Annotated in this window: 51 protein-coding genes and 2 pseudogenes (1 of these 53 running past the window's edge); 25 read left to right on the top strand and 28 right to left on the bottom strand. The window is 48.3% G+C overall.

Annotated features, from left to right (window positions below):
* The 4 genes from BZJ21_RS01615 to hmpA all read right to left on the bottom strand — a co-directional run.
* Window positions 1-295, bottom strand: the beginning of a protein-coding gene (locus tag BZJ21_RS01615; protein WP_077668968.1) for a methyl-accepting chemotaxis protein. The gene continues 1331 nt to the left of window position 1, outside the view; only the first 295 of its 1626 coding nucleotides appear in the window; its start codon is at window positions 293-295; its stop codon lies beyond the left edge, outside the window.
* A 256-nt stretch (window positions 296-551) separates the two neighbouring features.
* Window positions 552-2474, bottom strand: a complete 1923-nt coding sequence (locus BZJ21_RS01610) for an Lnb N-terminal periplasmic domain-containing protein (protein ID WP_077668995.1) — start codon at window positions 2472-2474, stop codon at window positions 552-554.
* A 106-nt stretch (window positions 2475-2580) separates the two neighbouring features.
* Window positions 2581-3063, bottom strand: coding sequence for a DUF3015 domain-containing protein (locus BZJ21_RS01605; protein WP_021022964.1), 483 nt, complete (start codon window positions 3061-3063; stop codon window positions 2581-2583).
* Between the two features lie 184 nt (window positions 3064-3247).
* A complete protein-coding gene (hmpA, locus tag BZJ21_RS01600; protein ID WP_077668967.1) occupies window positions 3248-4432 on the bottom strand; it encodes an NO-inducible flavohemoprotein in 1185 nt (394 codons plus the stop codon).
* Between the two features lie 108 nt (window positions 4433-4540).
* Here hmpA and nsrR point away from each other — a divergent pair, with 108 nt between their 5' ends.
* Window positions 4541-4966: a nitric oxide-sensing transcriptional repressor NsrR gene (gene nsrR / locus BZJ21_RS01595; protein ID WP_077668966.1), complete on the top strand. Its 426-nt coding sequence runs from the start codon at window positions 4541-4543 to the stop codon at window positions 4964-4966.
* Between the two features lie 27 nt (window positions 4967-4993).
* A complete protein-coding gene (locus tag BZJ21_RS01590; protein ID WP_077668965.1) occupies window positions 4994-6805 on the top strand; it encodes an ABC transporter transmembrane domain-containing protein in 1812 nt (603 codons plus the stop codon).
* On the opposite strand, the gene BZJ21_RS16230 is transcribed toward BZJ21_RS01590, so the two are convergent.
* The 6 genes from BZJ21_RS16230 to BZJ21_RS01565 all read right to left on the bottom strand — a co-directional run bounded on the left by BZJ21_RS16230 (window position 6802) and on the right by BZJ21_RS01565 (window position 13759).
* A complete protein-coding gene (locus tag BZJ21_RS16230; RefSeq protein WP_108743183.1) occupies window positions 6802-6975 on the bottom strand; it encodes a DUF6435 family protein in 174 nt (57 codons plus the stop codon). The two genes, BZJ21_RS01590 and BZJ21_RS16230, sit on opposite strands and share 4 nt — an antisense overlap.
* A 72-nt stretch (window positions 6976-7047) precedes the next feature.
* On the bottom strand, window positions 7048-7455 hold the full coding sequence (locus BZJ21_RS01585) for a hypothetical protein (RefSeq protein ID WP_077668964.1): 408 nt from the start codon (window positions 7453-7455) through the stop codon (window positions 7048-7050).
* A gap of 192 nt (window positions 7456-7647) precedes the next feature.
* Entirely contained in the window at window positions 7648-10512 is a 2865-nt protein-coding gene (gene gcvP, locus BZJ21_RS01580; protein ID WP_077668963.1) for an aminomethyl-transferring glycine dehydrogenase, read from the bottom strand.
* 15 nt (window positions 10513-10527) lie between these two features.
* Complete coding sequence (gene gcvH / locus BZJ21_RS01575; RefSeq protein WP_077668962.1) at window positions 10528-10905, bottom strand: glycine cleavage system protein GcvH; 378 nt, start codon at window positions 10903-10905, stop codon at window positions 10528-10530.
* 128 nt (window positions 10906-11033) lie between these two features.
* On the bottom strand, window positions 11034-12332 hold the full coding sequence (locus BZJ21_RS01570) for a serine hydroxymethyltransferase (protein ID WP_077668961.1): 1299 nt from the start codon (window positions 12330-12332) through the stop codon (window positions 11034-11036).
* Window positions 12333-12358: 26 nt separating this feature from the next.
* A complete protein-coding gene (locus tag BZJ21_RS01565) occupies window positions 12359-13759 on the bottom strand; it encodes an L-serine ammonia-lyase (RefSeq protein ID WP_077668960.1) in 1401 nt (466 codons plus the stop codon).
* Window positions 13760-14356: 597 nt separating this feature from the next.
* Between BZJ21_RS01565 and BZJ21_RS01560 the strand changes: the two genes are divergently transcribed.
* Together BZJ21_RS01560 and gcvT are read left to right on the top strand one after the other, a co-directional pair.
* Window positions 14357-14959 carry a helix-turn-helix domain-containing protein gene (locus tag BZJ21_RS01560; RefSeq protein WP_051109680.1) on the top strand — a complete coding sequence of 201 codons (603 nt, stop codon included), beginning with the start codon at window positions 14357-14359 and terminating at the stop codon, window positions 14957-14959.
* 60 nt (window positions 14960-15019) lie between these two features.
* Complete coding sequence (gcvT, locus tag BZJ21_RS01555) at window positions 15020-16138, top strand: glycine cleavage system aminomethyltransferase GcvT (RefSeq protein ID WP_028569629.1); 1119 nt, start codon at window positions 15020-15022, stop codon at window positions 16136-16138.
* Between the two features lie 72 nt (window positions 16139-16210).
* Here gcvT and BZJ21_RS01550 read toward each other — a convergent pair whose 3' ends face one another.
* Entirely contained in the window at window positions 16211-16558 is a 348-nt protein-coding gene (locus tag BZJ21_RS01550) for a carboxymuconolactone decarboxylase family protein (RefSeq protein ID WP_077668959.1), read from the bottom strand.
* Window positions 16559-16796: 238 nt separating this feature from the next.
* On the opposite strand from BZJ21_RS01550, the gene BZJ21_RS01545 reads away from it, so the two are divergent.
* On the top strand, window positions 16797-18755 hold the full coding sequence (locus tag BZJ21_RS01545) for a methyl-accepting chemotaxis protein (protein WP_021022943.1): 1959 nt from the start codon (window positions 16797-16799) through the stop codon (window positions 18753-18755).
* Between the two features lie 74 nt (window positions 18756-18829).
* Here the strand turns inward: BZJ21_RS01545 and BZJ21_RS01540 are convergent, their stop codons facing one another.
* Together BZJ21_RS01540 and BZJ21_RS01535 are read right to left on the bottom strand one after the other, a co-directional pair.
* A complete protein-coding gene (locus tag BZJ21_RS01540) occupies window positions 18830-20212 on the bottom strand; it encodes a multicopper oxidase family protein (RefSeq protein WP_077460981.1) in 1383 nt (460 codons plus the stop codon).
* A gap of 166 nt (window positions 20213-20378) precedes the next feature.
* Complete coding sequence (locus BZJ21_RS01535) at window positions 20379-21152, bottom strand: EAL domain-containing protein (RefSeq protein WP_077668958.1); 774 nt, start codon at window positions 21150-21152, stop codon at window positions 20379-20381.
* A 454-nt stretch (window positions 21153-21606) separates the two neighbouring features.
* On the opposite strand from BZJ21_RS01535, the gene BZJ21_RS01530 reads away from it, so the two are divergent.
* Window positions 21607-22221 (top strand): DNA-J related domain-containing protein, encoded by a 615-nt coding sequence (locus BZJ21_RS01530; protein ID WP_021024428.1) that lies wholly within the window; start codon window positions 21607-21609, stop codon window positions 22219-22221.
* A gap of 141 nt (window positions 22222-22362) precedes the next feature.
* Here the strand turns inward: BZJ21_RS01530 and BZJ21_RS01525 are convergent, their stop codons facing one another.
* Together BZJ21_RS01525 and BZJ21_RS01520 are read right to left on the bottom strand one after the other, a co-directional pair.
* Window positions 22363-22659, bottom strand: a complete 297-nt coding sequence (locus BZJ21_RS01525; RefSeq protein ID WP_021024429.1) for a DUF406 family protein — start codon at window positions 22657-22659, stop codon at window positions 22363-22365.
* Window positions 22660-22908: 249 nt separating this feature from the next.
* The gene (locus BZJ21_RS01520) at window positions 22909-24564 is read right to left on the bottom strand and encodes an AMP-binding protein (RefSeq protein ID WP_077460922.1); all 1656 of its coding nucleotides are present in this window, start codon (window positions 24562-24564) and stop codon (window positions 22909-22911) included.
* A 366-nt stretch (window positions 24565-24930) separates the two neighbouring features.
* On the opposite strand from BZJ21_RS01520, the gene BZJ21_RS01515 reads away from it, so the two are divergent.
* The 3 genes from BZJ21_RS01515 to BZJ21_RS01505 all read left to right on the top strand — a co-directional run bounded on the left by BZJ21_RS01515 (window position 24931) and on the right by BZJ21_RS01505 (window position 27463).
* The gene (locus tag BZJ21_RS01515; RefSeq protein WP_021024431.1) at window positions 24931-25416 is read left to right on the top strand and encodes a TetR/AcrR family transcriptional regulator; all 486 of its coding nucleotides are present in this window, start codon (window positions 24931-24933) and stop codon (window positions 25414-25416) included.
* Window positions 25417-25746: 330 nt separating this feature from the next.
* Window positions 25747-26133 carry a hypothetical protein gene (locus BZJ21_RS01510; protein ID WP_077668957.1) on the top strand — a complete coding sequence of 129 codons (387 nt, stop codon included), beginning with the start codon at window positions 25747-25749 and terminating at the stop codon, window positions 26131-26133.
* A 142-nt stretch (window positions 26134-26275) separates the two neighbouring features.
* Complete coding sequence (locus tag BZJ21_RS01505; RefSeq protein ID WP_077460923.1) at window positions 26276-27463, top strand: acetate kinase; 1188 nt, start codon at window positions 26276-26278, stop codon at window positions 27461-27463.
* A gap of 77 nt (window positions 27464-27540) precedes the next feature.
* On the opposite strand, the gene BZJ21_RS01500 is transcribed toward BZJ21_RS01505, so the two are convergent.
* The 4 genes from BZJ21_RS01500 to BZJ21_RS01485 are packed head-to-tail and all read right to left on the bottom strand — an operon-like array spanning window position 27541 to window position 32027.
* Window positions 27541-29463: an LTA synthase family protein gene (locus BZJ21_RS01500; RefSeq protein ID WP_236719497.1), complete on the bottom strand. Its 1923-nt coding sequence runs from the start codon at window positions 29461-29463 to the stop codon at window positions 27541-27543.
* Window positions 29464-29484: 21 nt separating this feature from the next.
* Entirely contained in the window at window positions 29485-29859 is a 375-nt protein-coding gene (locus BZJ21_RS01495; RefSeq protein ID WP_077668955.1) for a diacylglycerol kinase, read from the bottom strand.
* 7 nt (window positions 29860-29866) lie between these two features.
* Complete coding sequence (locus BZJ21_RS01490) at window positions 29867-31498, bottom strand: phosphoethanolamine transferase (RefSeq protein ID WP_077668954.1); 1632 nt, start codon at window positions 31496-31498, stop codon at window positions 29867-29869.
* 19 nt (window positions 31499-31517) lie between these two features.
* Window positions 31518-32027: a cytochrome b/b6 domain-containing protein gene (locus BZJ21_RS01485; protein ID WP_077668953.1), complete on the bottom strand. Its 510-nt coding sequence runs from the start codon at window positions 32025-32027 to the stop codon at window positions 31518-31520.
* 209 nt (window positions 32028-32236) lie between these two features.
* Between BZJ21_RS01485 and BZJ21_RS01480 the strand changes: the two genes are divergently transcribed.
* From BZJ21_RS01480 to BZJ21_RS01450, 7 genes are all read left to right on the top strand, one after another.
* The gene (locus BZJ21_RS01480) at window positions 32237-32854 is read left to right on the top strand and encodes a thermostable hemolysin (protein WP_077668952.1); all 618 of its coding nucleotides are present in this window, start codon (window positions 32237-32239) and stop codon (window positions 32852-32854) included.
* A complete protein-coding gene (locus BZJ21_RS01475) occupies window positions 32838-34286 on the top strand; it encodes an AMP-binding protein (protein WP_158075489.1) in 1449 nt (482 codons plus the stop codon). Before BZJ21_RS01480 ends, BZJ21_RS01475 begins: the two co-directional genes overlap by 17 nt.
* A 66-nt stretch (window positions 34287-34352) precedes the next feature.
* Window positions 34353-35045, top strand: coding sequence for a TenA family transcriptional regulator (locus tag BZJ21_RS01470; RefSeq protein ID WP_077668950.1), 693 nt, complete (start codon window positions 34353-34355; stop codon window positions 35043-35045).
* A gap of 9 nt (window positions 35046-35054) precedes the next feature.
* Window positions 35055-35891, top strand: coding sequence for an SDR family oxidoreductase (locus BZJ21_RS01465; RefSeq protein ID WP_077668949.1), 837 nt, complete (start codon window positions 35055-35057; stop codon window positions 35889-35891).
* Entirely contained in the window at window positions 35878-36522 is a 645-nt protein-coding gene (locus BZJ21_RS01460) for a tetratricopeptide repeat protein (protein ID WP_077600538.1), read from the top strand. Before BZJ21_RS01465 ends, BZJ21_RS01460 begins: the two co-directional genes overlap by 14 nt.
* Window positions 36519-37175: a response regulator gene (locus tag BZJ21_RS01455; RefSeq protein WP_077668948.1), complete on the top strand. Its 657-nt coding sequence runs from the start codon at window positions 36519-36521 to the stop codon at window positions 37173-37175. Before BZJ21_RS01460 ends, BZJ21_RS01455 begins: the two co-directional genes overlap by 4 nt.
* 64 nt (window positions 37176-37239) lie before the next feature.
* On the top strand, window positions 37240-38604 hold the full coding sequence (locus tag BZJ21_RS01450) for a sensor histidine kinase (RefSeq protein ID WP_236719496.1): 1365 nt from the start codon (window positions 37240-37242) through the stop codon (window positions 38602-38604).
* Window positions 38605-38870: 266 nt separating this feature from the next.
* On the opposite strand, the gene BZJ21_RS01445 is transcribed toward BZJ21_RS01450, so the two are convergent.
* The 4 genes from BZJ21_RS01445 to BZJ21_RS01430 all read right to left on the bottom strand — a co-directional run bounded on the left by BZJ21_RS01445 (window position 38871) and on the right by BZJ21_RS01430 (window position 43667).
* Entirely contained in the window at window positions 38871-39401 is a 531-nt protein-coding gene (locus tag BZJ21_RS01445) for an MltR family transcriptional regulator (protein WP_077577309.1), read from the bottom strand.
* Between the two features lie 61 nt (window positions 39402-39462).
* Entirely contained in the window at window positions 39463-40611 is a 1149-nt protein-coding gene (locus BZJ21_RS01440) for a mannitol-1-phosphate 5-dehydrogenase (RefSeq protein WP_077668946.1), read from the bottom strand.
* Window positions 40612-40678: 67 nt separating this feature from the next.
* Entirely contained in the window at window positions 40679-42649 is a 1971-nt protein-coding gene (locus tag BZJ21_RS01435; RefSeq protein ID WP_077668945.1) for a PTS mannitol transporter subunit IICBA, read from the bottom strand.
* Window positions 42650-43166: 517 nt separating this feature from the next.
* The gene (locus BZJ21_RS01430; protein WP_077460926.1) at window positions 43167-43667 is read right to left on the bottom strand and encodes a lactoylglutathione lyase family protein; all 501 of its coding nucleotides are present in this window, start codon (window positions 43665-43667) and stop codon (window positions 43167-43169) included.
* Window positions 43668-43768: 101 nt separating this feature from the next.
* Here BZJ21_RS01430 and BZJ21_RS01425 point away from each other — a divergent pair, with 101 nt between their 5' ends.
* The gene (locus tag BZJ21_RS01425) at window positions 43769-44650 is read left to right on the top strand and encodes a LysR family transcriptional regulator (protein WP_021024439.1); all 882 of its coding nucleotides are present in this window, start codon (window positions 43769-43771) and stop codon (window positions 44648-44650) included.
* Window positions 44651-44692: 42 nt separating this feature from the next.
* Here the strand turns inward: BZJ21_RS01425 and clcA are convergent, their stop codons facing one another.
* Entirely contained in the window at window positions 44693-46090 is a 1398-nt protein-coding gene (gene clcA / locus BZJ21_RS01420; RefSeq protein ID WP_077668944.1) for a H(+)/Cl(-) exchange transporter ClcA, read from the bottom strand.
* Between the two features lie 361 nt (window positions 46091-46451).
* Window positions 46452-47753 (bottom strand): alpha/beta fold hydrolase, encoded by a 1302-nt coding sequence (locus tag BZJ21_RS01415; RefSeq protein ID WP_077668943.1) that lies wholly within the window; start codon window positions 47751-47753, stop codon window positions 46452-46454.
* Between the two features lie 205 nt (window positions 47754-47958).
* Here BZJ21_RS01415 and BZJ21_RS01410 point away from each other — a divergent pair, with 205 nt between their 5' ends.
* The 4 genes from BZJ21_RS01410 (at window position 47959) to BZJ21_RS01395 (ending at window position 52502) form a co-directional block, all read left to right on the top strand.
* Window positions 47959-48420 carry a MarR family winged helix-turn-helix transcriptional regulator gene (locus tag BZJ21_RS01410; RefSeq protein WP_021024442.1) on the top strand — a complete coding sequence of 154 codons (462 nt, stop codon included), beginning with the start codon at window positions 47959-47961 and terminating at the stop codon, window positions 48418-48420.
* A 108-nt stretch (window positions 48421-48528) separates the two neighbouring features.
* Window positions 48529-49587, top strand: coding sequence for an HlyD family secretion protein (locus BZJ21_RS01405; RefSeq protein ID WP_077668942.1), 1059 nt, complete (start codon window positions 48529-48531; stop codon window positions 49585-49587).
* Between the two features lie 11 nt (window positions 49588-49598).
* Window positions 49599-50636 carry a DUF2955 domain-containing protein gene (locus BZJ21_RS01400; protein ID WP_077668941.1) on the top strand — a complete coding sequence of 346 codons (1038 nt, stop codon included), beginning with the start codon at window positions 49599-49601 and terminating at the stop codon, window positions 50634-50636.
* A gap of 261 nt (window positions 50637-50897) precedes the next feature.
* A complete protein-coding gene (locus BZJ21_RS01395; RefSeq protein WP_077668940.1) occupies window positions 50898-52502 on the top strand; it encodes a methyl-accepting chemotaxis protein in 1605 nt (534 codons plus the stop codon).
* A gap of 54 nt (window positions 52503-52556) precedes the next feature.
* Here BZJ21_RS01395 and BZJ21_RS01390 read toward each other — a convergent pair whose 3' ends face one another.
* Window positions 52557-53474 (bottom strand): LysR family transcriptional regulator, encoded by a 918-nt coding sequence (locus BZJ21_RS01390; protein ID WP_077668939.1) that lies wholly within the window; start codon window positions 53472-53474, stop codon window positions 52557-52559.
* A gap of 138 nt (window positions 53475-53612) precedes the next feature.
* On the opposite strand from BZJ21_RS01390, the gene BZJ21_RS01385 reads away from it, so the two are divergent.
* From BZJ21_RS01385 to BZJ21_RS01375, 3 genes are all read left to right on the top strand, one after another.
* Window positions 53613-54761 (top strand): S-(hydroxymethyl)glutathione dehydrogenase/class III alcohol dehydrogenase, encoded by a 1149-nt coding sequence (locus BZJ21_RS01385; protein ID WP_021024446.1) that lies wholly within the window; start codon window positions 53613-53615, stop codon window positions 54759-54761.
* Window positions 54762-54799: 38 nt separating this feature from the next.
* A complete protein-coding gene (gene fghA / locus BZJ21_RS01380; protein WP_077668938.1) occupies window positions 54800-55636 on the top strand; it encodes an S-formylglutathione hydrolase in 837 nt (278 codons plus the stop codon).
* Window positions 55637-56288: 652 nt separating this feature from the next.
* Window positions 56289-56759, top strand: coding sequence for a hypothetical protein (locus tag BZJ21_RS01375; protein WP_131826329.1), 471 nt, complete (start codon window positions 56289-56291; stop codon window positions 56757-56759).
* 49 nt (window positions 56760-56808) lie between these two features.
* Here BZJ21_RS01375 and BZJ21_RS01370 read toward each other — a convergent pair.
* A pseudogene (locus BZJ21_RS01370) lies at window positions 56809-56954 on the bottom strand (IS256 family transposase); the annotation flags it as partial.
* Between the two features lie 60 nt (window positions 56955-57014).
* Window positions 57015-57110 (bottom strand): annotated as a pseudogene (locus tag BZJ21_RS16085) (IS110 family transposase); the annotation flags it as partial.
* 167 nt (window positions 57111-57277) lie between these two features.
* On the opposite strand from BZJ21_RS16085, the gene BZJ21_RS01365 reads away from it, so the two are divergent.
* The gene (locus tag BZJ21_RS01365) at window positions 57278-57493 is read left to right on the top strand and encodes a TIGR02450 family Trp-rich protein (protein WP_077668936.1); all 216 of its coding nucleotides are present in this window, start codon (window positions 57278-57280) and stop codon (window positions 57491-57493) included.
* Window positions 57494-57671 lie beyond the last annotated feature (178 nt).

Here is a 57671-nt window from a genome sequence, read left to right as displayed (position 1 = left end):
TGATCCCAGCTTGTACATCGGCACGCCATTGGTCGAGATCGTTTAACCATTGCGATATTTTTGGGTTACCGCTGTTCGGTAGCAGTGAAAATTCATCTTTTCGGACTTTGGTGATGTCGACCTGAATGCCTTTTAATATTGATACCGAGGGGAGACTTTTGTTTGAAAGTTGTGTGATGTCTTTACTTATCGTGGATAGGCCGAGCATAAACATGATGGCAACGGAGGCAAAAACGATAAAAACGGCAATAAAACTTAGCCCTATTTTTTTGACAACACTAAGATCTTTCATCATCTGCTTTCCTGTTCATCGCGCTTATGAACTAGCGCAAAGGTGTTTTGTAACAACATTAAGCTAAGCGTAGACGATTTAGATGATAAAAAGGTTATTAATTGTGAGGGAAGGATATAAACGCGCGGAGGGAAAACCGAGGAATAACTTGTTATGAAAGCGGGCGTTAACCTTGAATGCTATTAGACCCGCTTTTTCTAGGGGATGCGTGCTATTTCTTTGTTGTCAGTTCGAGAGGACTGCATACGATTTGAGATGTTTAAAAGTAAAAATAGCTAGTAATGTGACCACTCATCTCTTCGTTCTCCCAGTGCTGGTAGCGTGCTTTACTGCGAATAGACCAATCATCGGTGACGCGCCAGTGCCAAGTCATATCGACTTGTGATTGTGTCAGGGAGGAACGATTAAGCAGCGGCAGATACTGTGCTTGCACGCCGAGACGATGGTTATCAGCAAGTTGCCATAGCAATCCTGATTCTATGCCGGTTGCTAGATTAAATTGGTTATCGCTGGCGTCGCCATGAGTTAATGCTGTTGACCACAAAGCGTAGGCATGTAAACCGTCACTTTCTCCCCACGACTGACCTACGCCCCCTTGGGCAAACCAACGGCTATCTTGTCTCTCGGTGCCTGGTAAACGGTCAAAGCCTGCACGGATATTCCACGATAGACTAGAGAAAACCCGTTTTTTCGGCGCGATTGTCATTGCATCGATCAGATAAAGCTTATCCAGTTGCGTATTACCGTTTTTATCTTGGCTGATAGCGACATCAACAAAGCTGATTTGTGCTCCGGGCACAAAGCCATCTTGGGGATCCATTAAGTCATGGTATGCCGCGCGCCATTCAAGCGAGAGGGCATCGAGACCGTTTTTTGCGGTTCTTGCTCCAAAACCAATACGTGTAGAGCCGTGCCCTTTATCCGGCGATACATTGATATTAGCTACGGACTCAAACGGAGAGGCTGCACTGACTTGGCTGCGCATGCTGAGTAATTTAGTGAGGCGCTGCGCATAGGGATCTCTAGGAAGTGCTTGATCATAAAAATCAAAATTGAGCCACTCGTAAGCAAATTCATAAATAGCGGCCAATTGCTCGTCAGTATACTGCTGATGGTCAGGGAAATGGCCACTTTTCGCTTTTTTCGCGGCTTCAAACACCGCAGGAGAGGCTTGTTGCGACATATTTAATAGGCGAGTGCCAAACGAGGCACGAAAACTCGGTGTCTCAATCAAGTCATTACTGGCTAGCGTTTTTACTGTATCTGACGGGATCGCTTGAAACGGGAAATCATCGACCAAACTTAAATCATCGCGAGCCAACTGAAGCAATGCGAGCAGTTGGTATGAGCAGTTTTCGTCAAGAAAGTAGTAATCGAAGGTCGCGCTTTGCATCTCCCACAAATGCAGCAATACACGATTTACCTCTTGCTCGGACAAGTTAAGGGGATATTCCCAAATATCTCGCGACTCAATGTCGTTATACTCGCGAACCTTACGATAATAAGGCATCACAGTAAATTGCCCCGGGTAAGCGCCAAACAGCCCCTTTGCGGCATACATGGCGGCATTGTCATCTTGGCTGGGTTCGGCAGCAAAATTGACTGCAAATGCCACCAATTCTTTATTTCGTGTTTGATCTTGTGCGTCAATTCGCAACAGCGTATGGCCAAACATTGATGAGGGATTGTTCATAAATGCCGTTGGAAAAACCAGCGTCATGCCGTCTGGATCAAGCACCTTTTGCCAACGCTCAAGTTCAGGGCAATCGAGTTGTGCAGTGCGTCCTGCTTTAGACTCGAGCCATGTAAAACGCGCGGGATATTGACACCTTGCTGCTTTTGCAAAGGAGGCATCGGCATGGTAAAGCGCATTAATTGTCGCTGCTAGCTCTTGTTGCGGGTGTGTCTTTCCGTTAGCGGCAAGGAAAAAATCTTCTGAATCAACCGTACTTTCATAGCCTGATAACGTGTTAGGTAGATAGTGAACCAGTTTTAGCCAGTATGCTTGGTTGGCCAAGGAGGGAATATTAAAGTCACTATTTTTCGTAACAGTAGCGGTCTTAGCAAACGTAGCCGTGTTGGTAAAATCAGGCGTACTCGCAAAAGCCGGCGCGCTAAAGAGAGAAAGAATGATGAGACTAAGACGAACAAATAGCGAGGTGCGAGAATGAATAAGTCTCATATCAGTACAACGATTCACGTCCAGAAACATGAAAGTGCCCAATTAGGGCACTTTCGTACTTAATAACCGCCACTGTTTGGCGGATAACCGTCAAGCGTTATACCGCTTAAATTTTATACGTTGAAAGCTGCTCGTTTTGCGCTACAACAGTATTTAGGTTGGTCAGTACTTCTTGTGAAGTGACTTGATCAGAGGTTACGATCGATGCAAAGTTTTGCTTAGCAACGTCGTTAAATGCTGCTTTGTCTGCATCTTTGATGCCCCAAACTTCAGAAAGCGTTGCCAACGTTTCGCCTTCGCCGCGTGCGATATCACGTGCTAGGTTATCCATGTTTCCGTCAATGAACATGGCTAGCTTCTGCTGCGAATCAATGGTGCCTGTGCCATCACAGCCTAGCGTACCAAAGGTGATGCCAAAGGTTTGGTTACCAGAGGTGCCGTTTGTGGTGGCGCCGAGTACTTTGTAAACCTTTCCTTGTTGACCATCAAATACCATTGTGCCGAGACCACAGCCGATATCTGAATCTGCCAATGCCGCGCCAGAGAGTGGAAGGGTAGCAAGTGCAGCAATAGCGATAAATTTTTTCATGGTAATCCTTTTGATTAAAAGTGTTGCAACTAGAGTTTACCTCATAATAGCTTCTCAAAGGTGAGATTATTAGGCAGGAAAACCCTAAAAATTTGGTGTGATGATTATATTGACTGTTTTGTATAATTTCAACGACACCTTTGAAAACGTGGGATTAGCTGCTCAAAGAAAGAGAAATAGCGAGCTATAATACTTTATGCGGGCCAAAGCACTCATAGTGGAACTGTTCGTCAGGGACGCCCAAGGCGCGTAGTTGGGTTTGGACATGCTGCATAAAGCCAACTGGGCCGCAGAGATAAACCTGTACCGTGACTGGACTGAACGTACCGCTCACCGCAGTCAGATCCATCCATCCGGTATGATCAAAGTCTTGTCCAAGCGTATCCGCGGGTTGAGGTTGGTTATACCAAATGTGCGTCTGGATATGCCTGTGCTGACGCGCGAGGTTGCGGACAGGATGATTGAAAGCATGCAGTTTGCCGTGCTCGGTAGCATGCAGCCAAGTGACGGGCGCATCATGTTCGGTAAGGCTTTCTAACATCGCTAACATTGGCGTTACGCCCACCCCGCCAGAAATTAATACGACGGGCGTACCCTGATCCACGTTCAGTTTGAGATCGCCCGCCGGTGGCGTGAGCATCACAGTACCACCAACAGCTAACTCATCATGTAAGTAGTTGGAGACCTGACCGTGTGGCTCCCGTTTTACCGAGATCTGATAATGCTGGCCGTTAGGCGCGTGTGACAAACTGTATTGGCGAATTTCTTGATGTTCAAAACCGGTATGATTAACGACGATGCCAATGTATTGTCCGGCCGTAAAAGGCGCGACGGGCTGACTGTCTTTAGGTGCAAACACAAAACTGGTGACCTGTTCACTTTCTGGACGTTTTTCAACCAACACAAAATCGCGTAGCCCTTGCCAACCGCCCACTTGATCATGGCTGTCTTGATAAAGTTGTTGTTCCTTTGCGATAAACACATCCGCCAGCACCTGGTACGCCTCCGCCCAGGCATCTAGTACCGCTTGTTCGGGGGCGAGTAACTCATCAATGGTCGCTAATAGATGCTTACCTACAATGGGATAGTGTTCGGCTTTTACCAACAAACTAGTGTGTTTGTGGGCGATTTTTTCTACTGTGCCAAGGAGGGCAGGTAAGTTATCGATATTCTGCGCATACGCACAAATAGCATTGAACAACGCCTCACGTTGATCGCCATTTTGCTGGTGGCGCATATTAAAAATATCTTTTAATTCAGGGTTGTGTTGGAAAAGCCTCTGATAAAAGTGGGTCGTCAGCTTCGGGCCTGTTTCGGCGAGCACAGGGGCAGTTGATTTAACAATATCAATGGTTTGTTGGCTTAACATCAGCGTCTCTCTAAACATGTATATTTAATGCATGTTTTAAGTTGTATCTCAAATATATCTTTTAATCAATCGAAGAATTACAATTTGACTGGGTAGTAAGAGGTACACATGCAACTAACCAGCTTTACAGATTACGGACTTCGCACCTTGATTTTTCTGGCATCCTTGCCAGAGGGTGAGCTTACCAACATTACCGAGGTGACGCGCTTGTTTGGTGTGTCGCGCAATCATATGGTGAAAGTCATCAACCGTTTAGGGCAGCTGGAGTATATTCAAACGGTGCGTGGGAAGAACGGTGGTATTCGTCTGCTGCAAGCGCCGACAGCGATTACCGTCGGACAGGTGGTACGCGATCTTGAACCTCTAGAACTAGTTAATTGCTCGGTCGAGTTTTGCCATATCACTCCAGCATGCCGTTTAAAAGACCGATTAGCGAAAGCCAAACAAGCATTTTTAAATGAGCTGGATACATGCACCATCGATGCACTTATTAACGACAATCGCGAGTTAATGATCCTACTCACCCGCCCTTAACATGCAAGGACAGCATTAAGTGAACTTATGGCAAATCAAACCGCAACGGATACCTCATCGAAACAATCTGCCGTGAATCGCAACAGTAAAAATCTGACTATATTGTGGGAGCTTATTGCGTTTATCCGCCCTTACCGTTGGCAAGTGAGCGCGGCATTGCTGGCTTTGGTTTTTACCGCATCATTAACACTCTCGGTCGGACACGGCGTTCGGCTTTTGATCGACCAAGGCTTTGCACAGCAATCACTGGTTGAGTTGGGTAATGCGGTACAGTTTATTTTGCTGATCACGGTATTAATCGCGATCGGCACCTTTTTCCGGTTCTATCTGGTGTCATCGGTAGGTGAGCGGGTCAGTGCCGATATTCGCCAAGCGGTGTTTGATCATGTGATTGATCTGCATCCGAGTTATTTTGAAACCCACGGCAGCGGCGAAATTATGTCGCGGATCACCACAGATACCAGCTTGCTGCAAAACATCATCGGCTCCTCTTTTTCCATGGCGATGCGCAGTGCGTTGCTGTGTGTGGGCGCTATCATCATGCTGTTTGCCACCAATATTAAACTGACCTTAATTGTGCTGGCCTCCGTGCCTTTTATTTTGGTGCCCATACTTATCTATGGCCGTCGCGTGCGGGCGTTGTCGCGGCAAAGCCAAGATTCGATGGCGGATGTGGGCAGCTATGCCGGTGAAGCCATCACCAATATTAAAACCGTGCAAAGCTTCGCGGTAGAAGATCACGCCAAAGCCGCATTTGGGCAAGAGGTGGAACGTGCCTATCACATTGGACGCGAGCGCGTGAAACAAAGAGCCATTCTCATTTCCGGGGTGATCGTGATTGTGTTCAGCGCGATTACAGGGATGTTATGGGTCGGCGGTCGCGATGTGATTCAAGGCACCATGTCGGCAGGCGATTTGGGCGCCTTTGTGTTTTTCGCCATCATGGTTGCCTCTTCCATGGCCACCTTGTCGGAAGTGCTGGGGGAGTTGCAGCGCGCGGCTGGCGCGACGGAGCGTTTGGTGGAGCTTTTACACGTGCAAAGTCATATTCGTACTCCCGCTACCTCACCGATTGTTGATGCCCAATCACTGAGCAATGATATTCGCTTTGAAGCGGTGCACTTTCATTATCTCACGCGGCCCCATCAGCCGGCGATTGATACGCTGAACCTTGCTATTCAGCCTGGTGAAGTCGTGGCGTTAGTGGGGCCATCGGGGGCCGGAAAAACGACGGTCTTTGAGTTACTGCAACGCTTCTACGATCCGCAGTCGGGTGCGATTACGCTGGGAGGACAAGATATTCGCCGCTTGTCCCCGCAAGCCTTGCGCCAACAAATGGCATTGGTGCCGCAGCAACCGGCATTGTTTAGCGATAATGTGATAGGAAACATCCGCTACGGCAGGCCAGACGCCAGTGAGCAAGCGGTGAAAGAGGCGGCAGTTCAAGCGCACGCTGACGGCTTTATTCAGCAATTACCGGACGGCTATCACAGCTTTTTGGGCGAGCGTGGTGTGCGGCTTTCGGGCGGCCAACGGCAGCGAATTGCGATTGCCCGCGCAATTCTCAAGGACCCACGGATTTTATTGCTCGATGAAGCCACCAGCGCGCTGGATAGTGAAAGTGAGCATGCGGTACAACAAGGATTGGCCACCTTGATGCGCAATAGAACGACCTTGATTATTGCTCATCGATTGTCGACCATTCAACATGCTGATCGCATTGTGGTGATGGATCAAGGTAAGTTGGTGGATGTGGGCAGTCATACCGAGTTGTTGGCACGCTGCCCTTTATACCAGCGCTTGGTAAAACGGCAATTTAACCCTTCTTCAAGTCACTAAGCCTTGTTTTCCAAGGCTTTAATCTGTTGGTCAATCTTTTCCGCTTCTTCGGTGAGTAGTGAGTAACCTCTGATATCGCCATTGCGTTGAGCTTCAAAGGCTTGTTGTTGTTTGGCGTCGTACTGCTTTTTTAGCTTTTTAACCGGATTCGGTTTTAGAAACGAGAGCATAGTGGATCCTTTTAGATAGATGACTGCTTTCAGTACGACATTAACCTACGCTTAGATGACCGCTTGCTGTGACTAGAATGAATACGTCACGCCCAGCGCGCCGCCAAGTTGCAACTCTGGGCCGCCGTGGAAGTTAAGCTCTGGATGGACTTGGCCGTAGGCAGTGATCTGCTTGGTGATTTCCCAATCTAATCCTATCGGTAAACGAACGCCATAGTCGTCGTCCCACTCGGCCCAGCCACCAGCGCCTACATACCAATCAACCGGGATATCGGGATTATCAAAAGTGCCTTGTTGAAAAAGATAATCAAACGCGGTGCCATCATTGCCGAGGGTAAAACGGTATTGATCGTCGATTTCCAGTACAGCGCTTAGTTGTTGATCAACGGCGAGACCCGCCGAGATGCTGGTTTTTTCTTGCGCCACCGCTTGAGTGGTGAGACCAAGTGCGAGCAGGAGACCGAGAGCGATAGGTTTCATAGTGTGCCTTAATACTGCTTTTTCAGATGGCACAGAATGTAGCGGTGTTCGGAGAACAATCTGTCAAGCGTTTGTCAGCGACATTTAAAAGTTCATACCCTTATGTCAACGTTTGCCCAGAGAAAGCCATTCATAAAAAAGGCGAGCCGAGCGGCTCGCCTTTAACATCACTCTTTCCGCGAGCGGAACGGATTACTCATCCATATAGTTTTCAATGCTAGGGCAAGAACAAATCAAGTTACGGTCACCGTAGACGTTATCGACACGGTTGACCGATGGCCAGTATTTGCTTGCCTTGTTATGGGCGGATGGGAAGCAAGCCAGCTCACGTGAATAAGCGTGGGACCACTCGTCAGCCATCAGGTCCGCTTGGGTGTGAGGCGCATTGACCAATGGGTTGTCTTCCAGCGTCCACTCACCGTCTTGCACCTTGGCAATTTCCTCGCGGATGGCAATCATGGCATCACAAAAGCGATCCAATTCTTCTTGGCTTTCACTTTCGGTCGGCTCAACCATCAGCGTGCCCGCGACCGGGAACGACATGGTCGGCGCGTGGAAGCCATAATCCATCAAGCGTTTAGCGATGTCTTCTTCGCTGATGCCGGATGCCTCTTTGAGAGGACGAATGTCGATAATACATTCGTGCGCAATGCGTCCGTTTTTGCCGCGATAAAGCACAGGGTAGTAGGGACGCAGACGCTCCATCACATAGTTGGCACTGAGAATTGCCAACTCGGTCGCGCGCGTCAGGCCTTGTTCACCCATCATGGCGATGTACGCCCATGAAATAGGAAGAATCGAGGCGCTACCCATAGGTGCAGCCGAGACGGCAAATTCGTCGCCTTGCTCCACATGACCGGGAAGGAAAGGCGCAAGGTGCGATTTCACGCCAATCGGTCCCATACCTGGGCCGCCGCCACCGTGGGGAATACAGAAGGTTTTGTGCAGGTTGAGGTGCGAGACGTCTGAGCCAATGTAGCCCGGCGTTGTCAGCCCCACTTGCGCATTCATGTTGGCGCCATCCAAGTAAACTTGGCCGCCTGCCTCGTGCACCAGCTCGCACACTTGCTGCACGGTTTCTTCGTACACACCATGTGTCGATGGGTAGGTGATCATAATGCACGAGAGCGCATCTCGGTGTTTATCGATCTTGGCTTTCAGATCATCAATGTCGATGTTGCCATCGTCATCACAGCCAACTACAACCACTTTCATTGAGACCATGGCTGCGGAGGCAGGGTTGGTACCGTGGGCGGAGCTTGGGATCAAGCACACGTTGCGGTGACTGTCACCACGGCTTTCATGGTAGCGCTGAATCGCGATTAAGCCCGCATACTCCCCTTGCGCGCCTGAGTTCGGCTGCATGGATATCTCGTCGTAGCCGGTGATTTCACACAGCATGTCACGCAGTGATTTACCCAGTGTTTGATAGCCTTTGGCTTGCTCCAACGGCACAAACGGGTGCAGGGCGCCAAACTCTGGCCAGGTGACAGGGATCATCTCAGCCGCGGCGTTGAGCTTCATGGTACAGCTACCTAGCGGGATCATGCCGTGGGTGAGGGAAAAGTCTTTGTTTTCCAGCGCCTTCATATACCGCATAAGCTTGGTTTCACTGTGATAGCGGTTAAAGACAGGGTGCGTTAGGTACGCGCTACTGCGGCGGCATGTGGCAGGGATCGCGGCAAATTCATCGGCTTCAATGTCGCTCGCCACGGCATCTGCATCGCCTTGACCGGTGAGTGCGGTGAGCAGTTGATTGACTTCTGCCAGTGTGGTCGCTTCATCAAAGCTCGCGCCAAGTTGGCCATCCAGTTTACGCAAGTTAAAACCAGCATCTTGCGCTTGTTGGTACAAGGCATCGGTTTGCTCGCCCGAGTTAAACGTTACGGTATCAAAGAAGCTATCGTGCGCGAGGCTCAACCCGGCTGCTTGTACCGATTTGGCGAACAGCGCGGTGAGGTGATGCACGCGGCGAGCAATTTTCTTTAAGCCTTCTGGACCGTGATACACCGCGTAAAAAGCAGCCATGTTGGCCAGCAAGGCTTGAGCGGTACAAATATTGGAAGTCGCTTTTTCACGGCGAATATGTTGCTCACGCGTTTGCATCGCCATGCGCAGGGCTTGGTTGCCTTTGCTATCGACCGATACGCCAATCACTCGGCCAGGCATGGTGCGCTTTAGCTTGTCGCGTGTCGCCATAAAGGCGGCGTGTGGGCCCCCGTAACCCATAGGCACACCAAAGCGTTGTGCCGACCCAATCACTACATCCGCGCCCATTTCACCCGGCGCTTTAAGCAAAGTGAGTGAAAGCAGATCGGTAGCAACCGCGACCAGCGTCTTCTTGCTTTGTGCTTCTGCGATAAGCGCACTGAGATCGCGCACTTCGCCGGTGGTGCCGGGGTATTGGAGTAGGGCGCCAAATACATCGTGCTGATCCAGCTTGTCCGTGTCATCAACAATGATGTCAAAACCTAAGAAGTTGGCACGCGTTTTAATCACATCCAAGGTTTGTGGGTGCACATCGCTGGCAACAAAAAAGGCGTTGCCTTTGTGCTTGCCGCCACGCTTACACAGGGTCATGGCTTCTGCCGCGGCAGTGGCTTCGTCGAGCAGCGACGCGTTGGCCAAATCCATCCCCGTTAAGTCCATCACCATTTGCTGGAAGTTCAGTAAGGATTCTAATCGGCCTTGCGAGATCTCGGGCTGATAAGGCGTATAAGCGGTATACCAGCCAGGGTTTTCCAGCACATTACGTAAAATAGGCGGTGGGGTATGAGTGTGGTAGTAACCTTGGCCAATCAAGCTACGCTTTATCGTATTTTGCGTAGCTATGTCGCTCAGTTCCGCCAGCATCTGGGTTTCGCTTTTCGGCGCACTCAGATTAAGCGGCTTCGGCAAACGGATATCCGCAGGAACGGTTTCTTCAATCACATGCTCAAGGCTGGTGGCATTGATCGCCGCCAGCATAGCGTCTTGTTGTTTGATATCCGGTCCATTGTGGCGAGCAATAAAATCGTTATCAGCCACTAAGCTATCGAGTAAACGCGTTTTGGTCATGATATTCGTCCTGAATTAGTCGTCGATGGCGGCGGCATAAGCATCCGCATCCATCAGATGATCCAAGTTGGTGTCGTCAGCGAGTTTAATCTTGGCAATCCAGCCGCCCTCAAAAGGTTCGTCATTAACTAACTCTGGGCTGTCTTCTAAATCGTCGTTAATGGCGACAACTTCACCACCAACCGGTGCATAGATATCAGAGGCGGCTTTTACCGATTCCACCAGAGAAAAGCTTTCACCTTTTTCAGTACTGTCACCCACCTCAGGTAGATCGACAAACACGACATCGCCAAGTAGGCCTTGGGCATGATCAGTGATCCCCATGGTGACTGTGCCATCGCCGTTGTCTTTGACCCACTCATGGCTTTCGGAATACTTCAGTGTCGCGTCCATTTGCTACTCTCCTGCTAAATTACGAACTGCTCGATTTATGAGCAATTTACATTGTAAATTGAGGCAAATACTAGTCTACTGCCTCATAATCCTAAGTGATTGATATATGGTTATTTATTGCTATGCCTTTATTGACGATAAAGCGGGAAGCGGGCACATAGCTGTTGTACTTGTTTACGAATCCGCGCTTCAACCTCAGCGTTGCCGTCTGGTTCCTCAACTAGGGCATCTAATACATCGCCAATCCATTCACCGATTTGACGGAATTCTTCGGTGCCAAAACCGCGGCTGGTGCCGGCTGGTGTACCGAGGCGAATACCCGATGTGATCATTGGCTTCTCGGTGTCGAATGGAATACCGTTCTTGTTACAAGTGATCCCCGCGCGCTCGAGTGCTTGTTCGGTTTGGTTGCCTTTTAGACCTTTCGGGCGCAAATCAACCAACATCAGATGAGTGTCGGTGCCGCCCGTGACAATGTCGCAGCCACGCGTTTGTAGAACCTCGGCCAGTACTTTGGCGTTAGCAACCACTTGATCAATATATAATTTAAACTCAGGCTCTAGCGCCTCACCAAATGCCACGGCTTTCGCGGCAATCACGTGCATCAATGGACCGCCTTGTAGACCGGGGAACACGGCCGAGTTGATCTTTTTATTGATGTCTTCGTGATTGGTGAGGATCATGCCACCGCGTGGACCACGCAGGGTTTTATGCGTGGTGGTGGTGACCACATGCGCATGCGGCAGTGGCGATGGATGGGCGCCGGTGGCCACTAAACCGGCAATGTGTGCCATATCGATCATCAGATATGCGCCTACTTCATCGGCAATCGCGCGGAAGCGAGCAAAATCAATTGGGCGTGGGACAGCGCTGCCGCCGGCGATGATCATCTTAGGTTGGTGTTCACGCGCAAGAGCCGCGACATCGTCATAATCAATTTCTAGAGTTTCTTGATTAACACCGTATTGCACGGCATTAAACCACTTGCCTGATAACGCAGGGCGTGCCCCGTGAGTAAGGTGGCCTCCGGCATCCAGTGACATACCCAAAATAGTGTCACCAGGTTGCAGCAGTGCCAGCATCACGGCACCGTTGGCTTGTGCGCCAGAGTGCGGCTGCACGTTTACAAACTCGCAGTTAAACAGCTGTTTGGCACGGGCTTGAGCAATGGCTTCGACTTCATCGACATGCTCACAGCCGCCATAATAGCGACGGCCTGGATAGCCTTCTGCGTATTTATTGGTCAAGCAAGTACCTTGTGCTTGCATCACCGCTTGCGAAACGATGTTTTCTGATGCGATAAGCTCGATTTGCTGTTGTTGGCGTTTGTGTTCGGCTTGCACGGCTGACATCACGGCACCATCGGATTCCGATAAATTGGTGGAGAAAAACTGCTCCAATTCTACATTCGGGTAGCTCGGTTTCATTTCGCTTTCCTTGTTGGCGATGGTGGCTAACAGGCCACAACATTAATCGGGATCACATTGGTAGCGAGGCCACCTTGTGAGGTTTCTTTATATTTGCTCATCATGTCGAGGCCGGTCTCGTGCATGGTTTTAATCACGCTATCGAGTGAGACATGGTGCTGGCCGTCACCACCCATTGCCAGCCGAGTCGCATTAATCGCTTTCACCGCGCCCATGGTATTGCGCTCAATGCAGGGCACCTGCACTAAGCCATCTATTGGATCACAAGTGAGGCCGAGGTTATGCTCCATGCCGATTTCTGCCGCGTTTTCAATTTGTTGATTACTTGCGCCCATGGCTGCGGCTAATCCGGCTGCTGCCATCGAGCACGCCACGCCAATCTCTCCCTGACAACCGACTTCTGCTGCCGAAATAGAGGCATTGGTCTTGTACAAAGAGCCGATAGCCGCGGAAGTCGCCATAAAGGTGCGGATGCCTTCAGGGTTATTGGGCGATACAAATTTATCGTAATACGCCAGTACTGCAGGGATCACGCCGGCAGCACCATTAGTCGGTGCGGTGACGACTCGGCCACCGGCGGCGTTTTCTTCGTTCACTGCCATGGCAAACAGGTTGACCCAATCATTGGTATCTGTCGGTAATCCATGGGCTTGCTTGTCATGAATGGCCTCGTACATGCCTTTGGCGCGTCGCTTGATGTTCAAACCGCCTGGCAGCACGCCGCCTTGTTGAACCCCGCGATCAATACACTCACGCATCACTTGCCATATATGGTCGAGCCCTTGATTGACGGTTTCAGGCGTTGCTGCCGAGTCATGATACTGGGCGCGCGCAATTTCGTTGGTGAACATCAATTCGCTAATACTCATCCCGGTTCGATCACATTGCGCCAGCAGCGTTGCCGCACTATCAAATGGATAAGGTGGCGTGAAATTGGTTGCCAAGGCATCCGTTTCGCCCTCTTCGACCACAAAGCCGCCACCGACAGAGAAATAGGTCTTGCTGGTCAAGCAGTCACCGGCTTTATCATATGCGCTGACAGTCATGCCATTAGGATGCGCGGGGAGAACCTGATCATAATGAAAGGCAATATCTGCCTCCCAGTTAAATCGAATATAATGCCGGCCGGCAAAGGGCAGTTCGCCACCATTTTTAACCATATTAGTCATGGTATCGATTTCATCTGATTCGATAGTCGCGGGCATTTCGCCCATCAATCCCATCACGCAAGCGACATCCGTGGCATGTCCTTTTCCGGTCAGCGCCAAAGAGCCGTATAAATCGACATTCACACGATGGATCATATCGAGCGCGAGCGTTTGCGACGCAAATTGCGAAAAGCGTGCGCAGGCAACCATGGGCCCGACAGTGTGTGAGCTTGAAGGCCCCACGCTTATTTTGAACAGGTCAAACATGCTGTGACTCATGGCCTGCCTCCTCGATCAGTAAGGTACGTTTTTATCATTATTTATACTTGTCCTACATGCCAACGGGTGTTGCCGACATTGCTTCACGTTACAGCAAACAGTTGAGCGGTGAGATCTCGCGCTTTACCATTGATTTAAACATTTTGTTAACGTACCTAAGCGTTCACTTTTCCGCAAAATAAATTTCCAATAAGAAACCTATGTTGTGATCCTGAAGACAAAACCTCACCTTTTCTCTCTCAATCAATGCAGCGCAAACGTTTGCCTTTTTATCTTAAGCTAGGGTAAATTGCAAATCCATGTCGATGAAAACATCGCTTTTCGTCAGTGATTACGTGGAACAGTATTCGTGATTGGATATATAATATATTGATTTTATGATATTTAATTTTAACAGAGGTAGGGTGGTGATGAAGAGAGCGCGTAGCGTGCCTGTGCCAATTCGCTTGCTATGTCACGTTTATGGCATCACTATTTTCCGATAGGAAACTTTTTTGTTAAAAATGTTAAGGCGTTAAAGCGTCATACTGTGAGATAACCGATAGGGGCGACAATTAGGTGACAACCAATCAATCAACACAGGATGTGTACCCCTCAATGCAGGTAGAACGATCGCAACATGAGGGGGAGGCACGCGAACCCATTGCGCCATTGCGGCTGGGCCCGCGTTTAAAAGCCGTACGGGTTGGGTTAGGGTTAACGCTTGAAGAAGCAAGCCAGCGCACTGGCTTGGCGCGTTCCACGTTGTCCAAAATTGAAAATGAGCAGATATCTCCCACCTTTCAAGCCATGCAAAAACTCGCGCACGGGTTGAACATTGATATCCCGCAGTTATTTGCTCCGCCAAAAAAGCGGCAGGCAACGGGAAGGCGAGATGTGACGTTTGCGGGCCAGGGCAAAGCGCACCCTACCGGCACCTATGAGCATGAATTACTGGCCACACAGTTAAGCAACAAAAAAATGATGCCGTTTAAATCGCGAGTAAGAGCGCGTGCTTTTGAGGATTACAGTGATTGGATCCGACATGACGGCGAAGAATTTTTGCTGGTACTTGAAGGTAGCATTCAATTTTTTTCTGAGTTTTATGAAGCGATTACTCTCAATGAGGGCGATAGCGTGTATTACGACGCCACCATGGGACACATGTTGGCGTCAGTGAGTGACGCCGATGCATTGATCTTATGGGTGACCGCTTCTTAATGACCACACAAACGCCTTGCTTCACGTGGGCATGATGCCCGCAGGCACAATATGGAGAGAATGATGGCAGAGTTACTAACCACCCCGTTACACGGCTTGCACCTTGATATGGGGGCAAAAATGGTTCCCTTTGCGGGCTATGAAATGCCAGTCCAGTATCCGCTAGGGGTGCGCAAAGAGCACTTGCATTGCCGCGAACAGGCGGGATTATTTGATGTGTCTCATATGGGGCAAATTCGCCTCCATGGTGATGACGCCGCGAAAGCGCTCGAAACATTGGTGCCTGTCGATGTCGTCGATTTACCGAAAGGAAAACAACGCTATGCGGTGTTTACCAATGAGCAAGGTGGGATTCTTGATGATCTCATGATTGCGAACTTAGGCGATCACTTGTTCTTGGTGGTCAATGCCGCCTGCAAAGCCCAGGATATTCAGCATTTGCGCGATAATCTTAAAGGGGATGTAACCGTCGATGTTGTTGACGATCGCGCTTTGCTGGCCTTGCAAGGACCAAAAGCGGCCGAGGTGCTGGCGACCTTTAACCCGCAGGTCAGTGAGATGGTCTTTATGGATATTCAGCCTATTACGGTCAACGGCATTGAGTGTGTGGTGAGTCGCTCAGGTTACACTGGCGAAGATGGGTTTGAGATTTCGGTGCCGGCCGAGCATGCGGCGTCGTTGGCAAAAGCGTTGCTCGATGATGAGGCAGTAGAATGGATTGGCTTAGGTGCGCGGGATTCATTGCGTTTGGAGTGTGGCTTATGCCTGTATGGTCATGATTTGGACACCACCACTACGCCGGTTGAAGCAACCTTAATCTGGGCAATCAGTAAAGTTCGTCGCGCTGATGGTGAGCGCGCAGGTGGCTTTCCCGGTGAGCAAATCATTTTGGATCAAATAGCGACTAAAGCGGTGAGTCGGAAGCGGATTGGTTTAGTCGGTCAAAGCAAAGCGCCAGTCCGTGAAGGAAGTAAACTGTTTGATGCGGACGACAACCAAATTGGCATCGTGACCAGTGGCACCTTTGGCCCTACTAAAGGGATGCCCGTGGCGATGGGTTACCTCCCACCTGAGTTTATTGCCCCCGGCACCGAGGTATACGCTGAAGTGCGTGGCAAGAAATTGCCTATGACGGTCGAAAAAATGCCGTTTGTGCCGCAGCGATATTACCGCGGGTAAATCGGTAGCTTATATAGATGAAGAAGCGCAGTTGGCAGCGACTGCGCTTTTTTATGTTGTTTATTTCAAATGTTACGCCTCACTCAACTGCTCGACGGCTTCCAGAGCTTGAGAGCCGTAAATCAACGACGGACCACCGCCCATCACAATGGCAACATTAATTGCTTCTACGCATTCTTGCTTAGTCGCGCCGTGCTTTAAAGCGGCGGCGACGTGTGCGCCGATACAGCCATCACAGCGCGCGGCAATTCCGATGCCTAAGGCAATCAATTCTTTGGTTTTTACATCTAGATCGCCTTCTGCCATTGCGGCGCGATGAAGCTGGCCAAATGCAGTCAGTGTCTCGCTGCTGTGTGTCTTAAATTGCTTGTTGAGAGCTAACTGTTGTTGGTTAATCTCTTGGTAGTCTTTTTTACTCATTCCCAATCGCTCCTTGTTGTTTAGATTATGCTAATTTATAATTTTTGCATGTAAGATGCAACTAATGTCTGGCACAGCGTTTTAATTGCCTATAAAACTAGCAATTCAGCTTTGTTTCTAGCGAGTTTCAGGGCAAAACTGGATATTAACTAGATTGTCATTAATAGCTGTTCTAATTTAAAACAAACCAGTTATTTTTTGAAAATGCTTCAATGTGTCGTCACTGACGGAGATCAGTATGAGTATTAAAAAACGTTTACTCGTTGTTGTCTTGACAGGCGTTATCCTGCCCACGCTTATCATCGCTATTGTGTCACTCTATCAGTTTCGAACGAGTACATTGCAAAGTTATGAGCAGAGCTCATATAAAGAAATGCAGCACATAGGTAATGCGTTTAAATTTTACCTTCAAGGTTTGTCTGCTAACGCTAAAGTACTAGCGAATAGTGAGGCGCTACAGGGGCTAGATAGCTCAGTCGCCGACTATATGGGCGACACGCAACCCATGACATCCAAACAAAATAGTCCAGCAGAGCGCCGCGCTTATGCGTTATTAGAAGCCATGGGAAATTCACGGGATGATTTCGCTTATGTCTTTCTTGGGTTGAGTAACGGTGATTATATCCAATGGCCACAGGGAGAGCTCGGTGATTATGACCCCCGTCAACGACCGTGGTATCAAACAGGTCAAGGTAATCGCAACAACGCGGTACGAGTGCCAGCTTATCAAGATGTCAATACGGGTGCACCGTTGCTTGACTACGTAATGGAGTTTCCTGCGCAAGATGGGCTAAGTGGTGTGATTGGTGTTGATGTAACCCTAGAGGCGCTCACCAATATGCTAGGAGATGTAACCCTTGGCAAGTCGGGTTATATTGTACTGGTAGAAGATACGGGCACTGTGCTCGCTGATCCCAATAATCCAGATAACAATTTTGAACCGGCTCGTAGTGTTGCAAGTGTATATAGCGATGGGAATTTTAGTGAGTCGTTAACAGCCGTTTCTTTTGATGGGGAAGACTACTTTGTCAACCAATACAAAGCACCAGAGAGTGGCTGGCGTTTGATTGGGGTTGTGCCGCAGCAAGAAGTCCTAGGTCAGGTCACCCAGCTGCAAACGGTTATATTATCCATCAGCCTCATCCTTGTTATCGCCTTTGGTGTGCTTGGCTACTTTATGATTCAACGTATATCGGCATCTATCATTGCCGTTAGTGATGGGCTGAGTGATGCGGCAAGCGGTGATGGTGATTTGACCAAACGTTTACCGATTCGCAGCCAGGACGAGTTGGGTAAAACGGCGGGTGCGTTTAATCAGTTCGTGGATGTGATTCAAGAGCTGATCATTGGTATCAAGGACAGGTCCACCAAGCTGTCATCTCATGCCGATCACGCCACCCAATTTGCCGAGCAGCTGGACGGTGCGAGTCACCAACAACGTTCAGGGTTAGAGCAAATTGCGACTGCGTTCCATCAAATGGTGGCCACGGCAAACGAGGTCTCGCAAAACTGTAATCAAACGGCGGATTCGGCTCAGCAGTGCCAATCGGAAGTCGAGCGAGGGATGGCTCTGATGAATAACACCCGTGCCGCGGTGCAAGAAATGGCGACCACACTCAATGAAGCGGATAGCGCCATGTCAGAGCTCACTAAAGAGAACGACAACATCACCGCCATGCTCGATACCATTCGAGGTATTGCTGAACAAACTAACTTGTTGGCGCTGAATGCGGCAATTGAATCCGCGCGTGCAGGTGAGCATGGGCGCGGGTTTGCCGTGGTGGCGGATGAGGTTCGGGTGCTATCGCAAAAAACCACCAAATCAACCGAAGAGATTGATGAACTCTTGCAAGCATTAACGCAGCGCACCAATCAGCTTTCAGAAAAGCTACAAGGCAGTGTGGAACACTCGCAAACTACCACGGAGGCGACGGAAGAGGCCTTGGGCGTCTTTGATACTATCCAAAGCTTGGTCGGACAAATTCATGACATGGCGGCACAAATTGCCACGGCGACAGAAGAGCAGCACTCGGTGTCTGAAGATATTAATCAGAATGTGACCAACGTATTGGATGGTGCCAACAGTGCGGCTGAAACCGCCGAACAAACCAACGCGACAGCGGCGGAGTTACGTATGGTGGCGACTGAGTTATCTGAGCTGGTAAATCGGTTCAAAACAGATAAACCGACTTCCTGATTGTGATTGCGGTTAAGACAGCAACGGCGAGCGTATCGGCTCGCCGTTTTATTGTTAGTGTGTTTTGCGTATTGCTACACCACGTCCACAAAACCCATCAGGCCAGTTTTCATATGCTCAATCACATGGCAGTGATACATCCAACGACCTGGGTTATCCGCCACAAAGGCAGCCTTGGCGTGGCCATTTTTACCTAATAGTACGGTATCAGTATGGAACGGCGTCACAGGCTTGCCATCTATTTCCAGCACCGTGAAGGTGTGGCCGTGCAAATGAATCGGATGATGATACTGGGTCACATTCTTTAAATCGAAAATATAGGTCTTCCCTCGTTCCAGTTTTGCGATTGGCTCAGGAATATTTCCTTTGCTCATCCCCTCCCAGGCACGTTTATTCATCAGCCAAAAGTCGTGATTTCCTTTTCCTTGTTTATCCGCAGGGGTAATGGCGCCGGCCCACTCAAATACAAAATGACGGGTTTCGGCATTCACTAAATCTGGTTTTGCAACGGGGTTGAGTGGCAGAGCGGGCAGGGGCTTGTCTGTTAAGGTTGACGGTGTTGTGGTAAAGCTTGTCAACAAGAATGGAAAACGTCCTTTCATGTACATGACTTCGATCTTTCTACCCGCTTTCGGTGCAATCAGGCCGATATCTAGTCGCATCCCTGGGGCGATTTTATGCTCCTCTAACCGTTGAGGCGTTGCGATGGGGTTGCCATCAATGGCGATGATCCAAGCCTCTGCGCCTCGCACTTGAATCGGATAGGTGAGCGTATTATCCACGTTTGCCAAACGTAACCGTGTGGTGGCATTTTCTTGCAGTGTGTATTCAGGGTGGTGAACGCCGTTGACGGTGCCCCACTCGCCGGGAGTGCCCATGCGTGCGCTGTAGCGAGGGATAGCGAGATCTTTCCAGTTGCCTTGACGATCAAGGTGCCAGTGTTTGAGTGTCAGTGTGTGCTCTTCATCAAACACAACCGGCGTGGCTTCCTCGACCACGATGGCTCCGACCAGTCCCTTCCCCAGCTGTACCACAGAGTTCATGTGCGGATGGTACCAAAAGGTGCCGGCATCAGGGGGGGTAAAGCGATAGGTAAAGGTTTCGCCCGGTTGGATTGGTGCTTGAGATAAGAAGGGGACACCATCCATTTCTATGGGTATACGCAGTCCGTGCCAATGAATTGTCGTCGGCTCGTGTAAATGATTCGTGAAGTGAATGGTCACTGGCTCGCCTTGCCGACAACGAATAGTAGGCGCTGGAATCTTACCGTTAAACGCCAATACATCGGTTTGATGACCGGGCACGAGTGACGCGAGGCCTGGTTCAGCGCTTAGGTGATATTCCCACTGCCCGGTTTGTCGGGAGGCAGATCTCAGCGAGCAGGCGGGGAGAGTTGAGATAGCAGCCATCGCTACTGTCGATTGTAAAAAACGACGACGAGACCAACCCTGCGTCATCAATCCTTTTTGTCCCTTATGCATACAACGCCCTTTATACTCACAAAAATCATGCGGTATTGTATCGCAAGGCTAATAAATGAGAAAGGTTATCAGTTGTATTTGTGAGGCAGTTAAAATATGCCTATCCAGTCGCTACCTATCTAAGCGGCCTTCCATCGTCGAGTTATTGACGATGGAAGGCCTCTAAACCAGGTGATTGATTAATTGCAGGTAATGATTCAAAACCTGGCTTAGCAATGTAGTAGCCTTGGAATAAATCGATACCCAGTTCGGCTAAACAAGCAAGCTCGGCTTCCGTTTCTACGCCCTCGGCAATAATTTGACGGCCAAGTTCGCGGCACATGGCAATACTATGGCGAACAATGGCCTGTTTCGTGGTGTCCGTATCAATATCGCGCACCAAGGCCATATCTAATTTGATGATATGCGTGTCGATATTGGCGAGAGCTGTTAGCCCTGAATAGCCCGAGCCAAAATCATCAATCGCGGTCAGAAAGCCTTGAGAGCGATAATGGTGAATGATGCGTTGAATGTGTTCGTAATCAAGCACTTCTTCGCCCTCAGTAAACTCGAAGAGGATTTTATCGAGCGGAAACTGGTTATCGCGTGCCGCTTTCAGCGTTGTTTGAATACAACGCTCAGGTTCGTAAACGGCATTAGGCATAAAGTTAATGCTGAGATAACAAGGGATTGCAAGCTCTGCCGCTAATTTGACAGCCTTGATTCGGCAGGTTTGATCAAATTTATACTGATTATCTGCGTTGACATGCTTAAACACACTGCCTGCTCCACTGCCATCAATACCACGCGCCAACGCCTCATAAGCAAACACGGTTGCCGTTGAAAGTTGGATGATCGGTTGAAAAGCCATGGTAAAGGCAAAGGAAAGTGGCTGCGCACTTTTACATGCCTCACATTGTGAACTCGTTGATGCCATAAGCTTATGCCATTAATCAAATAATTAAATTTTTATGTTTATATCAAGATTAATGGAGTTCTCAACAGAATGCGAATTAAATGGCGCAAAGTATGCGAGTAAGCACGGTTTACTGTTGCTAAATGCAGGCTTAATTCATCGTGGTGCCTTAAAACATGGTGCTTTCAAGTAAATATATTCACTGACGTAACCTTAAAGATTATTTATAAGATTAATCAGTAATATACGTAATATTATGATTTTGTAAAAATAAGTTGGCACCAGATATGCTTAGATTTTAACCGGCAATCGGAAAGTGTCATTGTAATGGCGGCATACTGACCAATAACAATGAATTTTTCGATTATGACCACAAAACACTCAGAATTGGTTTATACCTTAAGTAAGGTGGTTTACGACCAAACCTAAGACGTGCCGGTTTAAAATAGCTGGCCAGTGACAGAGGACGAACGTCATGCTTGCTGAAAAACGGGATGAAATAGACAACCCCCTGATTTGGCCGATACTCAGTATTTTAGAGTCGACACGACAAAGTTGGAAAGTGCATCACCTGCTGGGTGAGTTGCGAAAAGATACCATGATGGCGCAACTCGATGAAGACCCCCATCTTGATCTGTTTAAACGCAATTTCCTGATCATGAACGCCCTATATCAACTGCAAGAAATGTTGCTGCCCCAGCAATGGTTGCAGGTTGAATCCATGGATATTCAATTACAATGGCGTGTGGGAGGTCATGGTTTTGTGGCCAAAGAAATCGATTACCAGGATCCATTACGCGATTACTATATGGACTGGAACAACTATGATGCTAGCCAAGATGATGTCAAAGAATTGCTGTCTTCTTTTTGGAAGCATTACCAGCGCCACATCGGTAATGATACGCCAGGGACAGCGATGCTGGAGCGAAACAAAGCACTTAACGTGTTAGGTTTGGACGAAAATGCGAGCGAACATGAAATTCGTCGCCAGTGGCGGAAGATGGCCCTAAAATGGCATCCGGATCGCCCTGAGGGTGATGCGACAACATTCCGTGAAATGTGTGAAGCGTGGCAGAGCTTAAGGCTTTAACCGGCGGCGAGCGCTTTCACTGAGCCAAGATGCTCGAATCATAGTTAAATAATGAGCAGGGTGAGTGAATATTCACCCTGCTTCGTGTTTTTGAAGCAAGCCTGCGTAATCGCCTGCATGCCACTAAAGCGCGCTTAACGCCTAGGCGTTGTTCAAACTGCGGCTACGCAGTTCAAAAATCAGCTTTTCAGCACTGCATTCAAATTGCATCTTAATCGTCAGTGCGTCGTTTTTAATGTGCTGACTATCAAAGTCATGCTTCACAGCAGGATTAATACTCTTTGCCAGGTCAAGATACTGCTCGAAGCGCGCCGCTATCGCCTCAGGGCTGTTGGCTTGAATGGTGACTTCTGCTACATCATCGCCCTCTGAGATGATGTAGCCAATCTCAGCACTTACACCGCAAGCATCGCAAGCGTCAGTTTGGTTCTCTTTCATGGTGTTCCCCTACGTAAACGCAGCCAATGACGTCACGTTTAAGACGTGGCTGCAAACCAGTGGTACGATCTTTAGCAAACACATGCCTGTGGCACATTGAGATAGGTCAGGTTTTGATATCTTTTCTGTATTAATGATGGAAAAACTACCGGTGAACCAATCAAAAATAGCATCGAAAAAAAGAAAGGGGTGGTGCTAATCGTATTGTCTTGCGGCGCCCCAGCATAGATTGACGGGGCGCCGGTGAAGCTATAGCAAGTCTTCTTCCCACTGCACGAGCGTGCCTTTTGGCCAGTGAGTGCCAAGATCGTGGTATTCCTGCTCCAGCTTATGGCGACGAATTTTTAAGGTCGGTGTCAGTTTACCGTTCTCAATACTCCATGGTTCTTTAATCATCAACACACCTTTAATTTGCTGGTGTGACTCAAGTTCACCATTGATAGTATCCACCACTTTTTTTACTCGACGCTCGTAACGAGCGCGATCAAAATGAGGGAAATGGTGTGGGAGCGCAAGTAGAATCGGTGCTGGCATGCCTGAGCCAATTACGCACAACATTTCAGCGTTTGATAATTCAAATAAGCGCTTTTCAATCGGCACAGGGGCGACAAATTTACCTTTGGCGGTTTTGAACGTATCATTTTTGCGCCCTGAGATACTGAGGTAGCCATCGCTGTCGAGCTCCCCTAAATCACCAGTATGCAACCAACCGTCGACCAAGGTTTCTTTGGTTGCTTCTTCATTTTTGTAATAACCGCTAAACAGTCCTTGGCTTTTTACTAAGATTTCTTGGTCGTCTGCGATCTTGATTTCAACCCCTGGGCCGGCATTTCCAACGGTACCAATTTTATCGGCCCGGAAAGGATAATTAATGGTGCTGTAGGCATAACTTTCGGTCATGCCCCACGCTTCGGTGACATTCAAACCAATCTTGCGGTACCACTCCAACAATGCCGGCGCGACAGGGGCGGACCCACAGCCCAATACACGTGCTTGATCCAAGCCTAAGTTTTTAGCGACTTTATTTTTGACGATCGTACTCACTAACGGAATACGGAGCAGTAGGTTCAACTTACCGTCCGGCAGCTTCTCCTGGATTCGCTGTTGAAATAGGGTCCAAAGCCTCGGGACCGAAATAAACAGGGTTGGGCGATGCATTTTGACATCTTCAATGAAAGTATCGAGTGATTCAGGAAATGCCGTCGGGATCCCGCCCATAATGGCTGACCCCATGATGTATACACGCTCGGTAATATGGGCCAGTGGTAGGTAAGAGAACAAACGATCGTCAGGTTCGATACCAATATGATCGATCAACCGTTGCGCAGACCAGCAGTAACCGCCGTAGCTTAACATGGCTCCTTTAGGCGGCCCTGAGGTGCCCGATGTATAAACCAGCGACATGAGATCGCCATCAAGATGAACAGGACGTTCGTCTGACGGTGCGTGGTTGGCGATCAGATCGTGCCATTCGTAATGACAGTTTACGGTAGGATAAGGGAGGGCAATTGTTTTTAGGTTCGGCAGACTTTCTAACGAGGCCGTTAGCGCTTTACTGTCATCTAATTTACCCACAAACATTGCTTTCGATTCGCTATGGTTAATGACATGATCGATAGTGTCGGTGCCCGCGGTAGGAAATATGGGCACACTGATGTAGCTTCCCATCATCATTGCTAAATCTGCGATAAACCACTCAGCACAGTTTTTTGATATCAGTGCGATTTTGTCACCCGGCTTAAGCCCCATATCGCGGAGCGCTGTTACCATTTTCTGGGCCTGCTCGGCGACCTCGGCAAAGGTATAATCATGAAAGCGGCGCCCGTGGATTTGGCGCAGAAAAACATGGTTTGGGCGCTCATCGGCCCAACGTAAGATCTGATCATGTGGTTTGATATGTGACATTGGACTTCCTCATTGTCGCAACGTGGAGATACGTTAAAACGTTATAATAATGTTAACTTACGGATCCTCGGCCACCATACGCAAGATAATCATTTAAACGACTGTCTAAATTATGACTGATGACACTATTTGCGGTGTTTTTTGCCTGATTTTTCAGTTTTTTCACCCCATTTTCAGGAGCCAATGCAAAAGCTTGATCAGCCTCCGTATTCACATAAGACGTTTACTGTCAGGCTTTATTGGTGAGTCTGTACTATTTTTACTAAGGGCTAGGCTTTATCGCGAGCCAGACGCAAGTGCGAGCCAAACGGGCGCGCGTTACAGCACTGCGCCAACAGTGGCGATTGACGGGAGAACAGGTTACGTATGCCTAAACGGAGTAAAGCGCAAACGCAACAGACCATTGAGCTCATCCTAGCAGAGGCGAAACACCAATTATTAATGCTTGGCTATGAGGGAATGTCGTATACCACGTTAAGCGAGGCGACCGGCGTATCGCGTACCGGGATTAGTCATCATTTTCCTCGAAAACAAGATTTTATGGTCGCGCTGGAGCCGTTTATCGTCGACAGCTTGCGCATGCCGCTTGATACAACCAGCACCATTAATGCGTTTATGACCAGTTGGATGCAGGCGATGCATGCAAACGGTGATTTCAAAGCCACGCTCAAACTCTGTTTCTATCTACTGATTAGTGGCAAAGCGGACAATGGTGCCGCGTTTAGAATTCTAAAAGCGTTACAAAAAGAGTGTGAGCAGCGTATGCAAACGGATCTCACCGTCGCTTTTTCGCAATTATTAGGTGCGAGCCTGTTACTGTGCCGTCAAAAAAGTGAGGGGCATGCGAAGTAACTGTATAGAGGGTCCGGTCAGGTTAGCGAGCAGACGCGGCGATAAAATTAACGCCCAACTGACAGACAGAGCTTAAATTTTTTGTTATATTGATCACGCTTTCAAAGCAATACATTTTTTGGAGATAACTATGAACAATACCGACCATCCTCCGAGTCGAAACGGAGAAAAATAGCGACTGTTGGTATTGTCTCTGCCAGTTTACCAGCCGTTGTTGATAGCTGGCCCCACCTGCTTTATTTTTCTCCTCTCGCTCTAACGCATAATGCTGCCTTTTAGGCGCTATACGTTGTTGATGGTCGTTACCTGTTGCCAATCGGGAGATTCGCCATGACGGTAATGAACAACACCTTTGATAACACTGCAACTTTCTCAACCTCCGAGATCGTCGCGGCTCGTAATGCCTTTTTACAATACGAATTAACTCGGCAAGCCGAGCTACTCACCGTAATGCCAATCGAGGAATCGATGGGTGTTCTGCGGCACTGCTCGGTGGCTCATGTTCAACATTTGCTCGATATATTGGGCGAGCAAGGCCATCAGCGGCAAGCGGATGAATATGCGCACCGCCTTGGAGTGATACCACCAAGGACCAACCTGCTTTTGCGTATGATGGAGACACTTCGCGCGTACCGCAAAGTCGTCACGATTATGTCGCTAGTAATGAGCACCATGGGGGTCGTCGGTTACTTGTCATTCTTGTTTTTGCCTAGTTGATGCGCACTTAGCTTGATCTTAAGCAGTAAATTGTTGGGCAATTATGCTATCACTATAACGATAGTTGAATTATTCAAAAATATTTTAATAATAGGGTGGCGGCCGCAAGTCGCGATCCCAATTCTGCCAATAAGGTAAACCTATGAGTGATGCACTGGTACTCGTTATAAATTCAGGCAGTTCGTCTTTAAAGTTTGCACTGATGGACGCGCAAACAGGCGATGCTGTGATTTCAGGCGCCGGAGAGTGTTTTGGTCGTGATGACGCCTGCATGAGCTGGAAAGTCGACGGTAACAAAACTGAAAAGACATTGAGTGCAGGAAGCGACCACCATCAAGAGGCCATGGACATTATTGTGGGCCTTATCGAAAACAACCAACTCAGTGATAAATTACAAGCTGTTGGGCACCGAGTGGTCCATGGTGGCGAAACCTTCAGTCAGGCGACGCTTATCGATGATGCCGTACTTGCACAGATCGATGCCTTGAAATCCCTGGCGCCACTGCACAACCCCGCTCATGTCGTTGGTATTAATGCCGCGCGTAAAGCTTTCCCTAACCTTCCTCAAGTCGCGGTTTTCGACACAGCATTCCATCAAACCATGCCGGAAAAAGCGTATCACTACGCGATCTCGCGTCAGCTCTATAATGATTATGGCATTCGTCGCTATGGTTTTCATGGCACCAGCCATTATTACGTAAGTCGTGAAGCGGCAAAATGGCTTAATCAAGCGCCTGAACAAACCAACGTCATCACCGTACACCTTGGTAACGGTGCCTCTTTGTGTGCGGTCAAAGACGGTCAAAGTGTCGATACCAGCATGGGCTTTACGCCTTTAGCCGGTTTGATGATGGGCACTCGCTGTGGTGATATCGACCCATCTATTCTAGAGTTTTTATCGAAAAAAGGGCTCAGCATGGATCAAATCCATCATGAGCTGATCGATAAAGCAGGGCTTCTTGGTGTGTCTGAGCTCACTAATGATTGTCGTGGGCTGGTTGAAGCCGCGGAAGAAGGCCACAGAGGTGCGCAACTCGCGCTGGAAATGTTTGCTTATCGCGTTGCGAAATTCATCGCAAGTTACATGGTGCCGTTATCCCGCCTGGATGCGATTGTTTTCACAGGTGGAATTGGCGAAAACTCACTGCCAGTCCGTGAGATGATCCTAAAAGAACTCGCGATTTTCGGTTATCAATCAGATGCCGACGCCAACGCCGCCGCTCGGTTCGGTGCCGCAGGACAAATCACAACACAAGATTCACCGCTCGCATTGGTGATCCCAACCAACGAAGAGCTGGTGATTGCCCAGCAAGCCATGGCAATGGCCTGAATCTTAGCCTACTCTGAATAGAAACAGCGAGTATTATTGCTCGCTGTTCCTTTATTTGCTCGCGGTATGTTACTAAGTCAGCGCGGATTATTTGTTCCTGATGGATATAATCCTTGCCTGTATAGCTTCCCGCCCAACAGCGCATGTGCTTTTGCGCGCACTACCGCCTCTTGGTTTAATTTGATCGGACTGAGTACCTGTTTTACAACATCATATTGATAGGCGACTGGGTCTTTTTTGGGCTGAAGCACTACCAGTGATTCACGTGTTAAATAACCGAAGTTTTTATCGAACTGCATCATTGCACGTTGATATTCAGATGGTACGGCGCGGTTTAAATCATGGCCTATCATGGGTGTTGTCGCATCGATACCGATCAATGAAAGTAACGTCGGCGGCATATCTAAACTACTGACTAAACGAGAGTCTTTGCGTTTAGGAATATCTTTGCCGATAATTAATGCTGGGATATGAAAACGGCTAACGGGGATCGGATCATCGCCATAGGCGCGTGAATCATGATCCGCAATGATCAAAAAGATGGTGTTTTCCCAATAGTCTGATTTTTTAGCCTTGTTAAAAAACTCACCGAGTGCATGATCCGAGTATTTTACCGTATTTAGACGTGTATTTGTTTCCTTAGTGTAAGGTGTAATTTGTCCATCTGGGTACTCATAGGGCGAATGGTTTGAACTAGTAAAAACAAGACTAAAAAAAGGTTTGCCTTTTTGATGAAGCGAACGAAACTGTTTGTCAGCCATATTATATAAATCTTGATCTGAAACGCCCCATGAACCGACAAACTGTGGGTTATCGAACTGAGAAAAATCGACAATATCTTGAAAACCATTACCGAGAAAAAATGACTTCATATTATCGAAATGACTCTCACCGCCATAGATAAATTGTGTCGTATAGCCTTGTTGTTTCAGTACATCAGCGATAGTAAAAAATCCAGTTTGGCTTTTTGATAGCTTTACTACTGCACGAGAGGGTGTTGGCGTAAAACCTGTTGTGACCGCTTCGATACCACGTACCGACCGTGTTCCCGTTGCATAAGCTTGAGTAAAATTCCAGCCTTGTTTCATGAGATTATCTAAGTTGGGTGTAAGCGGTAACCCATCTAACGCGCCAACAAACTGCGCGCCTAGACTTTCTTGCAGTAAGATGACCAGATTTTTCTTATCCTTACCGATCGCTCGCTTCGTATTTAACGTTGGATACGCGGAATTCATGAGATAATGTGTGCTTGATGGCGAATAAGCTTTAATCGTTGAAATGATTTCTTCCAGCGGCATATCTCCATAGTATTCTTCAGCATTACGTTCGGATGCCATGGATTTGGCGGCAAATACCAACGAATAAGAAGAGTTGAGGACTAAATCATTTAGTAGCGGATTAGTTGAAAAGGCGACAAGTGCTGGGTTTAGTGGACGGTGTTGCAGGGTTGAGCGCGCTCCCATGACACCGAAAACAATCACACACACCGCAAGAATAGGCCGTGTCCACCAGCGTGGCTGGTTTTCCGTATCAGTAAACTTGCCGCTTAACCGCCAGCTATAAAAACCCACCAATGTTGTTCCTGCGAGTCCTAAGAACAAAGGTAATTTATAACCTTTCCAAAGCATGGAAAAGACTTCTTTGGGGTAAACTAAATACTCCAGAAATAGCCGATTCGGTCTTAGATTATATTCCATAATAAACGAAGGCGTGGCAAACTCCATATAAGCTAACACGACAAAACTACAAACCAACCAACTCCGCAGTATAAAAACAAACCCTCGACCAAATTTTCCAGAGGTTGGCAGCAGTGCCAATAAAAATGCCGGTAGGGTATATAGCCAGCAGAGGGTCGCTATATCTATGCGAATACCTTGCGTGAAAATATAAAAATATTCAGACCAATGATTTATGTTGTCTTGCTGCCAGATTAAAAGTCCAATCCGAAAAGTACTAAGAAATCCTAATGCTAATAGAAAGAAAGTAAGAATCGGTTTCATTAGTTTTATGACTTGCATCGTTCAACCCTGAATTATAAAATTTATTATGACACTTAACCATGTCACTACTGCAAGAATTAATGTTAATAATACGGCCGCTGATCCGATATCTTTGGCCTGACCACTTAGCTCATGGTGTTCTTTCCCTACACGGTCAACAACTGCTTCAATGGCAGAATTAATTAGCTCGACAATCAGTATAAGCAATAAGCTCCCAATTAAGATGAGTTTAGTTAGTAATGGAACGGACATTAGTAATGCAAAGGGTACTAGGATTAAGACAAGCACGACTTCTTGACGGAATGCTGCTTCATTCTTCCACGCAGCTTTCAAACCTTGGATTGAAAACTCAGTTGCCTTGAAAATCCTTTGCATGCCTTTATAGCCTGGCTTCATATTCTACCTATTGACGACAAAGTGAAAAAATATCTTTAGATTCTTGATATGCGGATGTGGATATGTCCATGATTCCTAGTAATGAGTGGAAAATATTGTCATGTGAGAAGGTGTTTCTTTCTGCTATTTTATTTAGACAGAATGAGTCGACTTTTTTATCCTTTAAGAAGTTGTCATCAGCCCAGAAAAACATCGGGACATGAGTTTGAAAATCTGGTGCGATTGAATAAGGTAATCCATGAAGGTAAATGCCATTTTCTCCCAATGATTCACCATGATCGGAGACGTAAATTAATGCAGTGTTATATTTAGAAGATAGATCTTTCAACTCCTTAATGACTTTATTTATAACATAATCAGTATATAAGATTGTATTGTCGTAGGTGTTTACTATTTCCTCTTTGGAGCAGTTTTCAATGTCGGCTCGTTGACAATCAGGCGTAAACACTCTCATATTTTCCGGATAACGTTTGAAGTATGTGGGACCATGGCTACCAATTAAGTGTAGCACAGTCATTAAATCTTGGCTGCTATCCGCATTAGATGTCTTCTCTATAAAAGACTGTATAACGGCTTCATCAAAGCAGGTTTGTCCGTCACAATATGTTTGACTCTCATGACGATTCACTGTGATCTGCGGAATATGTTTTGCGACATTTTTATCACCACTGTCATTTTCTACCCATAACATCTCTGTGCCTGCGCGTTGCATGATATCAAGTAGGTTATCTTGTTTGTCGGCACGTTCTCGATTAAAGTTTTCTCGTTCCAAGATAGAGAAAAGACATGGCACAGAAACTGCCGTTGCCGTTCCACATGAGCTTACATTTTTGAATGAGATAACACCTTCTTGCGATGTGAATTGATTTGTCTTTCGCGAATAACCATTTAGTTGCTGGTTCTGAGCGCGAGCCGTTTCCCCTAAAACAAAAACAAATAAAGTTGGTTTTTTTGTCTTATGTGTGTCTGTTTTTTGTGCGTCCTCGCCAATTTTTTTGTATGGTAGAGGATCCGACAGGTATTCATTGTTGACATATTTTCCAATGCTATAAACTAACTCTGTGGGAATGATAACCTTTTTTAAGTAAGAGTTATTTCTGCCAACGGATGCATAATCTTGATAATATAATGTAGCAATGATGAGTATAACGACTATCGATGCTATCACTGATATTGACTTTTTCATGGTCATAAAAAGAAGGGGATCACTTTCTTCTATTTTCACAATAAAAAGAAACAATGATGGAATCCCTCCCATGAATAAAAACCAAGCAAGAGAGTAAATGCTAATATAACTCGATGCTTCTGCTGAGTCTGTTTCGATGACATTTACAATCATATCACTGTCGAAAATTACACCATAACTAAAAGTGGCATAACTTGCTGCCGATGACAGAAGTAAAAGTATGATAAAAAAAGGTTTGGTGATGAGTGGCCAGCTAAAAGCGTTAAAAATAATATTAAAGCTAGCGATGAAAAAGAGAGGGATCGTAGCGACGAAACCAGGATTTACGCTGTCTAGCCTATAGAGTATTCCTCCAAGTTCACTATAAATTGGCACATTAATAATTAATGCAAAGTATACAGCGATCACTATCGTTATTGATGTGTATGAGAATCTTAAATTTTTTATCTTCATCACTTAAACATCCTTAATATTAGCGAAGCATGGATTTTATGTAGTTACGCTTACCATATCGACTCATTAAAATGGCGGCGCTAACATGAATAGTGACGAGGACCAGGGTTGCGTTGGCAGCAAACTCATGGACTTCTTCTAACCATTCGAGCTCTTCACCTGACTGCGTCATTGTCCAGCCAGTCAAAATGGTGACGAGGAGCAATCCCCAAAGACCCCAAATCATAAGTGCTGCGGCAGGGTTATGACCTGAGCTTGTATGATCACGTCCGCGTATAAGGTTGCTGAAGTGAGCACGAGCGGTAGAAAGCGAGGGAATAAAACGGGTTAGTCGTGCTTCTGAATGCGTGAGCATTCCCCAAATCAGACGTAAGACAAGGGCCCCAAGGATCACGTACCCAAACCAGCGATGAATGTCACTGCTTTCTTCCGTGACGCTCATATTGGCAAAGAATAATGCAGCAATCAGCCAATGGCTGAACCGGACGACTCTGTCCCATTTAAATGGTCGTGGGGTGTTAGCGGTCATGATAATGTCCTCTCATGTGGTGATGTCTTCACTCTATGAGAGGAAACTTAAGAATCGCTTAAGAGGGTGGAAAAAATAAAAAGGTGATATTTTACAATTGGATAGATTTTTGGGGTGCATTTTTTATCGGCAGGAGGAGATTCTTAAGCTTTTCTTAAGTATCGCGCCGTAAGCTCAGTGACAATCAGCCAATAAAGGATGTCACCGCTATGGTTAATTCAGCGAGTCGATTTGACATTGTTACACCAGACTCAGCGAATCGCGCTGAAATAGAGGCGTATATTGCTGAACGCTATCAACAAGCCTTCAACGCGACAATTACCACCTTCATGCCTTATTTGTCCTGCCTGAGAGGACAAGACGATCGCTTATTGTCGGTGTGCGGCTATCGCCCTGCTGCGTATCAGCCGCTTTTTCTCGAACAATACCTTACCGATGATGTTGCCGACGCACTTAGCGCTCACTATCAGCAAGTGATCACGCGTAACTCAGTGATTGAGTTTGGGCAACTGGCCTCATTCTCTTCGGGAACGTCACTACCACATTTCCACGCTTTAGCGAATGGGCTGGTGTCACACGGATACCTATGGTGTGTATTTACCGCCACAGGGCCGCTATATGCACTCATGCATCGTTTTGGCCTTACTCCCCATTTACTGACCAATGCGGATGCGAGTCGCCTACAACCCGCCACTGACCAATGGGGCGACTACTACACGCGGATGCCTCGTGTCTGTGCTGGTAACCTTGCTCAAGGTGCTGAACAGTTGGCTCGAATCGCGTCTAAACACCGTCATACGGAGAATGCACATGCGCGTCTTATTTGAACGTTTGGCTAAATATGCCAGCTCCCAATCTGATCAGGTTGCCATTCAAGGGACGAATGCATCTGGCGACTGCCTGATATTGACTTACGAAGCGCTTTGGGAACGAATCAGGGCTTTGAGTGAAGCCCTATTGGCGCTAGATGCGCACATGATTGGGCTTGCCGGTGACAACAGTGTTAGTTGGGTATTGATCGATCTTGCCGCTGCGTATGCAGGCATCTCAATTGTACCGATCCCGCCCTTTTTTACGGCGGACCAACAACAGCATGTCTTGGAGACTGCGAGGATAGATTGGGTGATTGGCTCGCTACACCCTGATGTCGCATTAAGCCACGCATCTGTGACTACATTGGCGGGATTACCATGCCATGCACGAGACGTAGGCGCACTGCCAGCTTTGCCTCCTGCCGTAAAGGTCACGTTTACTTCAGGCTCGACCGGTTCTCCCAAGGGCGTGGTATTGAGCGCAGCCACGCTGGAGAGCGTTAGTGTATCGCTTGCCAGTACCGTCTCCACCACTGCGGTACCCTCCCGTCATTTAGTCGTCCTTCCCTTGTCCACACTACTGGAGAATATTACGGGTGTTTACGTGCCTCTATTGCTTGGGGTGACGACAGTGATCCCATCCAGCAATGACTTGGGGCTGATCGGCTCAAGCCAGTTAAACCTGAATCAATTGATGAGCGGACTGATTCGTTATCGTCCGCAAAGCTTGGTACTTACCCCTGCGTTATTGCGAGCCGTCATCCATCTTGGTGAACAGCATCCTGGTGCGGTTGCCGATCTCAAGCACGTTGCTGTCGGAGGCGCAAAGGTGGCACCGGCCTTATTGCGCGCAGCAAGTCGGCTTGGCTTATCGGTTTTTGAGGGTTATGGCTTATCGGAGTGCGGATCAGTGGTGAGCTTGAATACCATCGATCACTATTGTGTTGGCAGTGTGGGTAAACCGTTACCTCACAATCGTGTTTTTCTAGCACCAGATGGTGAAATTATGGTAACAGGCGCGACATTCTCAGGTTATCTGGATCGCGACTTTACCCCTCACCAAGGCGCCGTCGCGACGGGAGATATCGGTGAGTTTGATGATGACGGCTTTTTGTATGTAAAAGGTCGCAAAAAAAATCAACTCATTACGGCTTTTGGTCGCAACATCCATCCGGAGTGGATTGAGGCGGAAGCTATGGCCTATCCAGCGCTGACCAACCTGGTAGTGATCGGGGAGGGCAAGGAATATCTGACCGGTATAATTGGTACTGAATCACTTGGTAACACTAGGCAACAACTGATGCAGCTTAATCATCAACTGCCCGATTATGCGCAGATCCGAGCGTTGATATTTACCGCTCCTTTTCATCAGCAACCCCATTTGATAACGGCAAATGGTCGCCCTAAACGCGATGTCTTTTGTCAACAATTTGGGGATGCAACCTAACACGTCGGCCCAATCATTACTGACTGACGAAACCCTGCCACTCACGGCACATTCCTAGGAGGATTTATGGATAATCAAGGTTTTTTCCATGTATTAGAGAAAGAAACTGCACAGGCGAGAGCGTCAATGCTAAGTGTACCTGTGATTGAGGCTTGTGACTATAAGGCAATTACACTACAAACCTACACGACCTTTCTTGTTCAGGCTTATCATCATGTGAAGCATACTGTTCCATTGCTGATGGCCTGTGGTTCTCGGTTGCCGGAGCACTATGAATGGTTACGTCAAGCGCTTGGCGCATACATTGAAGAAGAGAAAGGTCACCACGAGTGGATCTTAGATGACTTGCACGCATGTGGCTTTGATGCCGAATTAGCGAAGGCTAACCGCGGTGAGGGTCAAGTCGGGTTAGGGATTGAGATGATGGTGGCGTATTTGTATCACCAAATTGATCGCAAAAATCCAATGGCTCTATTTGGCATGGTTTGGGTGTTGGAAGGTACGAGTGTATCAATCGGCGGCTCGATGGCCGCATTGATCCAGCAAACGCTTTCTCTACCCGATACAGCGATGCGGTATTTAACGTCACACAGCACCTTGGACGTAGAGCACATTGGTTACTTTGCCGATTTGATGAACAAGGTAACGGATCCCGCGGACCAACAAGCCATCATTGACAGTGCGAACCGTGTTTATGCGCTGTATGAATCAATGCTGCGAGCGCTTCCCATGACCACAACACAGACCCAAGTGGCATAGGAGGCGGTAATGAAAAACACAATTATATTGCTAACAGGTGCGACAGGAGGTATTGGCCGAGCACTGGCTGATGCACTGGCAAAAAAAGGCGCAATACTTGTGCTCGTCGGCCGCCGCCTTACCGCGTTGTATGATCTTAAAAACCAGCTCATGAATGGTGAGCATCATCAGGTTATCGAAGCAGACATTGGTACAGCAGAAGGCCGAGATAAGATTGATCAGCATGCACGATGGCTGGGTCAACAAGGTACGCCGATAGAAATATTGATCAATAATGCAGGGGTAAATAGTTTCAATTACCTATCCATGCGCGCGGATGACAGTATTGAACATGAGATTGCCATCAACCTAACCGCGCCTATTTTGCTTTGCAAACTGGCACTCACGTGGCTCGCACCGACAGGCCTGATTGCCAATATTGGCTCAACCTTTGCTGGCATCGGTTTCCCCGGGTATGCCAATTACGGTGCAACTAAATCAGGCCTGTATCGCTTTACCGAAGCGTTAAATCGGGAGTTATATGACAGTCAGCAGTGTGCCATTTATATCGCGCCTCGAGCTACCAAGACGGCTTTAAATGATGCACGTGCAACGGCGATGAATAAGCAACTACAAAATCATGTGGACTCACCCGAGTGGGTAGCGAATCACATTGTCTGTGCCATCGAAAAGCGTTGCTTTGCGACATGGCTCGGGTGGCCCGAAAAACTGTTTGTTCGTCTGAACCAACTTTTTCCATCGCTAGTGGGTCATGAGATCGCAAAACAAAAAGATATCATTGATCTTCACGCCATGACGCCGCAAGACTTGCCAGTTACAGAGGAGTCACACCATGACTATACGTAAATCGTTGTATATCGCCGTATGGGCACTCAGTTGTTCTTTGAACAGTGCGACAGCGCTGGCCGACCCTATTTTGACTAAGATCCAGACACGCTGGGCACAATGTAACTACACTGTCGAAAGCAGTGACGACAAAGTGGCGTGTTTCGACCGTTTAATCGATGACACGCAAATTGCACTCCTTGCTCAACCAGCGCGTCATGATCTAAAAATATGGCTTGCTATCAATAAGAGCTCGCTAGCCGGGGTTGACGGTGGCATGGGGGCATTGGCTTTGGTCAAAGATGCAAAAATCCTACTTGAAGATGTGGTAACACAGGCGCCGGAAACGCTGGACGGTTCGGCCCTAACGAGCTTAGCGACTTTGTACCACAAAGTGCCGGGCTGGCCGCTCGCATTTGGGGATGACGATGTGGCTGCCGTACTTTTTAAAAAAGCGCTCAAAATTAACCCTAGAGGTATTGATCCCAACTATTTTTATGGTGAATTTTTGGCAGATACCGGAAAAACCAACCTCGCTGTGGCATTCTTAAAGCAAGCACAAAAAGCTCCAGCGCGACCTGAGCGTCGTCTTGCTGATAAAGGTCGGCAACAAGAGATTGCCCAAAAACTGAAGGAGATTAATCAGCAATGAGGCTGTTACTGGTCGAAGACGATTGCATGTTAGGAGAGTCTATGGAGGCTTCGCTGCAGCGTCATGGTTACACCGTTGATTGGCTGCAGCGGGGCGGTGGTGTAGATGCGTTGTTAAATACCGAAAGTTTTACCGCTATCATTCTAGACTTAACCTTGCCAGACACTGATGGGCTTATTGTGTTGCGTAAAATTCGCCGCAAACATAGCGATATTCCTGTGATGATTTTGACCGCACGCGATGACATTGATGACCGTGTGAAAGGGTTAGATGGTGGAGCTGACGACTACATGATCAAACCTTTTGCACTCGAAGAGCTATTGGCGCGTCTGCGCGTCATGATCCGGCGTATTTCCGGTTATGCCGATACCACCATGTCATGCCATGGCGTGACCTTGTCGATGGCGACTGGCGACGTCGATATGCAAGGCGAGCCAATTCGACTAACGCCTAATGAGTTTAAATTATTATCGACGTTGATGGCACATGCTGGACGCGTGATGAATAAAGATCAGCTTCAACAAGCCCTTCATGGTATGGATGAGGGCATTAGTCCAAATGCTATTGAAGTGCATATTCATAACCTGCGTAAAAAAACCGGTGGTGCTTTAATTCAGAATATTCGCGGGGTTGGCTATATCATTGAAAAATAATAGACAACGTCCGCATTCAATAAAACGCCATCTCACGATTACGACTGTATGCACGGTGGGACTAATGATGTTTATCTCATGGTTACTGGTTTACAGCGAAGCCCGCCATGAAATTAATGAAGTTTATGACGCGCGATTGGGTCAATCGGCAAAAACCTTGGCGCTATCGGTGATGAACTGGGGAGATCAGCCGCCAAATAACTTTACACAAAGCTATACCCATTGGTTAAACGCGATTACTGCCAACGCAAAAGATGACGATACGACCACACCATTTGGTCACCCCTACGAAGATAATTTATTTTTTCAGTACCGTGTTAATGATGCATTAATTGCCAAAAGCCCTAATGCACCGGTGCAATGGATAGGGACATCGGGCAACCCCGGATTCGATGTGGTCACCGCGGCAGGTGAACAATGGCGAACCTTTACATTGGTTTTCGCTTTACCCGATGAACGGCAAGCTAGTTTGCTGGTCGCGGAAAAAGAAGCTATTCGCCAAGAACTGATGACAGAGGTATCACTGACCATTGGTTTACCTCAACTGTTGCTTATACCACTCTTGGCGCTGGTTATGGTCGTTCTAGTAAGTCGCGCATTTAAACCGTTAGGTGAGCTGAAAGATACTATCGCTGCGCGCAGTATCGATAATCTCGATCATATCCATGTTGCACAACCCACCGTTGAACTAGCGCCATTGGTTAAACAGCTAAATTATTTGTTTTCTCAGCTAAATAATGCGTGGGTGCGTGAAAAGCGCTTGGTTAGTACGGCTGCGCACGAGCTAAAAACTCCCCTCGCGGTACTGCGCCTCAATGCAGAAAACGCTTTATCTGCCGCCACAAAAGCCGAGCGAGATAACGATTTGACCAATATTCTTGCTGGCATAGATCGAACCGATCGCGTTATCCAACAATTGCTCATGCTTTCACGGGTGGAGCAGCAAAAAACTAGGGAGTCCACTCATGTTGATGTTGTCTCATTGCTACGAGAGCAAATTGCAGCACTCGTGCCCATGGCATTGACTCAACAACAGTCAATAGAGCTTGAAGGACGAGACCTCCTGTGGGTGAAAGGCCATCCCGTGATGTTGTCAGTCTTGTTTACTAATTTGATTGATAATGCAATTCGCTATGCAGGAGAAGGTGCATCTATCAGTGTGGTCACCAGTTGCTCAGCCAATACCGTGGTGGTGGCAGTGATTGATTCTGGCGATGCCATACCGGACGAAATTAAGAGTCGTATTTTTGATAAATTCTTCCGCGGTCATACCGAGAAAGGCGACGGGGCTGGTTTGGGTATGTCGATTGTCAAAGACATTGCTGAGCAGCATCAAGCGAGTATTGCGATTCGAAGCCCATATTTTTCCGACCATGGGAATGGTTTTACGGTCACTTTTCCAATTGCCTCCGTGTATGAGAGCAGATAGCTATATGCTTGATTGGTAAAAGGCAGCTAACCTTGCCAACGTCAAGTCTTGTGTAATCTTACACAAGGCTTTTTGTCTATAATGATAGACAGTCTGCTCTCGATTTTGGTTTAATACCCGAACAATAAAAGGATTGGTTAGGTATGAAATTGTATAACACGATTAAGGCTTACTTATTTGAAACGTTGGTTTTAGGGGGAGCGCTAGCGCTTGGTATATGGTTAGTGCTGGCCGGGTAGTCAATGAGCCTATACGCCGGTTTAGTACTAGAACGGGCTTTCTTTGCTCAATTCGTTGCAAATCTCGACAATAACAAGAGAAAGCCCCGAGCGGAGGACCTGCTGCTGGCGTTGCAGTTGTAGCTGATAAAACTCAATATCCACATCATCCTCTGGCGCTTCTATATCGCGCTGAATCATACTCATATTGTCGATTTTACGAAGCTTTTTTACCGCATCCAGTACGTTAGGGTCGGTGAAGTGGTAGTCGTCAGCATCATTACTTAGCTGGTTTTTAAGTTTAATGATCTGTTCAATATCGTGATAAGCGTCATCTGATAACACGCCTAGACCAAACAAGAGTTTTAATCGCACTGAAAGATCACCCAGTGGCCCCGTGTCATGCAGCAAAGGCCCCACCACTGATTCCACTGCAAAGTTATCTTTGCGAAAAACCCGCTTGATTAAGCCATCAATAGACGCTTCAAACGTATCGACCGCGGCAACAAAAAAGCCACGCACGGTTGTCGCTTGGTTTAATCGTTCAATGATGTCTGTTTCGTCGAAATTTTCTGCCATAGACTCAATACTGCTTATTGTTATAACGGGGGAGTTAAACTCCCCCTGTGAAGTGCGCGGTTTACAATTGCTGGTACAGGATGTTGATTGCCTCAATTTCAGGGCTTTCTTCTGCCAAGCCGGTGTATATCGCTAGTGTCTTTCTTACGCCTACCTCAGCCAGTGAAGCTTGAAGTTCTTCAGCTTGTGGGTCGGTGTGATTGGTATATTTCAATGCTGCGGCAATACCTTTTAACAACGCTCGGTTATCCGTGCCATATTCTATTGTACCCAGTAATGGCTTGATAAGCCTATCGTTCTGACTTAGCTTTCGAATAGGCTGGCGGCCAACTCGATCGACCTCATCAACCAAATAGGGGTTTGAGAAACGCCCCAAAATTTTCTCGATGTACGCTTGGTGAGCGGCGCGGTTAAACCCGTAGCGTTGAATAAGCACTTCGCCGCTTTCCTGCATGGCCTGTTTCACCACGGCATGAATCTGTGGATCGGTAATGGCTTCACGAATGGTACGGTGGCCGCTTAAGCACCCCAAATAAGCAGTGATACAGTGACCTGTATTCAAGGTGAAAAGCTTGCGTTCGACAAACGCCATGAGGTTTTGTGTCTTCTCCATCCCTGCAATATCTGGGATTTCGCCTTTGAACTGTTGTTCATCCACAATCCACTCGCTGAAGCTTTCTACCGTGACCTCTAAGGGATCATCGTTCGCCGCTTCCGCAGGCGGCACAATGCGATCAACTGCGGAATCGACGAAACCAATCAGTGCGTCTGCTTTCTCATGGAATGCGGGGTCAAGGTGCTTATAGACTTCGCCTTTGAGATGCGACGTACCACGGATCATGTTTTCGCAGGCAATAATGTTTAGTGGGGCCTCATTGCCGGATGCGAAACGTTTTTCAATGCCGGTGGCGATGGTCTTGGCAATAATATCAAGCACATTAGGGCCAACAGCTGTGGTCACTAAATCCGTTTTTACGATTTTTTCGATAACATCATCACTTGCCGAATTGACTGCCGTGATATGAGAAACCGTGTCGATATGGCAGTCATTGCCGACCACTTTGACGTTGTAGCTTTGTTTGTGACTGAGTTGATCAATGAGGGGCGCATCAACATCTGCAAAGGTGACCTCGACATTGGCATCCGCGAGTAATTTTCCGATAAAGCCGCGGCCAATATTGCCGGCACCAAAATGAACAGCATTTTTCATAATATTTACCTCAAACTAAAAAAGATGGATATAAGGGACCACCTCAGTGGTCTCCTTATCAGACTGATTAATGGGACGACGTCATATGAGTGACGTTTTCATCACTTAATAGATTGAGGATCTCGTCAATACTGTCGGTACTGGTGAGGGTATCTATTGCATCAGGTTCATCTAGCGCATTAGTGATAGCGGTAATAACTTGGATATGCTCATCGTTTTTGGCGGCAATCCCGATCACCAATTTGGCGATATCGTCTTTATCGTCGGTGAACTGCACACCCTTTGGATACTGGCATACTACGATGCCGGTTTTCTTGACTCCATCTTTCGCTTTGACGGTGCCATGAGGGACGGCGATAGATTCACCGAGGTAAGTTGGAGTTAATGCCTCGCGCTCAAACATGGCGTCGACATAGCCTGGTTCTACGTAGCCGAGTTTGACAAGTTGATTGCCGGCAAATTGGATCGCCTGTTCTTTGTTTGTTGCCGTTAAGCCAACATGGATATTTTCACGTTGGAGTTGAAAAGTGGGCGCTGGCGTTGGCTCGAAGCTATCGTCATTCGCGGCAGTATCAGGAACCCTAAGCACTTGCGGATCGTTCGCTGCAGGGTATTTTGCCGCGAGAATTTGGGTGACCAACTGGCCGTAAACCTCACCATCAAGGAAGTTATTAAGTGAAATATGGTGAGCTGATGGGGCGTGAGCACGTGCGCGCTCGGTTAGGTCTTTGTGCGTGATCACAATCTGCGCATCCTCAGGCAAACTATTAACCGCGATATTAGTGACACCAATATCTAGACCGGCGCTTTGCACTTTTTTGCGCAGCAAGCTGGCACCCATGGCACTGGATCCCATACCCGCATCACACGCAACCAAAATATGCTTAACGGATGCAAAATTAACCGTGCCTTTGGGCGCGGATGAGGGAGCGGAGGTATCTGCTTTCGCGCCTGTCTTCATGTCTTTCATTTTCGCAGTCGCTTCATCGAGTGAAGCTTCGTCACCATCGCCCTCTGTGCTTTTTTGCGTTTTCATCAGCAAAGCGGCAACCACAAATGACACACTGGCAGCGGCAATAATTGACGCTAAGACACCAACAACCGATCCTTTTTGCGTCATTAATAGCACGGCAAAGATAGAGCCAGGAGATGCCGGTGACACAATGCCTGCATCAAACACAGTGAGAACGAATACACCTGTCATACCTCCAGCAATGGCTGCAAGGATAAGACGTGGATTCATTAAAATGTAAGGGAAGTAGATCTCGTGAATACCACCGAAGAAGTGAATAATCGATGCACCCCCTGCGGTTTGACGTGCTGTGCCTTTACCAAACACCATGTACGCTAACAAGATGCCCAAACCTGGACCTGGATTCGCTTCAATGAGGAAGAAAATCGACTGGCCTGCTTCTGATGCTTGTTGAATGCCCAGAGGAGAGAAAATGCCGTGGTTGATCGCATTATTCAAGAACAAGATCTTAGCGGGTTCAACAAATACCGACGTCAGCGGTAACAAGTGCGCTGAGACCAAAAATTCAACGCCCGCAGCCAGACCATTGGACAACAGTTTTACGAACGGGCCGATGAGGAAGAAAGCGATAATCGCGCAAAGCATACCGATAATACCGGCAGAGAAGTTATTCACTAACATCTCAAACCCGCTTCTCACTTTGCCATCGATATAAGCATCGAATTTTTTAATGGCCCAGCCGCCGAATGGACCAACTATCATCGCGCCCATAAACATGGGAATGTCAGTCCCGACAATCACCCCCATGGTGGTAATCGCGCCGACAACAGCGCCGCGTTCGCCGCCAACAAGTTTACCGCCGGTGTAGCCGATCAGCAGTGGTAGTAGGTAGGTAATCATGGGGCCGACCATGGCCGCTAATGTCTCATTGGGTACCCAACCGGTCGGAATAAATAGTGCGGTAATAATCCCCCACGCGATGAATGCGCCGATATTGGGCATCACCATATTTGAGAGGAAGCGACCAAAATTCTGTATCTTGATCTTGGTGTCAGATGATATCATAACAATACCCCGTTTGATGTTCTCACTGAACGTGTATGGTAGAACGGTTCGCCAAAACCGTCTGGCTAGTTAGTACCCAGTCAATTTACCACACATTTTTTCGAGAGAACTGATAACGGGGATTTGTCGACACACCTCTCACTATTCACGTCGCAACTATATTTTACCCCAACACCTGTCACAAAAATAACATGAAAGTTTAGTACAAAACGAAAAAAACAACATTGTCAATAAAAATTATAATGACCATTATCACATTTTTTGTGTTTGCGTTATAAAATTTATAGTGATATAGATCACTCTTTATTTTTTTAGAACAGTGAAATAAAAAATCAGAGTGACTAATATCACACTGTTTGCCTGGTCGATATTAATTCATTGAGTGATCTTTATCACGTTTGTTTTTTTGTTACGAATAGTGACGGTTTGGTCGGTGTCGTATTGAAGCAGTAAACAGGCTCAATCACGTTGAGCCTGTTTATTGAAAGTACCAAAGCTGTTATCGCAGGTGGAAGAGTTAATATGCTCCTGCGCTGTAGATCAGCTCGTAGCTGTGGCTGTAGATCTCCAAGATATTGCCGAATGGGTCTTCCATATAGATCATGCGATAGGGCTTCTCTCCAGGATAGTAATAGCGTGGTTTCTCCATCCGTTTCTTACCGCCAGCTTCAACAATACGCTCGGCTAATGCTTCAACATTTGGATCTTGCACGCAGAAGTGAAATACGCCCGTTTTCCAATACTCGAAATTGTTGTCAGGGTTTTGCTGATCCTTAAACTCAAATAGCTCTACACCAACGCGGTCACCTGTCGATAAATGGGCAATGCGAAAACGTTCCCAACCTTGGCCAAACACATCGGTGCACATTTCGCCGATTGCACTGTCGTCTTCAACAATCTCAGTAGGCACCATGATGAGATACCAACCAAGCACCTGCGTGTAAAACTCAACGGCTTTTTCTAAGTCAGGGACGGAAATACCAATGTGTGAAAATGTACGTGGGTAAGGGGTCTGCATCGTTTGTTCCTCTTTGCTTACGTCTTCATTGTTTGCAAGCATGAGGCACCTAAACCATAATGTTAAATTATGGTTTGCAATGATTGTAATGACATTTTGTTATGGTTAACCCTGTTTGGCTGAAAACCTTTTGCACCCTGGTAGATGTTGGCACTTTTACTAAGGCCGCTGATAAATGCTATATGACGCAGTCTGGCGTAAGCCAGCACGTGCGAAAGCTTGAGGACTCATTATCTTCAACGTTGGTCATTCGAGGAAAGAAAGGCGTGGTGCTGACCGAGGCAGGACAACAACTCTATCGTCAAGGGAAGGACGTGCTACAAACGTTGGATAATCTTGCTGTAACCATCAGTCGCGATCCCGGCTATGAAGGCGAGGTACGCATTATGTCGCCGGGAAGTGTCGGGCTCCGCTTGTATACGCGTTTGCTCGATCTTCAGGTGACATATCCTGCCCTTACGATTAACTATCGATTTGCGCCAAATGGCGATGTTCACAAGGCTATCTTAAATAACACCATTGATATTGGCCTAACAACGGCTTGTCCAGTTGACCCGAATATTCAGTCTGAACCCATTGGCGAAGAGCCGTTATTGCTGGTGACACCGCGCCATATTAAAGACCCTACATGGGAAACACTCTGCCAACTTGGATTCATTGATCACCCAGATGCTAGGCATCACGCAGAGTTATTACTTGGGGCGAACTTCGAGCAATATCAAACGGCGCAGTTACGCCCCGTTAAGCAATCTGGTTTTTCTAACCAAATAAGTCTTATCTTACTACCCGTTGCACGCGGACTTGGCTTTACCGTCTTGCCCGCCAATGCTGTCGCGGCTTTTGCTCAACAAGCGGCCATTAAAGCTCATTACTTACCGACACCGGTCAGTGAAACCTTATATCTCTCCTCTCTTGCCGGACGCGAGCTGCCTCAGCGCGCGATCAATATTGCAAACGTCATTCAAGAGCAGGTAAGGGCGTAGTCCAATAGCGGCGAGCGCGCCGCCATTTTCAATTAGCCGCGATCATGACTCTGCTGATTTCTCAACCCGCAGCTTTTGCTCGCGCACTTTGCGACGTAATAGCTCGGTATAAATCGGTTGGCCGCCAAGTAATTGTGCAACAAGGGTGGCGCCGAGGGTGGTAATAATCAGCGGCAAAATCAGATAGTAGTTATTGGTCATCTCAATCACCAACAAAATTCCCGTGATAGGCGCGCGTACGGTCGCGGCGAACAAAGCGCCCATGCCCGCAATCGCGAACATCCCCGGTTCAATGCCCATATCCGGATACATATTGGTAACCACTAAGCCATAAACCGTCCCTAGCAAGGTGCCTAGCGCCAGCATGGGGGCGAAAATGCCGCCCGGTGCGCCGGAGCTAAAACAAATCACCGTCAGCAGCGTACGCGCCATAAAGATAAATAGCAGCGCACTGATGGAATAGTTTAAGCTAACAAAATCTGGCACTAAGTTAATGCCGCCATGGGTCAGCTCTGGGGCATAGATCAGCAATAAGCCAAAGAAACCGCCTAGCGTGGCCCCTACTAGCCAGATTCGTTTTTGACTTTTTTGATAAAAACGTTGGAAAAAGTCCTGACACCGCATAATCAAAAAATTAAACAGCACGCCAAACACGCCAAAACAACAACCTAGTGCGAGAAAGAACCATAAAGAGGCAAGTGGTGGTGTCTCGTACTGGGGCAGAACAATCACTGCCTCTTGGCCATTGATATAGCGAAAAACGATATCGGCCATGATGGCGGCAATGATCACTGCTTTTATCGAGATCAAGGTATAGCGAAACTGAGGTCGCATTTCCTCAACCACGAACATGATCGCCGCAAGGGGGGCATTAAACGCCGCGGCGAGACCGGCGGCAGCCCCGGATGCAAGCAGTGTTTGGTTACTGTTTCTGTCTTTGATGCGAAAAGTATCGGTGACCATGCGACCAATATTGGCACCGATTTGCACACTAGGACCTTCTCGTCCGAGGATCATCCCTGAGCCTAGCGCACCTAAACCGCCGAAAAATTTCACTGGGATTACCCGCCACCACCGCGTAGGTCGAATGCCTTCCATCGCGCCTTCCACCTCAGGGATCCCTGAACCAGCGGCCTCGGGCGCAAATCGATGAACAAGCCAATAGCCCATTAAGGCCAGGCCGGCACTGATAATAAAAGCGAGTAATCCCAATGGAATCATTGAGCTAATGTTGCTGTCTAGCCAGTCAGTTCTTGACTGAGAGAGGGTATGAATCGCGAGTTCGAAAAGGGTGACAACAACGCCGCCTAAAAAGCCGATGACAACGGCGAGCAAAAGAATAGAAACGGGCGTTTTGTCGCGTGACCATAATTTATCAAAGAAAACGCTAGATTTATAAAAGATGGCTCTTTTCTTGCCTGTTTTACTTACAATTTTCATCTATGTGAACGCAAAGTTTGAAAAGAAAAATGACGATGTATGGGGGCACTCATTCTTGCGCCGACACCGTGCTGGGAACGTCCTGTTCCCCGAGAGAACGCATTTATACTACGCCAATTCACCTAACATGCAAGCGCTTGACCGGTGTCTAATTATTCGGCTAGCCAAGATAAAAATCCCTGGAGTAAGCGATACGGGGCGGCGATAACGATAAGGGCATATTTTCAGACGTTTCACTGGGGGAGTCCGTATTGAGTGATAGCGTACCACCTCCCTGTCTCTGAATAATTGATTTGAATTAGATCACAGTTTGTTAGGGACAAAATGTCCGCTGCGACACCATTGGCCGCAGCGGTGCGAATCAACCGCGACCAGGCGCTTGGGTTGCGGCAATGTGATCGCCGATCTCAATCAAACGGCTCAAAATCCGCTCACCATCAACGCCAATGCCATTGTGCTCGTATTCGTTAGTCATCCACGCTTGACTGTTGGCAATCTGCGCCAAGGTTTGACGGGAATAATCGAACTCGACAAACATGTCATCCACATAGGTGGCACAGGCGAGCGGCACCGTATTGCATTTCAGCGCATCCAGATCATACAGCGCCGGCCAATCGCTCTTTTCTGCCAGTAACATGGCAGCGTCTTTGAGCGGTTTAAGGGTAGCCAGTTGATCAAACATCCACGGGTAAACCATTTCGCCGGTAAAACGGAACGGCTGATCGGGCTGATAGTGGAACTGCGGGAATTGATCGCGCACCCGATGGGCTGACCACTGCGACGCCTGCTGCTGGCAGTAAATCGATTCATGCAAAATCGCGTAAAACGGGTTGGTTAAATACCCTTGGTCAGCCTGCATCGCATTTAAGAATGGATAGCTTAAGGTACGCTCACCATTCACCTCTATAAAGGCTCGCTCTAGTAGGTAATACAGTGGCAGACCCGCATGACCGCGGCCAAGGTTCAGGCCAATAGTTTGGAACTGCTCCACCGTAAACGGCTGACCGTTTGGCAGTGTCACCGCATTGTTTTGCAGATACTGGGCAATCTCGTGACAGCGGGCTTGTGCATCGGGGAATTGGGCGAAAAACTGCTGGTTCTTGTCTTCCACACGCTGATAGGTTTTTTGATAAACCGCATCGGCGTGTCCCTCGAGCGGCGGGATCCCACCGGTGACAAACGCGCGAGACAAGGACTGCGGAAAGAACGACAAATAGGTGAGGGCACAGAACCCACCAAAGCTTTGCCCGAGGATCGCCCATTGCTTGATGCCTAGCGTCTCGCGTAAACACTCGGCGTCTTTCACGATGCTGTCGGCGCGAAAATGGCTCAGATACGCTGCTTGCTCGGCAGGTGTGAGATGGGCAAGCGTTTGGTGGTTTACCGGCGAGCTTAAGCCCGTGCCGCGTTGGTCGAGCAACAACACGCGATAATCGTCTAATGCGCGTTTTAGCCAACCTGTGGCGCCGTTGGGGCGGGGAGACTCCATGCCTGGCCCACCTTGAAAATACACCAGCCACGGCAGATCTGCTTCGTGATGGCGTGTATCAACCACTTCACGAGCAAAAATAGTGATCGGCGTACTATTGGCGTCACTGTGATCCAGTGGGACCTCAACACGGTGACTGCGATAACGGATATAACGATCATAAAGATCTTGCATGGTAATGCCTTTATAAACAGAAAGATGACGATGATTAGGTTATCAGAGTTGTTCGGTCTCAGCGAGCAAGCACGAAGCCGAACCTCTTCAATTTTTATGTGATCTATATCACTTTTATATTTACTTAGCCTGCTAACTATTTTATATTGCTTGTTCTCTATTACTTAGCAGGCTAAGTAATCCGCACGATTGAGGGAGAGATCGCATGACCGCTTCACATCCAGAACATATGTCGATAGCTGAACATCTAGGACGGACCGCACGACTATGGCGACGCGTAGCCGATTCCGAGCTTGAACCACTTGGGCTCAGTTATCCGCGCTGGAGTGCGCTGTGGATGTTACGTCGATTGGGCGATGGCATCAGCCAAAGTGAGTTGGCGCAAGCGTTAGAGATTGAGCTGGGCTCGTTAATGCGCACGTTAAAGCACCTTGAGGAACAAGGGCTGATCACACGGCGCTGCTTACCCGAAGATAAACGAACCCGAACCGTCCATGTCACCGACAGTGGTTGTGAATTAATGTCGCGTATCGAAGCGCGGGTGTTGCGGGTACGCAAACATTTGTTGTCTGGTATCGCCGCTGAAGATTTTGAGGCTTTAGAGCGTGTATTGGTCACCATCAATCAAAACGCACTCGACTACGTAACGTCTTCTCAAGATGAATAAAAAGCAAGGCGATACCTTGTTCTTGTTAGGGCGACGCTGTTCAGCGCGATACTTTCCAGTGCAACACTAATCAATAATGATGTAGATAAGTAAAGGTAATAAGCACGAATGACACCGGATGAAAAATTTTCTCGCTGGGTAAAAATAGCGGCGCTCAGTTTTCTGATCCTTTTCGGTTATTTTTTAATTGCAGATAATACGATGCCACTCACGCCTCATGCGATGGTGACACGCACCGTCACTAAAGTGGCACCACAAGTGAGCGGCCCAGTCAGCGCGCTTGCGGTCGACAACAACCAAGACGTTCACCAAGGTGATGTGCTGTTTCGGATTGAAAGCGCGCCTTACCGAATTGCCGTCGACCAAGCAAAGCTCGCACTTGCCCAGGCCAGACAAAGCAATGCTCAGCTCGATGCCTCCTTGATGGCCGCGCGCCAAGATGTCTCTGCGCTCGCGTCGGTATTGGCACAAAAAGCACGCGAAGCGAAACGATTAAAAGCTCTATTTGCTAAAAATGGTGTGTCGCAGCAGCAGCGTGACGATGCGATTAGCGCGGCCGATACTGCACGCGCCAAATGGGAAGCTGCCAAAGCGCGTGTCAGTGCGCTTCAAATTCAACGGGGCGGTGATGGTGCCAGTAATATTGCCGAACAAGTGGCATTGAGCAAGTTAAAGAAAGCGCAATTGAATCAATCGTATACCACCGTAAAAGCCAGCCATGACGGCGTAGTGACCAACCTGCAATTAGACGTGGGCGCCTATGCCAGTGCCGGCCAGCCAATCATGGCATTGGTGTCAGAACGTGCACAAGTGATTGCCGATTTTCGTGAGAAAAGTGTGCGCGACATTGAAGCAGGTTATACCACGCTAGTGGCGTTTGACAGTGAGCCCGGCGCTTTATATACCGGCCATGTTACCAGTGTTGATGCGGGGGTCAGTGCAGGTCAAATCGATGCTAATGGCCAGTTAGCCTCACCCACCAATTCCAACCGATGGGTACGCGATGCACAGCGTATGCGTCTGCACATTCAACTTGATGAATGGCCATCTCATGCCCTCCCCACGGGTGCTCGCGCCACGGTACAACTGGTGCCTGACCATGCGATAAGCGGTCTGCTCGCAAAAGCACAAGTGGGCTTTCTGAGTATGCTGCATTACATCTACTAAGGGCGAGTGCAATGAATTTATGGCATCACCCGTTAAGCGATAATGATGTACGCCAATGTGCGCGCATAGCCACCGGCGCGACCTTAGGATTCGCGATTTGTAAGTTTTTCGACTGCAGCTTTGGGGTGTTTTTTACCGTCACGCCAATGTTGCTGCTCGGCCTTGTCCCGGTGATCAATGGCCGTGCCGCGCGTCAGCTTTTGGCCTCAGCAGTGATCAGTGGGTTAGAAGTTGGACTGCTGGGCGGATTATTTGGCGCGCATCCAGGGTTAATGACGCCTTTGGTATTCTTGTTGTTCACCTACAAATTTGCCTGCATGTCAAAAGGGCGTTTTTTTCTTTTTGGTGCCAACAGCGTGTTAAGCCTTAGCATCATGCTTCATTTTGCGAGTTATCCCGATTTACCGATCAATACCTTAATCTTCGGTAACCTGGGCGCGAATGTGTTATCGGTCGCAGTGGCGTATCTCGTCACCTGGTTAATTCCTGATGTCACGCCGCGCCAGCCGCCCGTTGCATCCGCAGGGGGAAAACAATCCCATCGGATGCGGCATGAAGCACTCATGGGCGCGACGTTGGCGACGGTCTCGTTTTTTATCTTTCAGCTGTTTGATTTGCGCGATTCGATTTCAGCACAAGCCACCACCGTGTTGTTGCTGTTCCCGATGCATTGGAACGGCTCGCTCAGTTATGCGCGTAAACGGGCGATTGGCACTGTGTTGGGCGTGGTGTATGGGGTGGGCTGCCAAGTTATTTTATACGATTGGTTTAACGTGCTGATCTTGGTGATCCCGCTGCTTTGGATAGGCACCATGTTGTTTGCTAAAGCGCATTTAAAAGAGGCCGGTGGCTCAGGCGTGGGGTTTGGGGCCATGGCAACGCTCGGGATCTTATTCGGGCAATACTTAAGCCCCAACCAAGACTTTATGTACGATGCCTTATATCGAGTCAGCAGCAACTTAGTCGCCATTGTACTCACCTTGATGCTTTGCTTTATCGTGCATAAATTACTTAATTACTTCCCGGCAACGCGGTTTGGCGTCACTTAACTGCCGATTATGCTGGGCACGAACATGCTTCGCTTCAGTCAACTAATAATCATGATTTTTGCGGCTAACCTCTCAGCCCAATTTCACTTTTGCGAAGCATCACTTGTTTAACCCATGACCTACCGCTATGATTCTGTTTAACAATTATGTACAGAGAGGAAGTCAGCCGTCTCTCATACTGTTCGACACTGAATTTTTCGGCACATTACGCGCCGGTTGTGACGGCTTTAGTCCTTCCCCATCATTTAAAAAGGCAGCGTAGTGAAAAAACTCATTTTGATCGTGGTCTGTGCCATGTTTGCGGTTGCGGCCATTGCAAGCATCACGGCCACTACCTTTATCTCGCATGACGAGATAGACAGCATTATTCTTAAACGTTCGCAAGCACAGGCTGAGCTACTTGCCGACCGTGCGGAATACATCTTAGAAAACTCCTCCACGCCTACCGCTGATCTGCAAGACATGGTGTCCGATCTTAAAGGTCGAGACGACATCAGCTACGCAGTGATGATTGATAAAAACATCAAAGCGATTGCCCATAGCGATAGACAGAAAATTGATAAGGTGTACAGCGATAATTATACCGTCGCCGGTGCCGGCCAGGGTCAGCCCCAGCATTCGCGCTGGTACGCCGATGTGCAAGATGTATGGGTGTACGACATCATGATGCCGGTGTACGTCGATGGCCGTCTTTGGGGTGCGTTTGATGTCGGCATTCCCATCACCGAAGTCGATGCTGCCGCCAATGATATCGCCATTGCCCAGCTTACCGCGATTGGCTTGATTTTTATCGGCTGTACCTTGGTGCTAGTGTGGCTACTCGGCCGTTTATTCGCGCCGCTTAAAGGCTTAGAACATGCGCTGGCAGATATCTCGAAAGGCGATGGTGACCTTACCGTGCGCTTGCCCGTGACCGGCAATAACGAGATCACTCGCATCTCAGAGGCGTTTAACACCTTTGTGGATAAAATCGACCAAATCATCGCTAACGTGGTTGATACCGGTGAAGAGCTTGGCCGCTCGGCGGGATCATTGCGCGATAAAGCAGCGCAGTCATTAAAGCGCGGTGAGTCACAAAGCGAGCAAGCCTTGTTGGTGGTCACCTCAATGAACGAAATGATCGCCACCATTAATGAGATCTCGCAAAGTGCGTCTAGCGCGGCGGACTCGGCCTCATCGGCGAACAGCGAAACCGAAGCCGGCAAGCAAACCTTGACCGAGGCAACCGCGACGATTAACCAACTCGACACTGAGATGGATAACATGTCAACGGTGATCACCTCGTTGGCCGAGCGAACTCAGTCGATTGTCTCGATTCTGGATGTGATTCGCGGGATCTCTGAGCAAACGAACTTGCTTGCCTTGAACGCAGCGATTGAAGCGGCACGTGCTGGTGAGGCTGGACGTGGCTTTGCGGTGGTCGCCGATGAAGTGCGCAGCCTGGCGACTAAAACCTCACAATCGACCGAAGAAATTCAATCGACTATTGATCAGCTGCAGCAAGAAGCGAAAAATGCCGTTGATGCTATGGATACCAGCAAGGCATTGACCACCGAGGGTAACCGTGCCACTGAGCAAGCACTGACAGCACTAGAAAGCATTGCCACGCAGGTAAGCACCATCTTAGATATGAACACCCATGTTGCGACCGCGACCGAAGAGCAATCGAGCGTGGCGAATGAAATCAACGTCAACATGGATAATGTTAACCAAGCGGCACAAGCCGGTTTGGAAGATAGCCATAGTCTAGAGGCCAGCAGTCAAGACTTAGCCGGTCTGGCACAAACGCTCGACCAACATGTCGGCGCCTTCAAAATCTCGGCAATCAAACCGACAACAGGTACCTTGCGCGCGTCGCGTCATTAATTCATCTTTGAATGAGCGCGTACAACAATCGCCAGCCCCGTGCTGGCGATTTTTCTATCGTGCGCCCATTGATGCAGACGTGCTTGTACGCAGCTGTTGGTCGGGCAGGTGGTCGGCAAGAAACTCTAACCACGCGGCTACCTTGGGCTGTAACTGGCGTCCGCTGGGGTAGAGCGCCCAAATACCTTCATCGTCTACCCGATAATCCGTTAACACCTCAACCAGTTCGCCGTTTGCCAATGCCGCCTGCACATAATAATGGGGCAGCTGCGCCAAGCCTAGACCATGCTTAGCCGCATCGAGTAAGGCCACACCAGAGTTACAGCGTAACTTTCCTGATACGGTCAGTGTGCGAATTTTACCGCTGCTTTGATAATGCCAATGTTCATTTGAGCCCACCAAACAGGTATGGCGACTGAGTGCACTGGGTGAATCAGGAGAGCCATGAGCGGCTAAATAGCCAGGGCTGGCACAAATGGTTAATTGGCGCGATCCCAACCGTTTTGCCTTAAGGCTCGAGTCGGGTAAGTGACCAATACGAATTGCCACATCGGTGCCGGTATCGGTGAGATCTACGCGTCGGTTAGTCAGGTGTAAATCGATCGACACTTGCGGGTAAGCGGTTAAAAATGGCGCAAGTAAAGGGGCAATATATTGCTCACCAAAGTTCACCGGCGCAGTGACGCGGACCAGCCCAGAAGGAAGCGCTTGCGATTGAGTAATGGTTTGCTCAGCATCGACCAAGGCCGCGAGCAGTGGGCGGCAGCGTTGATAATAGAGCTCACCTTCGTCGGTGAGTGACACTTTGCGGGTGGTGCGATGAAACAGCTTCACCCCCAAATACGCCTCAAGCGACGCCACCCGACGACTTACCGACACCACCGTGATGTCCAATTTATTAGCCGCTTGGGTAAAGCTGCCATGCTCGGCTACCGATAAAAATTCGTTTAATCCTTCCCAATGGGGTGCCATTACCGTCTACCCTGTCTATATTCACTGACACATATTATTACGACAGTGAAATAATGATTTTCAATTTTGCCAGATTATAACTAAAACTAACTTAGTTAGCATAGTCAGGTCGTAATCGTGAACAAAAAGGATTCTCCAATGGCACTAACAATCAAGCCGGGACAAACGCATATCAAATCAAAAGCCGCGGTCGCATGGGGGCCAGGTGAACCCCTGAAAATGGAAGAGGTCGACGTTCAATTACCTAAACCAGGTGAAGTTCTTGTCAGAATCGTCGCTACCGGTGTATGTCATACCGATGCCTTTACCCTATCGGGTGACGATCCTGAAGGGGTATTTCCTTCTATTCTTGGCCACGAAGGCGGTGGCATTGTTGAAATGGTCGGCGAGGGTGTGACCAGCGTAGAAGTGGGCGACCATGTGATCCCGCTTTACACTGCCGAATGTGGCGAGTGTAAATTCTGTCTATCTGGCAAAACCAACCTATGTGGCGCGGTGCGTGAAACTCAAGGCAAAGGCCTGATGCCCGATGGCACCTCGCGCTTTTCGATTAACGGCGAGACCATTTTCCACTACATGGGCTGCTCGACCTTCTCCGAATACACGGTATTGCCAGAGATCTCATTGGCGAAAGTGAGCAAAGCCGCGCCGCTGGAAGAAGTTTGCTTGCTTGGCTGTGGTGTCACCACCGGCATGGGCGCAGTGATGAACACCGCCAAAGTAGAAAAAGGCGACACCGTGGCGATTTTCGGCTTGGGTGGCATTGGCCTGTCAGCCATCATCGGTGCCCGTATGGCCGGCGCAAGCCGCATCATTGGCATTGATATCAATGAAAGCAAATTCACCCTTGCCAAGCAGCTGGGTGCCACCGATGTGATTAACCCTCAAGATTACAATCAGCCAATCCAGCAAGTGATTGTCGAGATGACCGACGGCGGCGTTGATTATTCGTTTGAATGTATCGGTAATGTCGATGTGATGCGCCAAGCGCTGGAATGCTGCCACAAAGGCTGGGGTGAGTCAGTGATCATTGGGGTTGCTGGCGCCGGCCAAGAGATTTCAACCCGTCCATTCCAGCTGGTGACAGGGCGCGTTTGGAAAGGCTCGGCGTTTGGTGGCGTAAAAGGCCGCTCAGAGCTGCCCGGCATTGTTGAGCGTTACCTCGATGGTGAGTTTGGCCTGCAAGAATTTATCAGCTATACCATGGGCCTTGATGAAGTGAACCGCGCCTTTGAACTGATGCACGAAGGCAAAAGCATTCGCAGCGTGATCCACATGGACCAATAACAGGACGGCCGCCGTGGCAACACGGCGGCAGAATAACCATGCAACTAGAAAAAATAAGCGAAAACAAAGTCGCAGGCGGTTGGCACCAACGTTGGCAGCATGACTCTAGTGCCACCAACGGCAAAATGACGTTTGCGATCTTTCTGCCTGAGAAAACCAACACCCAACCGGTGCCCGTGCTCTACTGGCTCTCGGGCCTGACCTGCACCGACGAAAACTTTATGCAAAAGGCCGGCGCGTTTAAACAAGCCGCCACCTTGGGCATGGCGATTGTGGCGCCGGACACCAGCCCGCGCGGCGAGGGTGTGGCGGACGCCGATCAATACGATCTCGGCCAAGGGGCGGGGTTTTATGTTAATGCCACCCAAGCGCCGTGGCAGTCGCACTACCAGATGTACGACTACGTCGCCAATGAGCTGCCCGAGCTGATTGAATCGCACTTTGCGGTCAACAACCAGCGCGCAATTGCCGGACACAGCATGGGTGGCCACGGCGCGCTAGTGATTGGTTTGCGTAATCCCTCACGCTACAGCAGTATTTCCGCGTTCAGCCCCATTTGTCATCCCACCGATTGCCCGTGGGGCAAACAGGCCTTTAGCGCCTATTTAGGCGATGACGAACAAACATGGCAAGCCTACGATGCCACCGTGTTACTCGCCCAACGCCCCACCGCCATGCCGATGCTGGTGGACCAAGGCGACAAAGACGGCTTTTTAGTCGACCAGCTTAACCCGCAAGCCCTAAAACAAGCGGCAGAGAAACACAACTCTCCGCTTACCTTGCGCATGCAACCTGGTTACGACCACAGCTACTTTTTCATCAGTACCTTTATTGATGAACACCTCGCCTTCCACGCCACCCGCTTTGCGCGGTAAGGCACACAAAACGTTGAGACTCCAAGCGGCCATCCAGGCCGCTTTTTTTTGCACCCATTTCACAAACTATGGCTTATCTAACACTTTGGACAATAGCGCACGAAAAGCAAAACAGCGCTTGATACACTAACCCGCAAATTAGCCAATAGATGGCGTGTTAGGTGCCGACAACTGATCGGCGGTAGCGTGGTGAATGCATGGATGGTTCCAGTTTCACGCTTGGGGACAGTGTGAATGCCCGAGCAGCGATAGGCGGCATGCATACTATCGCGGAAAAGAGACATGCATGACATGTAATAAACTCTTTTTATAACAATGGTTTAGTAAGATAATAATGCGTGTAACGATTTTGGGCAATCGCTCATGCGCACTAACTACAATGTTATGTGCTTGCGTAAGCTAAGGGGGTCTTGAAAGCTAGATGTTTCGAGCGAGAAAATTGATTCTTAAGGTTCTATCGAGTAATATTAACTACGTATCGTAATATTGATACATCCGCGAAAGGAACAAAGGTAAATTATTATGACTAACCCAAACTTAGACCTGCTCAGAATGGCAAGTGACATCGGTGATAAACATCGAGGTGTTTCAGTGGTTGGCAAAACTAAAGAAGAAACAATGGCTAATCTTCTTACCATGTTTAAGACTAGTAATGAGCAACATCAAACAGAAACCAATAACAAGAGCTCTCGTTAATCCTTCCTTTCAAGAAATTAGCGACTATTTCGGCTATGATTCAACGAAGTATGTTCCCGAGATAGCCGCTCTCCTGCAACAGTGGGCCGATCAAGGTTACGTTGAAGTATATCAAACAATTCAAGACCGAGAGTACGGAATGATTAAATCGTCCGAACTTAACAGTAAGGGTGTACTCGCTCCTTACTATATAGGTCTGTATCACGCGCGCTTAGTCGAGGGCGAGCATGATCCATTAGTTGTCGTTAAGTTCTACGAAGATGAAATTCAATATCATACTGAATCTGCTACAGAAGCTGTTGATATGCGCTTTATGATAGATCATGAGGACCTCTTTGGCACAGCTAGTGTTAAAAGAGATCCTGCTGCATTAAGAAAAATGTGGTTGGAGGTAAAGGGTAAAATCGACGAGGGTGATCCTTCATAACTCCAGTCGAGATCGTACATAACAAGTATGTCGTCAATCGTTAAATTTTGGCGAGGTGTTCATCAAGCTCAGCTTGCATGGCTGCTTCAGTGAGTTGCTTGATGAGGGGGTTAAGATACCGTCTTTGCCGGTGAGGTCTTTACCTTCACGCAAAGCTTGCAAGGCGGCATCCATATCGAATGTTGGTTTGGTCATGTGTCATCCCTTTTTGATACAGTCTAACGAAATGACACAGAATTCTGAACACTACCGTACGACTTGAGCACGTCCATCTTGAATCACCTTTTTGCCTTTATATCGCCCACTTTCTTGTGTCACGGGAGCAACACCCATGAGTGATGCCGCTTGCTGAGGGATCCCCTCATAATTTTCTTTATCGTTCCCACGCTCCCGCGTGGGAACGAGTTAAATTGTGCCCGTGAGAGGCAGCACACCAACCCCAACCACTGAACCAAACCGAACCACGTTCGTACTGGGTATCGTCATTTTTAACCGAATCAATATCTAACGGGGTGAGCGTGAACCAAATCAATCCAGCCAAGTTACGCAATAGCAAGTGGACGGCGGTAAAACCCATTCATCGCGAGAAGCACTTTGTAGTCTCTGACGTTGAGTATGATGAAGACGGTGTGGTGGTGTTATGCGTGCTCGAGTCAGTGCTATCGAAAAAAGACTATCCGATTGACTGGCGAGAGCTCAAAAATGATGAGAAGTGGCGTCAAGGATGGAGATAAGGTCGCCCATGAACCGAGCGCAATGTCAGGATTTGGAACTGGCGGTAAGCAGCCTCGACCGTATTCGTGTAAATGGCCTCTATACCCGTGATCATTGAAGATGCTTGATTTTACGTAGAAACAGGATCATGATTCCTACCTATGAAAGTGACTTTAACCAAACAGCAGAAGCTTGAAC

The organism is Salinivibrio costicola subsp. alcaliphilus, assembly GCF_001996185.1.
In the GTDB taxonomy this organism is placed as follows: Bacteria; Pseudomonadota; Gammaproteobacteria; order Enterobacterales; family Vibrionaceae; genus Salinivibrio; species Salinivibrio costicola.
This window is presented reverse-complemented; position numbering and strand designations above follow the sequence as displayed.

Coding starts and splice junctions, on each gene's coding strand:
- BZJ21_RS01455 (WP_077668948.1), top strand. CDS start 36,519: ATGAGGCTGTTACTGGTCGAAGACGATTGCATGTTAGGAGAGTCTATG.
- BZJ21_RS01425 (WP_021024439.1), top strand. CDS start 43,769: ATGGTTAACCCTGTTTGGCTGAAAACCTTTTGCACCCTGGTAGATGTT.
- BZJ21_RS01465 (WP_077668949.1), top strand. CDS start 35,055: ATGAAAAACACAATTATATTGCTAACAGGTGCGACAGGAGGTATTGGC.
- BZJ21_RS01590 (WP_077668965.1), top strand. CDS start 4,994: ATGGCAAATCAAACCGCAACGGATACCTCATCGAAACAATCTGCCGTG.
- fghA (WP_077668938.1), top strand. CDS start 54,800: ATGCAACTAGAAAAAATAAGCGAAAACAAAGTCGCAGGCGGTTGGCAC.
- BZJ21_RS01415 (WP_077668943.1), bottom strand. CDS start 47,753: ATGCAAGATCTTTATGATCGTTATATCCGTTATCGCAGTCACCGTGTT.
- BZJ21_RS01435 (WP_077668945.1), bottom strand. CDS start 42,649: ATGATATCATCTGACACCAAGATCAAGATACAGAATTTTGGTCGCTTC.
- BZJ21_RS01570 (WP_077668961.1), bottom strand. CDS start 12,332: ATGAAACCGAGCTACCCGAATGTAGAATTGGAGCAGTTTTTCTCCACC.
- BZJ21_RS01585 (WP_077668964.1), bottom strand. CDS start 7,455: ATGAAACCTATCGCTCTCGGTCTCCTGCTCGCACTTGGTCTCACCACT.
- BZJ21_RS01550 (WP_077668959.1), bottom strand. CDS start 16,558: ATGAGTAAAAAAGACTACCAAGAGATTAACCAACAACAGTTAGCTCTC.
- gcvH (WP_077668962.1), bottom strand. CDS start 10,905: ATGGACGCGACACTGAAGTATTCCGAAAGCCATGAGTGGGTCAAAGAC.
- BZJ21_RS01390 (WP_077668939.1), bottom strand. CDS start 53,474: ATGGCACCCCATTGGGAAGGATTAAACGAATTTTTATCGGTAGCCGAG.
- clcA (WP_077668944.1), bottom strand. CDS start 46,090: ATGAAAATTGTAAGTAAAACAGGCAAGAAAAGAGCCATCTTTTATAAA.
- BZJ21_RS16230 (WP_108743183.1), bottom strand. CDS start 6,975: ATGCTCTCGTTTCTAAAACCGAATCCGGTTAAAAAGCTAAAAAAGCAG.
- BZJ21_RS01495 (WP_077668955.1), bottom strand. CDS start 29,859: ATGAAGCCAGGCTATAAAGGCATGCAAAGGATTTTCAAGGCAACTGAG.
- BZJ21_RS01505 (WP_077460923.1), top strand. CDS start 26,276: ATGAGTGATGCACTGGTACTCGTTATAAATTCAGGCAGTTCGTCTTTA.
- BZJ21_RS01545 (WP_021022943.1), top strand. CDS start 16,797: ATGAGTATTAAAAAACGTTTACTCGTTGTTGTCTTGACAGGCGTTATC.
- BZJ21_RS01375 (WP_131826329.1), top strand. CDS start 56,289: ATGAGCAACATCAAACAGAAACCAATAACAAGAGCTCTCGTTAATCCT.
- BZJ21_RS01565 (WP_077668960.1), bottom strand. CDS start 13,759: ATGAGTCACAGCATGTTTGACCTGTTCAAAATAAGCGTGGGGCCTTCA.
- BZJ21_RS01385 (WP_021024446.1), top strand. CDS start 53,613: ATGGCACTAACAATCAAGCCGGGACAAACGCATATCAAATCAAAAGCC.
- BZJ21_RS01470 (WP_077668950.1), top strand. CDS start 34,353: ATGGATAATCAAGGTTTTTTCCATGTATTAGAGAAAGAAACTGCACAG.
- BZJ21_RS01445 (WP_077577309.1), bottom strand. CDS start 39,401: ATGGCAGAAAATTTCGACGAAACAGACATCATTGAACGATTAAACCAA.
- BZJ21_RS01605 (WP_021022964.1), bottom strand. CDS start 3,063: ATGAAAAAATTTATCGCTATTGCTGCACTTGCTACCCTTCCACTCTCT.
- BZJ21_RS01450 (WP_236719496.1), top strand. CDS start 37,240: ATGATGTTTATCTCATGGTTACTGGTTTACAGCGAAGCCCGCCATGAA.
- BZJ21_RS01480 (WP_077668952.1), top strand. CDS start 32,237: ATGGTTAATTCAGCGAGTCGATTTGACATTGTTACACCAGACTCAGCG.
- hmpA (WP_077668967.1), bottom strand. CDS start 4,432: ATGTTAAGCCAACAAACCATTGATATTGTTAAATCAACTGCCCCTGTG.
- nsrR (WP_077668966.1), top strand. CDS start 4,541: ATGCAACTAACCAGCTTTACAGATTACGGACTTCGCACCTTGATTTTT.
- BZJ21_RS01535 (WP_077668958.1), bottom strand. CDS start 21,152: ATGGCATCAACGAGTTCACAATGTGAGGCATGTAAAAGTGCGCAGCCA.
- BZJ21_RS01405 (WP_077668942.1), top strand. CDS start 48,529: ATGACACCGGATGAAAAATTTTCTCGCTGGGTAAAAATAGCGGCGCTC.
- BZJ21_RS01490 (WP_077668954.1), bottom strand. CDS start 31,498: ATGAAGATAAAAAATTTAAGATTCTCATACACATCAATAACGATAGTG.
- BZJ21_RS01510 (WP_077668957.1), top strand. CDS start 25,747: ATGACGGTAATGAACAACACCTTTGATAACACTGCAACTTTCTCAACC.
- BZJ21_RS01520 (WP_077460922.1), bottom strand. CDS start 24,564: ATGTCACATATCAAACCACATGATCAGATCTTACGTTGGGCCGATGAG.
- BZJ21_RS01410 (WP_021024442.1), top strand. CDS start 47,959: ATGACCGCTTCACATCCAGAACATATGTCGATAGCTGAACATCTAGGA.
- BZJ21_RS01460 (WP_077600538.1), top strand. CDS start 35,878: ATGACTATACGTAAATCGTTGTATATCGCCGTATGGGCACTCAGTTGT.
- BZJ21_RS01525 (WP_021024429.1), bottom strand. CDS start 22,659: ATGAAAGAGAACCAAACTGACGCTTGCGATGCTTGCGGTGTAAGTGCT.
- gcvT (WP_028569629.1), top strand. CDS start 15,020: ATGATGGCAGAGTTACTAACCACCCCGTTACACGGCTTGCACCTTGAT.
- BZJ21_RS01430 (WP_077460926.1), bottom strand. CDS start 43,667: ATGCAGACCCCTTACCCACGTACATTTTCACACATTGGTATTTCCGTC.
- BZJ21_RS01515 (WP_021024431.1), top strand. CDS start 24,931: ATGCCTAAACGGAGTAAAGCGCAAACGCAACAGACCATTGAGCTCATC.
- BZJ21_RS01530 (WP_021024428.1), top strand. CDS start 21,607: ATGCTTGCTGAAAAACGGGATGAAATAGACAACCCCCTGATTTGGCCG.
- BZJ21_RS01485 (WP_077668953.1), bottom strand. CDS start 32,027: ATGACCGCTAACACCCCACGACCATTTAAATGGGACAGAGTCGTCCGG.
- BZJ21_RS01540 (WP_077460981.1), bottom strand. CDS start 20,212: ATGACGCAGGGTTGGTCTCGTCGTCGTTTTTTACAATCGACAGTAGCG.
- BZJ21_RS01500 (WP_236719497.1), bottom strand. CDS start 29,463: ATGAAACCGATTCTTACTTTCTTTCTATTAGCATTAGGATTTCTTAGT.
- BZJ21_RS01475 (WP_158075489.1), top strand. CDS start 32,838: ATGCGCGTCTTATTTGAACGTTTGGCTAAATATGCCAGCTCCCAATCT.
- BZJ21_RS01400 (WP_077668941.1), top strand. CDS start 49,599: ATGAATTTATGGCATCACCCGTTAAGCGATAATGATGTACGCCAATGT.
- BZJ21_RS01440 (WP_077668946.1), bottom strand. CDS start 40,611: ATGAAAAATGCTGTTCATTTTGGTGCCGGCAATATTGGCCGCGGCTTT.
- BZJ21_RS01610 (WP_077668995.1), bottom strand. CDS start 2,474: ATGAGACTTATTCATTCTCGCACCTCGCTATTTGTTCGTCTTAGTCTC.
- BZJ21_RS01560 (WP_051109680.1), top strand. CDS start 14,357: ATGCAGGTAGAACGATCGCAACATGAGGGGGAGGCACGCGAACCCATT.
- gcvP (WP_077668963.1), bottom strand. CDS start 10,512: ATGACCAAAACGCGTTTACTCGATAGCTTAGTGGCTGATAACGATTTT.